This window comes from Halalkalibacter krulwichiae, assembly GCF_002109385.1.
In the GTDB taxonomy this organism is placed as follows: Bacteria; Bacillota; Bacilli; order Bacillales; family Bacillaceae_D; genus Halalkalibacter; species Halalkalibacter krulwichiae.
Genome location: NZ_CP020814.1, coordinates 419,919 through 477,589 on the forward strand (window position 1 = coordinate 419,919; position 57,671 = coordinate 477,589).

Here is a 57,671-nt window from a genome sequence, read left to right on the forward strand (position 1 = left end):
GATCGAGAATGCATGGGGCTACATTGATATCTGGGAATCTGCGTTATTTCAACTAGAAGTAGGTTCGAATATTATTGAACACAATGCTTTAAGTGGTTACGGTTCGGTGACTGTATCTTTTAAAAATCAGTATGTAGGTATATAGAAAGGGGTGGAGAGCTTGGCAGAAATTGGACGTTTTTTTGATGGGCCAACATATGGAGCGCAGGAACATGCAGAGTTTTATCAGAACTTTTTAAGTACAGGGTTCTTTTCAGGTCTAAATATAGTTACAAGCGAGAATATGACTGTTGCAGTCGAACCGGGCAGTGCATTTGTGGAAGGACATGAATATAGAAATACATCTGAGTTACTTTTAACGCACGCCATAGCAAGCCCTACTTTAGATCGTATAGATAGAGTGATTATTCGCTTAGATTTAGCCCCGGATGCAGATAGACCTTTACGAGCAATGGTTCGTAGTGGATTACCTGCAAGCAATCCACAACCGCCTGAACTTATTCGCAATGGGTCTATCTATGAATTATCACTAGCTCAAGTAAGGGTTATAGCTGGTAAGTCCTTTATTGAATCTCATCAAATCACGGATGAACGAGGCAATATTGATGTTTGTGGAAGAGTATACTTTCCTTCGAAAATGACAGGACAAATAGACAGCATCGATGTAAAAGGGCCATCTGCTATCGCTAGTGATTTCGCAGATGGTTTTAGTCGTTTCTATGTTTCGGGAGCCGCGCAGCCAAGCATACTACAAGAATGGTTTAACTCGTTAGGTGTGTCTCCTTCTGATTTTGGGAGGAATTTAGATCAGTTACGAGTTTATGTTGAGGTGACAGCGAATAAAACGAATACAGGAATTCAAACCATAACTATTTTTGATTGGACTGGATCAAATCAATATAAGATCTATGCTGTTTATAAAAGAGCATCTAACTCACGAACAGGAGCCACACCGTGGGGGAAATGGCACCCTCAAGTTTTCGTGGTTGACGAAGGGGAAAATGAATACGGACATTTCATAAGATACAGCAATGGAGTTCAAGAATGTTGGTGTACGCCACGAGGGGCGACAGTAGATGTATCAAGTGGTTCATTATTCAGATCGGAGACAGAAACAATCCCTTATCCAGCGAGTTTCATTACATCTAAACCGCGTCATGCTTCTGTAGAGGTCTCAAGTACTTTGCGATGGGGAGCAGTCACAGGAACCGGGGATCTAACAGTATTGGTGTAAGGCAATTTAGTACAATTTCATCAAGCACTGAATATTCTTCCAGAGTTTATGTAACAGGGTGGTGGAGATAGTGAGAGTAGAATATATTAATCAATTCAGTTATGAAACAACCGAATATGACATCGATCACGAAAAAGAAATTATTCGTTTGACTTTAAATGGTACAGAGGAAATCTTTCATGATTTATCCTCCATTTCCGAACATGAAGAGAATCGTAACGAAGAGGGGAAGATATCATTCATCCTTTCCCGATCCATGAGGCCAAAAGGATAAATGGAGAGTTACACGTTAAGGTATATAACTACTACAGATAACATCCATTAAAGGAGGGTGTATTTTTTATGCAATCAATTAAGATTTTATCTAATGAATTTGAACCTCTTTTTGATACTACTGATTACGTGAGTATGATGTTTACCGAGCGTTGGCATGGTGTAGGAGAGTTTCAATTAGTCATTCATCGTGAAGCAAATGGAGTTGAATATATCCAAAAGGATGCTTTAATCGCTTTGGCTTCCAATAAAGTCGGGATCGTGAAGCATAGAGAAATCCAATTAGATGAGAACGGTAAAGAGACTGAGAATTGGCTGTTCAAGGGCTGGACGTTAAAAGGTTTAGCTTTGCAACGTATTACGGTTCCACCTTCTCATACTGCATATGACAGACGTTCTGCCGATGCAGAAACGGTTATGAAGCATTATGTTCTAAATAATCTTGTAAGTCCTGAAGATCCTCGGAGAGCGATGAACAACGTAGTTATAGCCGCTAATCAACAAAGAGGTCAGTCAATCAGTTGGCAATCAAGATTTAAAAATCTAGCTGAGGAATTAGAAGCAATAAGCCTAGCCAGCGGTTTAGGATGGGATATTGTCTTAGATACATCAAACAATCAATTTCTACTGGATGTTTACGAAGGGAAAAACCTGAGTGTAGATAATCAAGATGGTCATTCCCCTGTTTTTTTCTCTCCTGAATTCGGCAATCTCAGATCTCAAGGTTTTGTGGACAGCGACTTGGATTATAGAAACATCGGTTATGTCGGTGGCCAAGGTGAAGGAGTCGAAAGAGAAATCATCGAGTTAGGAGAAGCCGCTGGCATTAATCGGTATGAAGTTTTCATTGATGCAAGAGACATCGGCGGTGAAGACGAAGAGGGTAACGAGATTACACCAGAAGAAGAAAAAGCCATGTTATCAGATCGAGGGCAACAGAAACTGGATGAGATGCAAAATGAAATGTATTTAGAAGCACAGATAATGTCGCCGGTCAGTCAAACAGTCTATGAACATGAGTTTATTGGTTACGCTAGTCCTTATCAACCTTTGTATGACAGGAAAAAGAAAACGGAGTTATTCGGTCCATTTGTGTACGAAAAAGATTACAACCTAGGAGATATTGTAACGGTTATGAACCGCGCGTGGGGTGTTATTGCGGATCAACGGATTACAGAAATAACGGAAATTCATGAAGCGAGTGGATTTCAGCTTGAGGCGACATTCGGTTTAGCGAGACCGACCCTTATCTCGAAATTAAAAAGACAATTTTCACAGATGGAAGGTGAGGTGAAGCGGTAATGAGCAGTCCAGAAAGCAGAGATTTACCAGAAGCTAACGGTAAGATAGCTCCTGCCTATTGGGATGAGCCTATAGGCGATTGGCGACCACCACGCGGTGCGGGAGGAGCTACCTATGTACACATAACGAATCTACCAGCGATAAGAGAGTTTAAAAACCTATCTGTTCATGTCGGGACTTCACCGGTTAGCATTGCAAATGGCCATAAGAAAAAGTTGGTGCTGCGAGTTGTAGGGGATGGGCCGGTGTATTTGGGATCGGATAGCAATGTCTCAGTAGACAACGGGTTCCCGATTTTACCTGGAGAAACCTTCATATTAGAGGGGGATTTTACTCTGTATGCAATTGCAACAATTAGCCAACAGTTAAAAATTCTCGAATTAAATTAGGGAGGCAATAAAAATGTCGCGGCAAAATTTAAATATTAATCATTATGCAGCAAGCAGTGGAAGAAAAATAGCTGAAGATGGAACAACGGTAAATTCAGCGGATATTTTACGGAAATTAGAAGAGAAGATCGATTCTGCGTTAGATGTTCAACTAACGGGGAGTAATCTTGAGTTTTATCCCGAAACACAAAATGTAGAAGTGAACAAAATTGAAGAAATCTTATCCAACCAAAAAGAGATTATAAATGTCATGAACTCTGATAAATTAATTTTCGGCATTTATTGGAATAAAGAATCTAGTCCGCAAATGACACGGACTGATGCAGCAGAAGGTCTTGTTGCAAATGTTGGTGTAGATGGAGAATTAGTTAAAAACGATTTTGATCGGATGCCGATATTCGGAGAAATGCACGAAGCGGAAGATGAATACGGAAACAGATTTACACGCATTCCGAAATTTTACATCCAAAAAACAGGCGGGAAGAATCATTTAATCAAGAGAGTTTCAAAAACAAGATATCCAGGCTTTTATTTACCTTGGTTATTTTGGGATTTTGAGAAAAATGAAGAACTAGAATATTACGACCACGGGAAATACAAGGGAAGCTTGAGTGCCGACGGGAAACTAGAATCTAAATTCGGTACAATTCCTACGGTGTTTAGAAATATAGTGCAGTTCAGAAATGACGCTAGAAACAACAATGATGCAAACGCTGGATTAACAGGTTATCAACAATTGGATATTCACGCACAAGACGTATTAGAAACTCTGATCCACATTGAATTTGCGACGTTGAATTCTCAGTCTGTTATGCAAGGGTTAGTGTCAGGTGCATATAGTGACAGTCATACTATTACCTTAACAGAGCAAGGGGTTAATCGGGCAGTTGTGTCAAATGCTACTGCCGGTCAGTTTGTTGTAGGACAATCCATAAGCATTGGAAGTTCAAGAGGAAACACTAGCGTCGTCCACGGACGCACAGTAACAGATATAAACGTTGTCGATGAAAGCAATCAAGAAATTGTTTTTGATGGTGATCCAATAGATGTAACGGAAGGGAATGTTATTTGGTCTAGTGGATGGAGAAATGGGTTTAGTGCGGATATTGCAGCATCAAGTGGTAGTATCGGTGATAATACAAGCGGAAGGTATCCGTGTATGTATCGTGGTATCGAGTCGCCGTGGGGGATTTATGGCAATTTGTAGATGGGGTTAATATCAATGACCATCAAGCTTGGGTGTCTAAAGATGCAAACAACTATGCTAGTAATGTATTTGCCCACCCGTATGAAAAGCTAAATTACGTAAACGCCACTTCAAACGGTTGGGTTATAGGAATGGGTCTTGACAATAAACACCCATTTGCGAATTTCCCGACAATATTAGGAGGAAGTTCTACAACTTATTACTCCGACCATTATTGGCAAGCGACAGGGCAAAGAATTGCCCTCGTCGGCGGGCACCTGTATAATGGTTCGATTGCTGGTCTTTCGTATTGGGACTTGTACTTTTCTTCTGGGGCTTCGGCTTGGTCTCTCGTCGGGCGGCTTCTTAAAAAGCGCTCTTAGAGAGGGCCTGGGAGAAACCTCTCCCAGGAAAGTAAATGCTTTTTAAAAATCATTTAAGATAGATTAGGGTTATAGGGTGCGCGCTTGCCCTCGTCGGCAGGAACCTGAATAATGGTTCGAATGCAGGTCTTTCGTATTGGAACTTGAACAATTCTTCTGGGGATTCGAATTGGAATCACGTCGGGCAGACTCTTATTAGAATAAAAAAATTGTGGAATTATTGCACTCTATAATCCTTACCCCTTGGTAAAAATTCGCCGTAAAGAGCAGGGTTTAGTAGCAAGTCGAAAGACCTTGAGGCTAATAAGAAAGGAAATACATCGTTGAAAAGACAGGGATACATTTATGAAAAGATATACGATATTAACAACATAAAACACGCTATTATGAAAGCTTCTCTTGGCAAACGTAATCAAAAGCGTGTCAGTACCATTTTAAATGATATGGATTATTACGCTTATCAAATACAAAAGATGCTTGTTAATAAAACATACACACCATCTAAACCACAAATAAAAACAATAAAAGATACATCCAGTAACAAGATAAGAACTATCTATAAGCCTAACTTTTACCCTGACCAAATCATTCATTGGGCATTGATGCTACAAATAGAACCCATTCTTTCGAAAGGGATGTATGAATATAGTTGTGGTAGTGTTCCGAAGCGAGGTACTAGCCAAGGACAAAGGATTGTGAAAAGATGGTTAGATTCTGATTTTAAGAACACAAAATATTGTTTGAAAATGGATGTAAAGAAATTTTACCCGTCTATAAACGGTGAAATCTTAAAACGAATGTTTCGCAGAAAAATCAAAGACAATGATTGCTTATGGTTAATAGACATTATTATTGACGGTAATAAGGGGCAACCAATAGGGTTCTACACTAGTCAGTGGTTTGCGAACTTCTTTTTAGAGGGATTAGATCACATGATAAAAGAGAAACTTGGCGTAAAGTATTACGTTCGATATGTGGATGACTTGGTGTTGTTAGGCTCCAATAAGCGAAAATTGCACAGAGCAAGAAAAGAAATCGAATCTTATCTTAATGATATTGATTTAACATTGAAGGACAACTGGCAAGTTTTTCGAACAAGCAAACGAGATATAGACTTTCTGGGTGTAAGGTTATCTCGAAACAAAGTCACGTTACGCAAAAGAAACGCTTTACGAATAAGGAGAAGAGTCAGAAAGGTTAAACGCAAAGGATTTTTAAACGAGAAAGACGCATCCGCTATCATCAGTTATTGGGGATGGATTAAACGAAGTAATAGTTATCATTTTTATCATAAGAATGTGAAACCTATCGTTTCTATGAATTTGGCAAGAAAGGTGGTGAGTACGAATGCAAAAATACGGAATGTTGGTGGACGAGAATTTATTGCTAAGCTCAAGACAACTTGAAGGATATAAACCTGTAGAATATGCAAAAATCCCTGATTTTGACCAATCTACACACTATGCGGCACAAGTGTCTCCTGTAGAGGAAGAGGTACGGATCTTTGTAGATGTAGAAATTAAAGAACTAGAAAACGTTGACGAAGGTGAAGGATTTGACGAAATGGCAGAATTTAATTGAGGTTATCCAGCAACAAGATGAACTTATTATGCAACAGAGCAAAACAATTATTGAGCTGGTTAATCAGAATGTAGAGCAGGAACAAATGATTAATGAGTTGATGGAAAAACCCAACTAACGACGAAGCGTTAGTTGAAGAAGAAGCATCTTAAAAAAGGTGCTTCTTATGTTTAGTAAGAGGCGATGATCTAAAATGCTAAGAAGTGCCGTAAACGAAGTGAGTAGGTTTACTTTGGAGAATGGGGATACTGTTGTTACTTATGAGGATTCAATGGCCGGTTGTTTCATTTCTGTAGTCTTTAATAAAGAAAAGCAAACAGTAGCTATAAGCTGTTCAAAAGAATAAAATACTAGTTCTAATCACCTTTCCAGAATTTTGATATTTTGCTATGCTAGTTTAGTATAAATTGGGCGAAGGTGGTTTTTATTTTGAGCTTATTTGAATGGCTTTCAGATTCCAAAACCTACAAGAAGTTAGATGAATCATTTTCAAATCAAGTAAGTAATCTTAATCCTGATACAGTTCTTATTTTGCTCAACGCCTTTTTGTGGATAGCGATTTTTATATTTATTGTGTATTGGGGCGTTAAAATATATAAAATCGCAAAAACACCAGGTAAAGATCTAATTAAGAAATACAAAGAAAATCTGCAAAGAACTAGCGATGATTCTAAACAGAAATCGATAATTCTTACTTTGATTGATCAAGTTAATGACGAGATTAAAGACCTAGTTTCTTTAGATGATCAAAAGACTGATTTAGTTCATGAACATGGTAAAAAGGTGCTTAATTTTACAACAACCCAGGTTCCTCTTTCGTTAAAAAGCACCAAAAGTATAAATCATCGTTGTGCAGTTTTTGTTTTAGATGAAGAAGATCCTTCAAAGCTTAAAATATTTGAAGGTTGCGGATACAGTATTAAGGGTAAAGAAAAATTAAGGTTAGATAGCAAGGAAAGTATTGCAGGAAAAGCATTCACCAGCGGAGAATATCAATATGAAAAAGACCTAACAAAAAGTAAGGATTTTAAGCCGCATCCCAAAGCGACAAAGGAGTACTTTTCCTTACTCTGCTATCCTGTTGTTGTTAATGAGAAGGTTGTTGCTGTACTAAGTATTGATGGGTCTGTTAAAGATTGTTTTACAAAAGACGACATTGCATATGTCAAAATGTTTTCAAATCTAGTAGGTATTACATTGAGCGTAATGAAGTATAATGTAACTAACCAAAAAGAGAGGGGAGATATCGATGGCGAAATACAGAACACTGGATGAAGCCAGAAAAGCCTATTTAAATGGAAAATTGACCCCCGAAGAGTATGCAGCGCATTTAAAGAAAAATTTACTTGCAGATAATAATCGCCGTGAATTTGATAGGAAGTCAAAAAGAATTGAACGTAAACTTGAACTAGTTTAACGACTAAAGAGCCACAGAATTATTCTGTAGGCTCTTTTTCGTGTTTGAGTAAGTCACCAGGGCTAACATCAAGATAAGTACAGAGCTTGTCTAGTAACTCCCTAGGATACCTTTCTAATTCATCGTTATATAGTTGCCTAATCGATTCTAGTCTGTGATTGATATCTCTGGAAACTTGGCGCAATGACAACTCTCTTTCATCAAGCAAGGCCTTTAAATTTGATTTAATCATAATAACACCTCCTCCCTTAATTATAAATGTCTCGTAAAAAGTGTCAATAATTTATTGACTCGTAAAAAGTGACATGTTACTATTAAGTCACGTTAAACGAGTCAAAAAGGGAGGGCTTATTATGAAACTATCAAATCTCTGGTCGGTTTATGAAATGGACAAGCGTACACAAGGGTACTCGAAGCACACGTTACAAGCCTATGCTATTCAGTTTAGATTATTAGTTGAAGCGTTAGAGGATATGAACATCGAGGAAATAACGGTATTCCACTTAAAGCAATACATTGCCGCACATGCGGATCGACTCAAGACCAGTAGCCTGGAACATCGAATTAAAACAATGAGATCTCTTTTTCGTTACGCGAATGAAGAGGGGATTATCGAAACGAATCCTGCTGCTAGACTTAAGTTTCCTAAACAAGGTGCAAGGGTGCCTAAATTTTTAAAAGAAGAAACGATTGAGTTGCTTAGAATCGGTTCTAAAACTGCTCTGGAATCAACACTTATTGAGTTTATGTATTCAGCTGGTGTGCGGATCGGGGAAGTGTACAGATTGAATCGTGATGACTTCAACTTCTCTGACCGCTCCGTCATCGTGAGAGGGAAGGGAGATAAAGAGAGGGAAGTTTATTTCTCAAAACGTGCTGAGATATGGATCAAGCGTTACCTCAAAGAAAGACAGGATGAAGATCCAGCTTTTATTGTCACTGAGCGCAATCCACACAGAAGAATGAGTATCGCTCAGATTCGTTATGTAGTAAAAAGGATTGCGAAGCGTGCTGGAGTGGACGAGAACGTGTACCCACACAAATTAAGACACACTTACGCTACGCACTTAGTTAACCGCGGTGCACCTATAGAAGTTATCCAACAATTCCTAGGTCATAGCAAAACCGAAACAACTATGATCTATGCTCATTTATCCGGTGAACACAGAAGAGAAGTTTATAGAAAGTATTTTTAGAGTCCTAGCCAGGGCTCTTTTTTATTTCGATGAATTCAGAGGTGATGTTGTGGAATATCAAATTGCGAGTGAAATAGCAACCAGCCAAGCTGTGTGGGCGATTTTATGTATCGTTCTTGCAGCTTATTTTATTAGGGAAACACGCAAGGAAAAAGCCGAAAGTGAAACTAGACTACTTATGATGCATGAAGAACAAAGAAAAGAGTCCGCGCAACGAGAAAAGAATCTAATGGAACATTTAAAACGTTCGAACGCTAGCCAAGAGAAAACATCGGAAACATTGGAGCAAATCCAATTTTCCCTAACCTCATTAGAAAATCGAATGGATCGGGTTGAAAAACATTACACAGAGCGTAGCTAATGCTGCGCTTTTTCTATTTCATTGAGAGGAGGTGTGGAAATGGGTAAACAAACCGTTATTCGAATTATCGTATTCGCTTTAGCTTGGGTTAACACTCTTCTAGCCAATACAGTTTATGACCTATCGTGGATTAATGAAGAGTCTGTATCGTTATTTGTAGCATTTGTTTGGTCTATGTGGACAGGTTGGAAAGATAATGACATTCGTAAAAAGACTATTGAAAATAAGGCTAAGTTAAAAGAATTAGAGGAGATGAAGAATAATGACTAAAATTATTGATATCAGAAACGAAACCCCTAAACGATCTACACGTGCTGAGTCTCGAATTAAAAAAATCGCTCGCCATCACTCAGCCACACTAACAGGGGACTTTTGGTCCTTCTGGAACGGTAGATGGAAAGGACTAGGCTGGTTAACGGGTGGTTACCATGAGATTATCTTTCCAGATGGGACGGTTCAACTCTGTTATGATTCTACCGTTATTACAAATGGGGTAAAAGACCACAACACTGTCACGTATCACATTTGTATGGTTGGTAACGGCTCATTTACAGACGCCCAAGAAAAGGCATGGGAAGAACGTTGTAAGCTTGCTATGAAGCGTTTTGGATTGAAAGAAAGTGATGTTCTAGGTCATAAAGAATTTAGTGGTCAAAACACAGCGTGCCCTGGCATTGATATGAACAAAGTGAGAGCATCACTTAAAGGGAATAAAGTAGAAGTGAAGGAAGAAGTTATTAAAGAAGTAGTTAAGCCGGTTGTAAAAGGGGTTCAAACGTCTTCACAACGAGTTTTAAGGAACGTTAGACCATTTATGACAGGAGAGGATGTAAAAGTCGTTCAACGTGCTGTAGGAGCTAAAGTGGATGGTTTCTATGGGGATGAAACAGAACGTCTTGTTAGAGCATTCCAAGAGCAGCACAACCTCATAATCGATGGAATAGCAGGACCTCAAGTCTTTAATGCTATCAAAGCCGGTAAGAAACTTTCTAAACCTAAATACAGTCGTTTATTACGTGTGGCTTCTCCTATGATGAGAGGAAAAGACGTTGAAGCCGTTCAAACAGCTCTAGGAGTAGCTATTGATGGTTGGTATGGTCCAGTAACAGAAGGAGCAGTTAAAGACTTCCAACGTTCTCAAGGGATCGCTGTAGATGGTATTGTAGGTCCTCAAACTTGGAGTAAATTGTTCTAATAAAAAACTTCTTATTTATTGTGGGGTGCAAAAATGAGTCTCAGTGATTACGAGACTCATTTAGCTTCTTTTTTTATAAGTGTGAAGGAATTAATATCTATAAAGTCATTTGGCTTCGCATTCATTAAAAATTTACGAGTAATTGCATAACTATTTCCATAGATGTTGAGATTAGGATAATTTAAAAATCCTTTGTCATGACTTAGAATATCATTGACTCCAATTGAGTTAGCAATAGCAACATGTTTTGCGTCTTCGATACTTCCACCATAAGTTGAATACAATGTTTCAGCTGACCTATGAACAACAGTATCATTATAATCATTTGCAGTTACTTCTAAACCTAAGTTCTCTAAAAGCGAAAAAAGCTCATCTCGTTTTTGGAGAACAGATTTATTCAATTGACTAGATTGATATGAGGTCATTTTATTTTCTGCCATTTTCCAACTTGGTGTGTTGCCGCGCTTTGTTATACCATTCAAATCTGCATATTTACTATATTCTGAAGCGTGTAGAACTCTCGTAACTTCCTGTTTAGTATGTGAAGACCAAAAAATTACACCGTCTTGTTGAGTCACGCTAGTTAGAAAAGACTTTACTAAATCACTATTTTCACGATCTAGAGCTATGTCTATAATTGGATTCGCATCTAAATATATAGTCTCTGGATAAGGAATTGTGGTATTTCCCCAATTAGCATCGTTAATACTAAAAACAACAGATTTTTTTTCGTTACTCATCAGTAAAGGAACCACCCTCGTGCTTTCGTACCATTCTATTGCATCAGGATGGATACTCAGTTGAAAGTTATTTAGATTTTCAAATATTTGTTTTTTATTTTTATCATTTAATGCTTTTTGTTTTTTAAATCGGTTTATTAATTCTTTTCTTTTTTCTATAGGTTGGATCCTTTTTTCCATATCACAACCTCTTTCTATATTATTATTTATACATTTTCTTTGATAATTTGACTAAGTCTGTTTGAAAAATATCTAACATTCCGCTGATTGACTTGCTAATTTCTGTAATGTTTTTAACATCGTAAGTGAGCAATTGTGCTCTCAGAAATATATTATTTTCATTTCTTATGTAAGGTTCAAGAAATAAATCGCCCTCATAATCTTCAGTATTAACAATAAACCTTTGTCCTACACCTTTTATATATGTAGGAAGGTCATCCTGAATGACACTAAATTTATTTAAAGATTGTTGAAGTGAATTTTGTTCAACGAAATCTGTTCCTTCCATTTTTAGCTCTACCCGGCCAACTTCTTCAAATTCTAGCAAATCATTTACATCTTTTAGGATTGAAGCAATATATTGAATGTCAATATTATTTAATTTACCTGAGTAAACATATGTAATTTGTCCAGGAGCAATTGCTACTGCGTCTGTAGCACCTCTAAAAAATAGCGCACCGTTTTGTTCCTGAAAGTCAGGGAAATCCTTAAGTACTGATCGTAATTTTAATTTATCTACAGAAAAATCTTTAATTTCATTCAAAATAAAGTTGAAGTTTGCATTTAAAATATTCATTTAAGCCTCCATTTTGGTGCCTTTTTGTAATTATCTTACATTATTTATCTACTTTCATGCAATGAAATTCTATTAGAATAAATATAAATAAAGGACAAACAGAATTTTCATGTCAGATAATCATCTGTAAATTGTTGAACTTTGTCTCTTTTTGAATATTATTAAGAAAAGGAGGCATGTCTTATGAAAAAAGAATTAAATGATCTTATAGTTGAATTTGAAATGAAATTAAAAAGACCTCTAAAAGAGATCGAGGTCAAGGTGCTTGAATTTCTTATCAAGACAGAACCGAAAAATTCATCTGAATCCGATCCTCTTCAATACCTCCAGTAAGTCCTTCTTGCTTTTACCTGTCCACAACATTAATTCTTCCATTGTCGGATTTCTCCCTTTAGTTATGTTTACGTTTTGTATGATTTGTTTTACCTTTCGTTCGATGTCGTTCATAATTTTCTCTTCCTTTTTGATCGGATAAAAAGAAGAGCCGATTAAGGCTCTTCGTTGCTTTAACTAACTTCCTCAAACAACTCTGCAATATCATGAACATTCAACACATTCATTATTCGTATTAAATATCCCACAGAAGGTGTAGATTTTGCTACTCCGTCAATGTTTTTGCACCAATTAGAAACTTGGGAACGCTCTGCCTCTATTTGTTCCGCTAACCAAGTTTTAGAAATCCCTTTTGATTTTAAATATATCCCCAATTTGCTCCTGACTTTTATTTTCAAATCAACCAGCCTCTCCTAAAGAAATACCTGGTAATATTATCTCTTATTCTAGCCCGATGAACAATTGAGTAAAAAAGTATACATTTTCGTAAACAATTTTATAAATGTACGTGCATAAAAGAGATGCGCATTCAATAAACTCTTAATAACTACTTGAGAAGGAGGTAAGAACATGAACGATAAATACATTCGAAAACCGATAGTATTTAATAGGCGATCCGCTTGGCACATGGAAATCTATACGAGGATTCAAGGGGAGTCAGACAACTTTTCTGGATATGTAATGTCTATTCTAAAAGAACACTTTGATAGGAAACCCAGATTAGAGAAGAGTCATTATGCAGAGTCAAAAACAATCGATAAAGAGATTGAAAGAAATGGGAAAGAGCATCCGACTTTGGAGGTTCAACAAGAAATAATAGAAAATATAACTCTTCCCAAACTATTCAGGCCATAATTTTCAAATGTACCTGCATTTTTGGAATATGGTAAGCATAAAATGTTCCAAAGGAAACTTGTGAACGACGGAACATTTTATGAATAGCTTATCCATACCGTTTTAGAGCGGCAAACTTCCGATTAGCAAGCCTGTCAGACCGATAGTTATTAACACAGCTTCAACCATAGTTATTAACTCCTTTCTTGAAGATATTGTCTTCAATTTTATTTTGGTCAAAACGTATAAAATTATACACGAAAGGGTGTTTTATTTTATGACAGCATCATGGTTATTCTTTATCGGTGTACTTTTCACATGGACTATTTGGGTAGGGTTTGGATTTAAATGGTATGTAAATAAACACGCGAAGAGAAACAAAAAACTTAGATAAGGGGTGATCGAGGTGAGAGCAGAGGTAATTACCTTTAGTGACTTTATGGACGGGAGTTTCGATAGTGTTAAGATTAAGCCTAAGAATCTACAAAGGTTAGCTATCACGCTTTGGACGACATCGGCAGCATTAATGACATCGCCAGCTATGGCATCAACAAAGACAACCAGCTTATGGTCGGAGTTCAAACCTCTCTTTGGTGTATTCCAAGACGTCGCTATGATTATAGGTGCAATTGCCATTTTTGCTGGATTGATTACAATGGTGTTTAAAAAACGATTAGGTGTGCAAATGATCGTTACGTCATCGATTATTGTAGGAGGGTGTTTCTTGGTCCCTGCGGCAATCATGCTAGTATCAATAATTGGCACAATGCTTAATGGAGCCTTAGAGAATGTCTTTAATAATTTCCAACTAGAAAACTCAGTTAAGGTGAGTGGTTGATATGGTCAGGTTCGTCGGTGGTGTTGTGGTTGGTATCTTAGTAGGTTCATTTTTCGGTTGGGTTTTAGGTGTTTTCTATGCAGTTGAAGCTATAGAGCCAACTCTAATAATGAAATATTTAGCGACATTAAAGGGGTTGATGTGATGAAGGTTGTTGTAACTCCTAGAAAAAAATTATGTAAGCCGATTGAGAAGCCTATAAAACAATATAAAGAAAGATTACCCGCTGTCATAAAAATGAATTATCCAATAAAAACAGAAGGGTATCAAGTTAAACAAATAAACCAAGATGTAACAATATATCAACCTAAAATGAAGCAGACAATCGAAACATTGAAAGAGTTCGGAAACGAGAAGATAGGATTTAAAATAGCCGAGCCTAAAAATGTCACATATCGTATTCAGCCAGTACCAAGCACAAAAAACGATAAAGTGAATCTGTTTATTGATGCATACGCAAATAATTACAGACAACTAGCGCAACAATTATCCAGAATTAAATGGGATGAAGAAGGGGTTCACTTACCTGAACAGGATAAGGTGTTTTTTGAAACAGAAATTACAAATAAGGCATTTAATCAATATATCACCACTTCGGAGAATTTAGCAGAATACACAAAGCAACAAGTTGATTTTACGTGGTTTAAGTCTCCTATTTATCGAGTGAAAGAAGATAAGATTTACAAAGGTGTTCACTCAGAAAATACCATTGGATATGAGTTTTCATTGCAAAGATCTTCAGGACTTGCGCTTGATATGGTGAATCAACAATATACCGAGAAGCCTTTGAGGGAATTCTTAGAGCTTAGTAAAACTTTATTGAAAGGAGAAAAGGTGATTATCCAGTTTGGCTTTAAGTCTTGCGAGAGTGATTGGTGGAAAGATGCTGAGGCCGAAATTAAGAACAATAGGAAAGGTTCAAAACCCACCGACAAGTCAAAATTGAAGCTAGGATTTGCTGGCTTTGATTGTTGTTTAAGATTAATTGTAAACACTGCCGATAAAAGCAGGCTTGAAACTGTTGCAAGAGGGTATATCTTATCACTAAAACAATTGGATGATGATAATAAGCTTATTGAAAAGAAGGTTCATAAGAAGAAATTTGATGCCTGGTTAAATAAGAAGGTATTGAAAAGGAAAATTACTGTTCCTTACAAATTTACAAACAGATTTATCTTAACGCATCGCGAAATAAAGAACTTTATTAAGATACCACAACGTACCCTTCAAAAGGACTTTGAACTAGATGTAAACGAAAGGGAAGAAACAACCGTTCACAAGAGTCTGCTGTCAAAAAGCGGTTTAAGGATTGGTCATTCAAAAGTTGGTGATGAAAACTATCCTATCACTTTGCCCTTTAATAAAACCAAGCAAGCGTTAGACGATTTCATGAAAACTTATGTATTTATGGGAGCGCCGCGAACAGGGAAAGATACATCTCAATGCAACTTCCTGATTGAAGCAGCTAAGTTTGGTTGTGGAGCGATTGTGCCGGATGTAATTGATGAAAAAGGCAATGACAGAGGAATGGCCGATACATTAAGGGATGCTATTCCTAAAGATAAACTTATAGATGTTGATTTATGCGATACGAATTATCCTATTTATCTTGGATTTGATGACTTGATCGAGCTGATCGGCGAAGGTGGTGTTGATGAAATCGCTAGTGATTTAGTCAGGATCCTTGATCTGGAAGAACACTACGCTTCAAAATCCTTAACGAGATTAATCGCTAAAGCTTGCAGATGTAATTTGTACAACATGTTTTGTTTTCTGAAATCAGATAGTTACGCTAAAGAGGTTTATAACCAGTTATTAAGTACTGATGAACTACTTGCTATGCAGGTGAAAAACGAATATATAGATGTAACTGTACCAGCAAATGTGAAAGGCGCTGTTTTATCAAGAATAGATGACTTATTAGGAATTGGGATAGTAAAGAACATGTTTGCTCAGAAACCGTCAGCCAGATTTAATTTGAAGAAATTTATTGAAGAGAATAAGGTTGTTCTTATTAGAATGAGAAAGACAGGAGGAGTCGGTGAGTTTGGAGCAAGAGTGCTGATGAACATATTGACACTTAAGGTATTCAGAATTAAGAAGATGCTTCAGAATGATACTTGTACATTTATGGTCTTCAATGAACCGCACCAATATGACAGTAAAGCACTTACTCAAACAATGGAGGATATGCTATTAGAATGCCCTAAGTATAGGTTAGGACTATTATTTGCTTTTCATCATCCAGCTAAGCTTCCAAAGTCTCTATGGGATAACATGCAAACTGCAGCAATGAACTTCTTCTTATTTAAAAACACAAACTTTAGTGTCTATAAGGACTTAGCAGATCAGTTGAAGCCAATAGATATAGATGTAGCAATGAAAACAGAAAAATACGAATCTATATTTTTGCCATATATCAATGGAAAGCAGTTAACGCCTCTATTCGTGAAAATGCTACCGCCAGCCAAAGATCGGCAAGAAATGTATGACAATAGTGATCTAAAGGGGCAGCACGCCATAAAGTATGGTACACCTATTACAATTGTGCGGCAGTCAATTAAAGAAAGAGAAATGGCTATGTATACGAAAGAGGAAGACGGAGAAGAAAAGCCGAAATCAAAGAGTAAAAAAGCATAAGGGGATGAGGGTATGAAGCGGAAAATGGTGAGATTTAATTACGACGATGAAAAACTTCTGAACCACGCGCTTCAATACGATTTTTCGGATTATATAAAAAGGCTTATTGAGTATGATATGGTTAACAACATATTTAATGACACTAGAACCATTCATGAGGTATATATCAATTGGATGAGTAAGAATGTGTGGAGAGATTGACCACGATACCACAAAATGACCACACAGTAATATAAAATAGATTGCGTTGGTTTACACTACTTTATATTATCGGCTTTTTAACCTTCATTACATTCCATTAAATTAATATAGAAGAAACTAGTCTCAAAGCCTTCTCGAAACAACGCACGTTGAGTGCGTCTCGCAACTTTTTTTAATAGAAGGCAACTAACCTCTAACTCAATGAGAAGATAAATGATAAGGGGACTATTTAAAAGCTTACCAGCACCCAAAGTGTTGCCACATACAATCGGGACATTGCGAAGCGGTCCCGTGGTTGGGGTATCAAATTTTATTAAAAGAACGAGTTCCGATATTGGTGGAATTCGTTCTTTTTTGCTTGTTAAGGTGTGTATCTCCAATCTATTCATGCAACATATGAGAATACATATTTTTAAAGTGTTAAGCGTCGATTTCCTTTATAACAAACCCTCTTGCAAAGGTATTTAAAATACGTATGAGGCGATCTGTCATTTCACCGGGTGTCACATCAAAACCCTGCGCAATCCAGTCCATAATTAATCCTGCCGTACCATATGCCATATAACGCTTTTGGTGGTAATCATCAACAGAAGATACGTCGTATTGAATATCGAATTTATTTTTCAATAAATTAAATATCGCTTCAGGCAGTTGCTGGTGAATGTTTGGCAAAGTATCTTCTAAAAGTAATAATGTAAAGTAATCACGGTGATCGTAAATATAATACAACAAATCGAACGAGTTTGTTGTTAACTCTTCTACTTTTACCCGACTATCACTTTGGTATTTTGACGTGCTGTAATACTGAATGGCTTCAAACATTTCATTCATTAACTCTTCAACAAGCTCATTTATGTTTTGATAATACACATAATAGGTTGTTCGATTATATTGCGCATAATCAACGATGTCCTTCACCGTAACAGCACTATATCCCTTTTTATGTACGATTTCAATAAATGCCTTTTTTAAGAAATTCTTTGTCTGCATCGCTTGTTTGGAGTTGGATTTCATCATATTCCTCTCCTATTAGACAGATTTGATGAAAGTGTTGGTTTCCTCAACATTATAGCAAATATTAAGGATGGTTTACAGAAAGAGAAACCTAGTAAACTATAAGTGTAGCTAGATTTATTAGGAAGTTACAAAATATAAGATTTGAACAATTTGGAGGAGATAGTATGAGAGGTTGGCTATTTTCAGGTACAAATAAACCACTAGAATTGATTGAAAAAGAAGTTCCAAAAGCGATTCCAGGTCACGTTGTGATAGACGTGAAAGCTGCTGGTCTATGTCATTCAGACGTTGCAGCATTACAAGATCCAGGTTGGATGCCACTTTTCCCAAATGGTCCTGTTATTATGGGACATGAGTTTGCTGGGGTTGTTATTGAAGTGGGTGAAGGTGTTGAAGGTATTAAAGTTGGAGATCGCGTTGGGGCTAACCCAATGGATCGAGCAACGAAAATAACTGCTGGGTACAACTATGACGGTGGATATGCAGAAAAAGTTCGAGTTCCTGCTCACCAATGTGTAATTATCCCTGAAAGCGTTTCATTTATGGAGGGAGCAGCTTCAACAGACGCAGGAATCACAGCGTATCGTGCTCTTTTCAGTATTGGACAAGCAAAAGAAGGTACAAAATTAGGAATTATCGGTATCGGTGGACTTGGTCAATTTGCTCTACAAATGGCATTGATTAAAGGGTGCGAAGTATACGCTACAGATGTATCTCCAGAAGCTCGAAAACTTGCTGAAGAATTAGGGGCTACAAAAGTTTACGATACTATTTTAGATATGAAAGAAGCTGAATGTGATGTTATTGTTGACTTTGCTGGCTTTGGACAAACAACTTCTGATGCACTAGAAGCTGTAAAAGTTCAAGGAACAGTTGTCATAGTTGGTATGGGTAAATTAGAATCAAATATCAACACGTATTTAATGATTACGAAAGAAATTAAGCTATTAGGAAGTAATGGTGGGTCAGTAGAAGATCTGAAAGGTGTATATGATTGTTTCGCTACTGGAAGAATGAGCCCAAATTTAATCACAATCCCATTTGAAGAAATCGACAAAGGTATAGAAAAACTGAAAAATCATGAAGTAAAGGGACGCTTAGTAGCTGTATTTGAATAAATATAAAACTATCCTCTATAATGATAAAGCCTGTGATTTTTGTCTTGAAATTTCACAGGCTTTTATACTTTTAGCACAAAAATCTAAAAATAATATCATAACAAACAAGAAAGTAAATTTGATTTCACCCAAATTCTTCAATCGCTCTACTCGAAGCTAGTTATGTCCCAGCTTGTTTTATTTCAGTTAAATTGTAATATCCGAAAATGACGAAATTTTCCCTAGTTAATTTTTAAGATTTTCACTTTCTTCATTTAAAAAACCTTTGTTAAAGGTAATATGAACCAAAAAAAATTACGTTTTTGTTAATTTTAGTGACGGTTAACTGTAAAGTAATTATAATTCCATTTATAGGAAAATAATATATTTTTTTAGTTAGGAGTTATAATTATGAAGAGATTGAAACGAATTGGAAGTGTAGTGGGTGCGGTATCTTTAGCTACAATGTTAGTTGCATGTTCAACAGATTCTTCTACTGTATCAGTGGTGGTAGAAGCAGAGGAAGAAGAAGTTATCCGTGACATCACAGAGAAGGAAGTTCTGGAATTTCAGCAAAGTTGGGGAGAAGGAATTGTTCATATCGGAGAAGTACACAGCGAAGGTGGCGACTATGAAGCCGCTGCATCTGAGCATATCGAGCGTTTCTATGGTTATGACATAGGCAATGTTCTTTTCAAACCTACTTTAGCTAGTGAAAAACGTTTCCGCGATACCTTTGAAGGCGCATTGTCTTATTTTATAGGAGGAAATGAGGCATACCCCGAGGATAACGGCTTTGCTATTGCACCTTGGACAGATGTACAGTGGGAAAATGAAGGAGTTATAATTGAAGGAAATAAGGCTGTAAGTATGGGTGTTTACTATTTTACACCAGCTAATGGGGGAGAACCTGTCGAGGTAGAATACAATTTCGCTCATACAAGAAATAATGATGGCGATCTGAAAATTGTCCTTCACGGCTCTCATTACCCGTATAGTCCTTAATTAGTTTTCTCTGTTTATATTAAGTGTTAGTTTTAAAAATAGCGTAGAGGAGTGGGGGGTAACCTGCCCCTCTTTTTGGTTATACCTAGTACAGAGGATTTAGTGCAAGTCTGATGCATGTTAGTGGAGTTCTTTTCTGTTTTATATAAATGTCACTCCATCCATTGCAATATGTTTTTAGGCTAAGTAAACTATTAATATGAAATTGATTTCATGTATTTGAACAATGGAGTGATCGTTAAGTGGCTACCATATCAGATGTTGCAAAATTATCGGGATTATCGAAGACGACGGTTTCCCGTGTGATAAATAATCATCCTTATGTTTCAGAAAAGAAGAGAGAGCTAGTACTAAAGGCTATGAAAGAGCTTGGATATACACCGAACCCTTCCGCAAGAAGGCTGAGAGGTCAGTTAACAACGACATTAGGCGTTATTGTCCCTCGAATTGTGAATCCATTCTTTGCACATTTAATAAATTCTATTGAGCAAGCTGCCTATAAAAAGGGTTATCAAGTGTTGATTTGTCAAAGTTATGAAGATAAACAAAAAGAATTAGCATTTTTAGATTTATTAAAAACAAAGCAAGTAGACGGAATTATTATGACTTCAATTGAAAATGATTGGGCGGTTATAGAATCATATAATGAGTATGGGCCTATTATGTTATGTAATGATTACGTAAATCAAAAAGAAGTTCCGATGATTCGCCTAGATCAATCAAAAGGGGCTTATACAGGGGCCAATCATTTAATTGAACGGGGGCATCAAAAAATAGCCTACTGTACCGGTGGATTATTTGATGAAGAAGGAAAAGGGAAAGATCGCAATCAGGGGTTTCAAAGAGCACTAAGTGAAGCTGGAATTAAGATTGATCCAAAATGGATTTTTATTGATCAACATACGATTGAAGACGGCAAACACGTACTAAGACAAATTTTAGAGATGAAAGACCGCCCCACTGCTATTTTTACAGGGAGTGATGAAGTGGCGGGTGGAATTATCCTGGAAGCAAAAGATCATGGTTTAACGATTCCTAATGATCTAGCTGTTATTGGGTTTGATGATCAACCAATTGCAGAGATAGTAGATCCTAAATTAACGACCATTCGCCAACCTGTTGATCAAATGGGGGAAAAATCAATAGAAACTATGATTCAAATGCTCGAGAATCCAGAAATGGAGATCAAAAATTATGAGCTTCCAATAGAATTAATTGTACGACAATCGACGTAATGTGTAAGCAATCCATAATTGAACTTATGGATTGCTTCCTTTTGTTAGAGAGAATCTCGGCAAAAAGTGTAGTAATGAGTATTTGTTTGAGTCGCTTGTATATTTTTGGAATGTAGCAATGTACAAGAAAGCGTTGACAGATTTTGAAAATGAAAAGTATAATAAAAACAGAAATCGGTTCCATAACCAAAAGGGGTTTTAAAAGTATCAATCAATAGTCAAAACAAGATATTTTTTTAATTGCATATGGAACCGATACCATATACATATCATTGGTTGATTTTATCCTATTTATTATGAATGAAAAGGGTAATGCTGGATTAATTAGTATTTAAATCACTATATGTTTTTTTGGGGTCAATATGGAACCGATACCACAACTAGAACTTATCTTATGGAGGAAACAACATGGAAAAGAAATGGTGGCAAAAAGAAGTAATCTATCAAATTTATCCGAAAAGTTTCTATGATTCAAATAATGATGGAATAGGGGATATTAAAGGAATTACGCAAAAACTAGATTATTTACAGTCGTTGGGAATTACGATGGTATGGATTTGTCCGATTTATAAATCGCCTATGGCCGATAATGGTTACGATATCTCTGATTATTATCAATTAAACCCGGAGTTTGGAGAAATGAGCGATCTAGATGAGTTGATCGAAAAGGCAAAAGTAAAAGGAATAAAAGTTGTCCTTGATCTTGTTATCAACCATACGTCAGATGAACATCCATGGTTCCAAGATTTACTTCAGAACCCGAATACAAGTCAGTATAGAGACTATTATATTTTAAAAACAGGAGAAAATGGTCAACCCCCTACTAATTGGCGCTCGGTTTTTGGGGGAAGCGTATGGGAGCCTTTGCCAAATACAGATGAGTACTATTTCCATTCATTTGATGTGAAGCAACCTGATTTAAACTGGGAAAATAAAGAAGTAAGAGAAGAGTTATATAAAATGGTGAATTACTGGCTCGAAAAAGGAATTGCTGGTTTTAGAGTAGATGCAATAACGTTTATTAAGAAAGATCAAAACTATGATAATCTTCGTCCTGATGGAGTAGATGGGCTTGTCAAATGTACGAAGAAGGCCCGTAATCAGCCAGGTATTGAAGAATTTTTACATGAGTTAAATGACGAGACATTTTCTAAATATAATTGTGTAACGATTGGTGAAGCTCCTGGGGTACCTTATGAACAATACGGGGATTACATTGGCGACAATGGCTACTTCTCAATGATTTTTGATTTTAGATATGCAGATCTTGATGTTGCTTCTGGAAGTGAGTGGTTTAGAAGAATTGATTGGAATGTCCTAGACTTAAAGAAATTAATCTTTACGAGTCAAAAGGAAATCCAAAAAGCTGGTTGGGGAGCGAACTTTTTAGAGAATCATGATCAGAACAGATCGATCAGTAAGTATATAAAAGAAGAGGAGAATCGAAACTTTTATTCAGCGACCATGCTAGGGGCAATGTTTTTCTTTCTTCGGGGAACACCTTTTATCTACCAAGGTCAGGAAATTGGCATGACAAACTTTGAACGGAAAAATATTGAAGAGTTTGATGACATCTCTAGCATCGATCAATATTATCGTTCTATGAAAGAAGGCTTTAGTGAAGAAGAAGCGCTTCATTTTATTAATTTACGAAGCCGTGATAATTCTAGAACGCCATTTCATTGGAATAATAAGCAATTTGGTGGGTTCTCAGAAGTTAAGCCTTGGTTAGGAATGAACGAGAATTACACAACGATCAATGTGGAACAACAAAAGCAAGATCCGAATTCAATTTTGCAGTTTTATAAAGAAATGATTCAAGTTAGACAGTCGAGCGAGGCAAGTGAATGCTTAATTTATGGAGAAATTGAACCTATTTTAGAAGATCATCCGACGATTGTTGCCTATAAACGAAAGTATCGGAATGAAGAAGTTGTTTGCTATTTCAACTTTTCGTCTGAGGATCAAAAAGTTGAATTAGAACATAGCAATTTTAATGTTCTATTAAACAATTACGAGACCCTATCTGAACAAATAAGTTCATTAAAACCTTACCAAGCACTAATACTCCAAAAGAAAGAAGCGGGTTATAATGAGTGAAAATAAATACGAACGTATAGGAAAAGAACTGATTCAAGTCATCGGTGAAGATAATATTGAATCGTATGTTCATTGTGCGACAAGACTACGATTCTCAGTGAAAGATCGGAAAACGATTAATGATGAGGCCATTGAAAAAATTGATGAAGTAAAAGGGGTATTTTATAATGCAGGTCAATATCAGGTCATTTTAGGTACTGGAACAGTTAATAAAGTCTATTCTGCTCTAAGAGGGGGAGACCAGATGAAGAGGAGGAGCAAGAGTCATCGTCTTCTAATAAGGAAAAGGGAATCAGAAGGGCAGTTCGAACGTTAGCTGATATCTTTATTCCGATCATCCCGATTATTGCTGCAACGGGTTTATTCCTTGGTTTAAAAGGTGTTTTGACAAGTGATGCGTTCTTAGGTTTAATCGGAAAGAGTATAAATGATATTCCTGAATACCTATTAACACTAATATCTGTTCTAACAGATACAGCCTTTGCTTTTTTACCAGCTTTAATCTGTTGGTCTGCCTTTAGAAAATTTGGAGGTATGCCTGTTATTGGTTTTGTACTTGGATTAATGCTAGTTTCTCCGGCACTACCAAATGCCTATGCAGTAGCAGACATTAACAGTGGGGTAGAACCTATTATTGCTTTTGGTTTCATCCCGATTGTTGGGTATCAAGGTAGTGTGTTAACAGCACTTGTTGTTGGGTTCCTTGGAGCGAAATTAGAGAAAAAGTTACGTGCGATCATGCCAAACGCATTAGATTTAATCTTTACTCCGTTCTTTGTTTTGCTTTCTATGATGATTACTGGCTTACTTATTTTAGGGCCGTTATTACATTTTGTAGAAGCGGGGTTAGTAACAGTTGTAACCCAGCTTATAGATATTCCTCTTGGTATTGGAGGGTTATTAATTGGCTTTATTTACCCGTTAGCGGTTATGACGGGGATGCACCATTTATTTATTATGATTGAAACGACTATGCTTGCTAATACTGGATTTAACCCTTTAATTACTTTATGTGCGATGTACGGCTTTGCTAATGCTGGTACATGTTTAGGGATTACAGTGAAAGCGAAAAAAAGTACAGTAAAGGTTACAGGAGCGAGTGCGACAGCTACACAGTTACTTGGTGTTAGTGAACCAGCTTTGTTTGGTGTCGTGATGAGGTATAGTACGAAGCCGCTTTATGTTATGATTGCTTGTTCCGCTGTAGGGGGTGCTATTCTCTCTTTATTAAATGTTCAAGCGAATTCGTATGGTTTAGCAGTCGTTCTTTCTCCTTTAATGTACATTTATGATTGGAGTCAACTGCTTGCTTACTTAGTTGTATCCGTAATCATTTTTGTTGCTGCATTTATCATTACTTATTTATTTGCTGTTCCAAAAGAGGTAATGGTTGAAGAGGATGAGGTGAAAGTTAGGAATGCGGTTTAATATCTAAAATCTGTTTGTTAAAGACGAGTTGGAATTTCAACTCGTCTTTTGTCATTTTGTATGGATACTGAAACTTTATATCAAGATTGATCTTATTAACGTTACATCTAATAAACGGGTCGGGTCGTATTATAGTATAAGAGTAAACACTAATACTGCATACTATCCGCGATCACCACCCAAACCATTTGGAAGGTGTCGCTGTCATACTTGTAGGATAGGGGAGAGGGAGTTAAACCTGCTCCTCTTTTTCATTATAAAATTATTCTGCATCCATAAATGGATATGCAATCTCTGTAGTTGGGGCAAAGTTTTCTTTGATAATACGAGGACTAGTCCAGCGAATCATGTTAAATACAGAACCTGCTTTATCGTTTGTGCCAGAACCACGAGAACCACCAAATGGTTGTTGATTAATGACTGCGCCGGTCGGTTTGTCATTGATATAGAAATTTCCAGCTGCGCCGGATAAGCGGCTTTCTAAGTGCATTATTGCTTGGCGATCTTGTGCAAAGATCGCGCCTGTTAATGCATACATGGACGCTGTATCTACTGCAGTCAATGTTTCTTCTAATTTATCATTTTCATATACATAAATCGTTAATACTGGTCCGAAAATTTCTTCTACCATTGTTTTGAAGTTTGGATTTGTTGTCACGATGATTGTCGGTTGAACGAAATAGCCAACAGAATCATCATAAGTACCACCAACAATAATTTCGGCGTCTTCAGAAGTTGCAGCATAATCGATGTAGCTTGTGATTGAATCAAAAGCAGGTTTATCAATTACTGCACCCATGAAGTTTGTGAAATCTTGGATATCCCCTACTTTAAGCTTAGCAGTTTCTTCTATTACACCAGCTTTTACTTCTTCCCACAAACTTGCAGGGATGTAAGCGCGAGAGGCTGCTGAACATTTTTGACCTTGGTATTCAAACGCACCACGAACTAGGCCAGCTACTACCTTGTCTGCTTGGGCGGTTTCGTGAGCAAATACAAAGTCTTTTCCGCCAGTTTCTCCAACCAAGCGAGGGTATGATTTATAGTTTCTAATGTTTTCTCCTACTGCTTTCCAAATAGTTTGGAACGTATTTGTTGATCCAGTAAAATGGAATCCAGACATACGAGGATCTGTTAATACTACCTCCGAAACTTGTGAACCGCGTGAAGGTACAAAGTTGATTACACCTTTTGGTAGTCCTGCTTCTTCTAAAATGCGCATAAAGTAGTAGTTTGATAGTAATGCGGTTGTTGCGGGTTTCCAAACAACTACATTTCCCATTATTGCAGGAGCTGAAGGTAAATTACCACCAATTGCTGTGAAGTTAAATGGAGAAATAGCCAACACAAACCCATCTAATGGTCGGTATTGTAGACGATTCCAAATATTTTTCGCGCTATCCGGTTGAATTTGATAAATTTGATTAGCATAATCAACGCCAAAACGTAAGAAATCTGCTAATTCCTGTGCGGCATCAATTTCAGTTTGGAATGCTGTTTTGGATTGACCTAGCATCGTTGCAGCATTGATTACGTCACGGTATGGACCAGAGATTAAATCAGCAGCTTTTAAGAAAATGGATGCACGGTGTTCCCATGGCATATTTGCCCATGATTCTTTTGCGGCCATTGCTGCTTCTACAGCCTCTCTCAATTCTTTTTCCCCAGCCTGTGAAAAATTGGCCAATACATGTTGATGATCATGAGGCATAACCACTTGTTTCACTGTATCTGTCTTAATATTTTCTCCATTAATAATTATAGGGATATCGACTACGTTATTAGATTGGCGTTTTAATTCTGCCTTTAATGTTTCTCTTTCTTTTGTACCAGGAGCATATGTATTGCCAGGTTCGTTTTTAGGTGTTGGTATTTTGAAAATTCCGTTACTCATACTTTCACATTCCTTCCTGATTAGTTTATCTTGTATACACCTATAAACAATGCAATAATTGTGCCAAAAAATAAAAAAGGCATAATTTCTCTAAAATCTTTTTAAAACACCATTTTATCAAAATTACTGAGATGTATTATTGTACAATTAGTTTACAAAAGTGTTGAACTTTTACACTTTTGTCTAAAAAATAGTCGAAACGACAGTTTTGCTGACTGCAAAAGGTTCACGAAACAATCAAAAAAAGGTAGACGGACGTGAGGGAATCACAGTCTATCTACCTCGTAATTTATGTGGAAAGAGCTAAAACATAGCTTGTTTCTTTGTTTATTTTCCTATAAAGATTTGTTATGCTCATGTTGTTGCTTACCAGGTTGGCTAACGGCTAGATTAAATTCCTCTTTAATTTCAAAGGACGGATCTTTATCAATAAGACTAACGATAATAATGGCAATTGAAGCTAGGATGAATCCAGGAACAAGTTCATATAGGCCTGTGTTATTTAATACATTAATATTTCCCCATAATATAACAGTTAAAGCACCAGAAAGTATACCAGCAAGAGCTCCATTTTTCGTCATTCGTCTCCAGAATAGAGAGAGGATAATAACTGGGCCAAAGGCTGCTCCAAAACCAGCCCATGCATAAGAGACAAGCTCTAATACATTTCCTCCGCTTTTAGCTAATATAACAGCAAGAATTGAAATGAAAATAACTGAACCTCGACTGACCCATAGAAGTTCTTTTTCACTAGCATTTTTTCTGAAAATTTGTTTATAAAAATCTTCAGCGACTGCACTTGAGGAAACTAATAATTGTGAATCAATTGTACTCATAATGGCTGCTAGAATGGCAGCGAGTAAGATACCTGCTATCCATGGATTAAACAAGTTTTGTACAAGGAGTATAAATACACTTTCAGGGTTTTCTAATGGCACATTGAATTGTGTGATTGCAACGAGTCCTACAAATCCTGCACCAATAAGGGAGAGGACAACCCAGATAACAGCAATCAGCCTAGCCTTCGGAATTTCAGCAACACTTCTAATACTCATAAATCGAGTAAGTATATGAGGTTGACCAAAGTATCCAAGTCCCCATGCTAGTAATGAAATGGTTCCAACCATACTAAATGAAGTTACGTTAGTTGTCCATGTGCTATCTTCAATTCCAACAGATTTCATAATATCGAGTAAATCAACGTTGACTTGTCCGATGCTGTTCCATAGTCCTGTTAATCCTCCGAGTGAAACAAGAATTAAAGCAGGCACAAATATTAAAGCACATAACATTAAAATTCCTTGAACAAAATCAGTTAAACTTACAGCTAAAAAACCACCTAAAAAGGTATAAGAAACAATGACGATTGCTCCTATAAATAATGCCAAGTCATAGTCAATACCAAAAGCTTGCTCAAACAAGACAGCTCCTGCAACCATACCAGAGGAGGCATAAAATAAAAAGAAGACAATAATCGTTACCGCAGAAATAACACGTAAAGTCTTAGTCGAATCTTTGAATCTATTTTCAAAATAATCTGGTATAGTAATGGAATTTACAACTTCAGTGTATTTTCGTAATCGTTTTGCAACGAACTGCCAATTTAAATAGGTACCAACTGCTAATCCGATAGCAATCCACATTCCGTTTAAGCCTGATACATATATAGCACCAGGAAGTCCTAATAGCAGCCAACCACTCATATCAGAAGCCTGTGCACTCATGGCTGCGACCCAACTATTTAAGCTTCTTCCCCCTAAGAAATAATCGGAAATAGTATTTGTTTTTCTGTAGGTCCATAAACCAATACCTAACATTCCAATTAAGTAAACTATAAATGTAATAATAGTGGCTGTATTCATTCAACTCTTCACTCCTTTTCAAAAATAATTGTTAAGATAGATAGACCGATAATTCCTGCAAATGGAATAATGATCCAAAGCCATGTGGCAACCGAAAGGCTATAATCCATCAGTATACTCTCCTTCCTTTGAAAACGTTTTCTTAGCTAAGGGTGTTTCCCTTTTACTTGCAATAATTATGCCAATAATAAAAAAAGGGGTTTTACAATAATCGGTGCATAACATAGACAAAAGTGTTTTAAGAAATGTCTAAACTGTTTAGAAAAATTGACACAAATGAAAAAGGTGAAAACTGGCCGTTTCCACCTAATCTAGTTTTAAATCATATTTTTTAAGCTTGTTATATAAAGTGGCTCTTGAAATACCTAATAACTTCGCTGCGGCTGCTTTATTTCCAAACGTTTTTTGTAATGCATACTGAATCTCATCTTCACCTTGTCCGTTACGTTTCTTTATTTCTTCGAAATGAATGTTAAGAGTAGGAGGATTATTCTCCTTAACAAAATTCTTAGGAAGATGATGGGGCTTCATCACTTCGTTATCGCTTGCTAAAATGATCATGCGTTCTATCATATTACGAAGCTGCCTGATATTTCCTTGCCATGGGTGTTGAAGGAAGGTATACATAACTTCTGGATCAATTCTTGGGATCGGCATCGTGTATTTAAGAGAGAATTCCTTTAAGAATAATTGGATCAACTCAGGAATGTCTTCAATACGATCTCGTAACGGAGGAATAGATATTGAAATGACATTTAAACGGTAATATAAATCCTCTCGAAAACTCCCCTCATCGATCATCTTTTCTAGATCTCGATTAGTAGCAGCAATTATCCGTACATCGGTTGGAATGGCTTCATTTCCACTAACGCGATAATAATGCTTTTCTTGTAATACACGTAATAATTTAACTTGTAATTCAAGAGGCATTTCGCCAATTTCATCAAGGAAGATTGTACCTCCTTTTGCAGCATCAAATTTCCCCTTTTTACCTCCTTTTATCGCTCCGGTAAAGGCTCCTTGTTCATACCCGAAAAGCTCGCTTTCAAATAGAGCGGTAGGGATAGCACCACAGTTTATCGCAACAAAGGGATGGTTAGATCGTTTTCCGGCATTATGAATTCCTTCAGCGAACAATTCCTTTCCTACCCCGCTTTCTCCAGTAATTAATACCGGGGCATCTGTTTTGGATACTTTATTTGCTAGATTAATAGCGTCTTTTAAAACAGGGCTTCTTCCTTTAATTTTAGTAAAAGGAGAAAGGTTTTGTTGGCTTTGATTAGTGCTTTCTAAATCATGTAAATAGGCTGTCGTTGAAGACAACTCATCATTTAATCTAACCATCTCTGTAATATCTCTTTCAATTGAAATGCCGCCAACAACTTCTTTATCAACATAGACAGGAGTATCTTTTCAGGACAAAGTCAAAATTGATGAAAATTATTTCAACATTATTAAGGACCATTTATTAAGTGGGAGTTATACAGCGATTGCATCACATGATCATCAAATTATTGAAAAAGTAATAACGTTTGTAAAAGAGAATCAAATCGAAAATAATCAATTTGAATTTCAGATGCTTTACGGCTTTAGGACTGATTTACAACAAGAGTTAGCAAAAAAAGGGTACACGGTGCGTGTTTATGTACCCTTTGGGCAGGATTGGTTTGGATATTTTATGAGACGTATGGCTGAACGTCCGCAAAATGTCGCATTTGCAATAAGAGGTTTTCTTTCAAAATAGACAGCCAGAATGCTTAGAAGAAGCAGCTGATCTAAAAAGTCAATTATCGGTTAGCAGCCTATATGGTTGGATAAATTTAAAAATTTGGCGAATGGATATAAGGAGGAGTTATTTGTGAATAGTTACTGTGCAGTCGCAAGTATTTCTAATGGGACGATTGATCGAATATTCGTGAATGAAGGGGACTATGTATATGAGTGGGAACCTTTATTCCAACTAAGGACGAATGAGGGGGTACTGAAAAGGGTGGAGATGGGAGTATGTGGGGAAATTATATCTCTGAATGTGAAGCCGGGTGATAGAGTAATACATGATATGACGTTAGCGATCCTAAGAGAAGATGATCAACCAAGTGGATGTGATTAACATTAGAAGCCGCCTTAAATAACAAATCAATACAATAATTAATAGAATAAAAAATAATAGAAAATTGAATAGATCGAAACAAAAGTCTTTCAAATCTTCAACATCTATTGTTCGATAATCATCCTGAATAGCCTTCCCTTGTCTTATCAAACTCTTATACTATACTGAACGAATAGGAACTACATTGAAAAAGATTGATGTCTGCTATTGATAAAAGCATTTAATAGAAACATTGACCACTAAAAAGGTAAGCCTCTTTTTTAGTGGTCTCTTCAGAGTCTTCAGGTTATATCTTAAAGGGACATAGTAAAAACAGCTAAAAATAATCTTTAGAATTAGACTTGACTATATACCTAGTAGGGTATATAGTATGGATATAAACAACGAGGGGGGCAGATTATTGATAAAGAAGTTTTGGCTTATTCTAATTTCTTTAACCATATTAGTTTCATTGTTTGGATATAAATTCTTGCTTATGTAGGGGTAGATGAAATTAGCACAGAACAATTGGGTGAATTAATGACTGAGCAACATGGAAATTATTTCTTTATCGATGTTCGTGAGTCCAATGAATATATTGAAGGGCATATAGATGGAATGGTTAATATTCCTTTAAGTACACTGGGCGAGCATACTGATCTCATTCCTAAAGGTGATACAATAGTAATTATCTGCCGCAGTGGTAACAGAAGTTTTCAAGCTGCAAATATATTAAAGGATCTTGGTTATCAAGACTTAGTTAATGTAAAGGGTGGAATGCTTACATGGGAAGGAGAGGTTATAAAATAACTTCAAAGATGCTTATATGACGACTATCTTAATTGGAGGGAAAACTATGGAGTACAATGGCAAAATGAAAAATAGAGTAAAACGCGTAGAAGGGCAAGTTAGAGCCATTCTTAGAATGATGGAAGAAGGGCAAGACTGTAAGGATCTTGTTGTTCAAATGTCAGCCGCAAGAAATGCGTTAGACCGAACCATTGGTTTAGTTGTAAGTTCTAACTTGGAGCATTGTGTCCGTGAGCAAATAGTAAAGGGTGAAGATACTGAAGCGATGATTCAAGAAGCTGTGAATTTATTAGTGAAAAGCAGATAATCATGAAAATGGATTGACAGCGTTAAAATTATCAATTAATATACCCCTATAGGTTTAATCAAACTTAAAATTATTCATAATGTAATAGTGTATTGAAGTTCTGGATTAAAAAAGGGTAAGCTACCTATTTTTTTGTAAAGTTATATACCCGTACTGGTATTAGTTGAAAGAAAATACAAAGGAGTGGACAATATGACAGACAAAAAGAAAACAACGATCATCTTATTTAGTGGTGATTATGATAAAGCAATGGCAGCATTTATTATCGCAAACGGTGCTGCAGCTTATGACCATGAAGTAACGATCTTCTCAACATTTTGGGGATTAAACGCTTTTAGAAAAGATCAACACGTGCCAGTAAAAAAAGGATTCTTAGAAAAAATGTTTGCGAAAATGATGCCACGAGGCGTTGATAACATGGGACTTTCTAATATGAACTTTGCTGGAATGGGACCTAAAATGATTAAGCATGTTATGAAGAAGCATAATGCAATGCCATTACCTGATTTAGTAGAAATAGCACAAGAACAAGGTGTGAAGTTAGTTGCTTGTACGATGACTATGGATCTATTGGGACTTCAAAAAGAAGAATTGATTGATGGTATAGAGTACGCTGGTGTTGCGGCATATCTAGCTGACGCTGAGGAAGGAAATGTGAACCTATTTATTTAATAGCTTCTACCCAAGGGGGTACAAAAATTGGACTTATTAATCAATATAAGTATTGTCATTTTACTAGCATTCTTTTTAGTCAATAAGTTTATGCCTGTTAAAGGTGTAAGGCAAATTTCAACGAGTGACCTGAGAAAAGAGTTGAAGAGAAGTAATGTTCAATTTATTGATGTAAGAACATCTGGTGAGTTTTCTCGAAATAAGATTAACACTTTTAAGAACATTCCACTCCATGAACTTTCTCAGAAAGCAAAACAGTTATCCAAGGAGAAAGAAGTTGTAGTCATTTGTCAGAGTGGAATGCGTAGCAATAAGGCTACGAAACAATTAAGAAAAATAGGTTTTCAAAAAATTACAAACGTAAAAGGCGGTATGAGCGCTTGGAACTAACGTTAGGAGGAGCAGTTATGAAAGAAATTACCCCAAAAGAAGTAGAACGTCTCGTTAATGCAAATATTATCGATGTTCGTGAAACAGATGAGGTAGCATCAGTACACATACCAGGCAGTGTAAATATCCCACTTGGTCTACTGGAGTTTCGTCTACATGAAATAGACAAAACGAAAGAATATATTATCGTTTGTCGCTCTGGTGCTAGAAGTAGAAGAGTCACTGAGTTTCTTTCGAGTCATGGGTATCATGCGACCAATATGGTTGGAGGCATGATGAACTGGGAAGGTAACGTACAATAAAAATTTTTAAAGCAGAACATACCTATATAGGTATGGAATTGAGGAGGAATTATATATGAAAACTATTAAATATGATCAACTAGTAGATGCAAAAGGATTAGCATGTCCAATGCCAATCGTTCGTACAAAAAAAGCGATGAATGACCTTGAACCAGGAAAAGTATTAGAAGTTCAGGCAACGGATAAAGGATCAACTGCTGATATTAAGGCATGGGCACAGAGCACTGGACATCAATATTTAGGAACGCTTGAAGAGGATGAAGTGTTAAAACATTATCTGCGTAAGGCGACTGGGGAAGAAAAAGAAGAGAAGAAACACCCACATGTTGTAAACAACGAGGAACTTCAAGCGAAGGTAGCTCGCAATGAAGATATTCTAGTGTTGGATGTGCGTGAATCAGCTGAATATACCTTCAATCATATTCCTGGGGCGAAATCGATTCCACTCGGTGAACTTGAGAATCGTTTAAATGAACTAAGCGAGGATGCAGATATTTATGTTGTGTGTCGAACTGGAAGCCGCAGTGATTTAGCTGCACAAAAGTTAACAGAAGCAGGATTTACGCGTGTCATGAATGTTGTGCCAGGCATGAGTGAGTGGAAGGATGAAACAAACAGATAAATAAACAAGTGAACAAATTTTTTTAATTAAAATTATACCACTGGGGTATATAAGATGTCTGTAAAAGCAATGAATTCAAAAGAAGTAGCAAGAAAAGTAATCGAAAAGAAAGAGCTGTTTATTCTAGATGTTCGGAATGAAGGAGATTTCGCTGATTGGAAGATTGAAGGAGCTAACTTTGATTACTTCAATATTCCTTACTTTGAACTATTAGATGGCGTAGAAGAGATCATCGATAGAATTCCAGCAGATAAAGAAGTAGTAGTTGTGTGTGCGAAAGAAGGTTCTTCTATGATGGTAGCAGAGATGCTTTCTGATGAAGGGTTAGACGTAGCTTATTTAGAGGGAGGTATGAAGGCTTGGAGTGAGTACCTAGAACCAGTAAAAGTAGGCGAGTTGAAAGACGGTGGGGAGTTGTATCAATTCGTTCGTCTAGGGAAAGGCTGTCTATCTTATATGGTTGTTTCCAATGGAGAAGTAGCCATAATCGATGCGACACGTATGGCAGATGTGTATGTGAACTTTGTTAAAGAAATCAATGCAAGAATCACACACGTATTTGATACACACTTGCATGCTGACCACATCTCAGGTGGAAGAAAAATTGCGGAAGCAACTGGTGCAACGTACTGGTTACCTCCAAAAGATGCTGGTGAAGTAGTGTTTGAATATGCAGCACTTGAAGGCGGAAATGACGTACAAATCGGGAACTCAACGATCAACATCCATGCTCTATACTCACCTGGTCACACAATCGGCTCGACTTCATTTGTGATCGATGAAAAATACCTATTATCCGGAGATATTCTTTTCATTGATTCCATTGGAAGACCTGACCTAGCAGGACTGGCTGAAGATTGGGTAGGAGATTTACGTGAGTCGCTTTATAAACGTTATAGAGAACTATCAGAAGAGTTGATTGTTTTACCGGCTCACTTTATGATCATCGAAGAGTTAAATGAAGATGGAAGTGTTGCTCGCAAACTAGGAACACTCTTTGCCGAAAACCATGGTTTAAGTATTGAAGATGAGAATGAATTTAGATCATTGGTAACGGAAAACTTACCACCACAACCGAACGCATATCAAGAAATCCGTGAAACGAATATGGGGAAAATCACTCCAAATGAAGAAAAACAACGTGAAATGGAAATTGGACCAAACCGTTGTGCGGTTAGATAACGAGTATTAATAAAATTTTAAAAAATAAATGGAGGTTTCATTGTGAATTCAGATAAAGTATTAGATGCAAAAGGATTAGCATGTCCAATGCCAATCGTTAGAACAAAGAAAGCTATGACAGAACTTGAATCAGGCCAAGTGCTTGAAATTCATGCAACTGATATAGGGGCCAAAAATGACTTAGCAGCATGGGCGAAGTCTGGTGGTCATGAGTTACTATCAGATACGGAGGAAGATGGCGTATTAAAATTCTGGATCAAAAAAGGCTAATAATTATGGGAACCGGTTTGGTTCCCTCTTTTCCTTTAAAAGGAGGTAGTTTTAATGGATTTTGCTTTTATTATGACAATCTTTCTGATTGGTTTCATAGGGTCTTATATTTCAGGAATGTTAGGAATTGGCGGATCAATTATTAAATATCCCATGCTGTTATATATTCCACCATTGTTTGGTTTAGCTGCTTTTAGTGCGCATGAGGTTTCAGGTATTAGTGCCATTCAAGTGTTCTTTGCGACAATTGGTGGTGTCTGGGCTTACCGCAAAGGTGGATACTTAAATAAGACGTTAATAATTTATATGGGATCAGCGATTCTAATTGGTAGCTTTGTAGGTGGTTATGGATCAAAACTAATGTCGGAAGGTGGAATTAACCTCATTTACGGGATTTTAGCATTAATTGCAGCTGTGATGATGTTTATTCCTAAAAAAGGAATTGATGATGTTCCACTTGATCAAGTGACATTTAATAAATGGTTAGCGGCTAGCTTTGCATTAATTGTAGGGATTGGTGCGGGGATTGTCGGTGCTGCTGGGGCATTCTTATTGGTCCCAATCATGCTTGTTGTATTAAAAATTCCAACGCGCATGACAATCGCTTCTTCATTAGCGATTACCTTCATCTCATCGATTGGCGCCACCGTCGGAAAGATTACAACAGGACAGATTGATTATTTTCCAGCTTTTATTATGATTGTGGCGAGTTTACTAGCCTCTCCACTAGGGGCAATGGCAGGGAAGAAGATGAATGCCAAGGTTTTGCAGGTGATATTAGCTGTATTGATTGCAGCAACAGCAGTGAAGATTTGGGTAGATATATTATAAAGAGAGCTATGAAAGTCATTACTAAAACCAAATAGAAGATTTGTTTGTTTTATAAGCTCTATTAATAATTGATATTAGTATTTAACCTCTAATTGTTTCTACAAAAGTTTCAAAGGTCGGGGCCTTTTCTTGTTGCCCATATCAATCCAATGTACTTCCGATTTACATCGAACAGTGGAATGCTGGTTGATGGTGGAAATTAGAAGATAATATTTTGGTTATAAATAACATCTCCAATCAGTTTGATAAAAAGTGCTTAAGCGTGGTATAAGTGTAAAAGAAGCAGTAACATTATGCTTTTTAATTTTGGGATAAGGATTTTGCTCGTATCCCATAATGAGAGGATCTGAAATAAATATGAAAGATAACTTTTGGCGTGATTTACCACGACCTTTTTTTATACTGGCACCAATGGAAGAAGTGACGGATGTTGTTTTTCGTCATGTAGTAAGCACGGCAGCGAGACCCGATGTATTTTTTACAGAGTTTGCAAATAGTGAGAGTTATTGTCACTCAGAGGGAAACAAAAGTGTACGCGGGCGTTTGACTTTTACAGAGGATGAACAACCAATTGTAGCCCATATATGGGGAGATAAGCCTGAGAATTTTCGACAAATGAGTATTGGTATGGCGAAACTTGGTTTTAAGGGTATTGATATAAATATGGGCTGTCCTGTACCTAATGTGGCACGGCAGGGGAAGGGAAGTGGCCTTATCCGTCGTCCGGAAGTTGCAGCAGATTTAATACAAGCAGCAAAAGCAGGAGGATTGCCCGTAAGTGTGAAGACAAGGCTAGGTTTCACGGATGTAGATGAATGGCGCGAATGGCTGACGCACATTTTGAAACAAGATATTGTTAATCTTTCTATTCATCTGCGGACAAGAGAGGAAATGAGCAAAGTAGATGCCCATTGGGAATTGATTCCGGAGATAAAGGAACTTCGTGACCAGGTAGCACCAGATACACTTTTGACGATTAATGGCGATATCCTTGACCGTCAAACTGGATTGAAGCTCGCCCACCAATATGGGGTTGATGGGGTTATGATTGGTCGTGGTATTTTCAATAATCCGTTTGCTTTTGAAAAAGAGCCGAAAGATCATAGTAGTAAGGAATTGCTTGATCTTTTACGATTGCATATGGATCTTCATGATAAATATTCAGGGTTAGAGCTACGTCCGTTTAAAGCTCTGCATCGCTTTTTTAAGATATATGTTAAAGGATTTCGAGGGGCAAGTGAATTAAGAAATCAACTAATGAAAACAGAGTCAACAGATGAAGTGCGTGAATTACTTGATAATTTTGCGGCAACGAATATTTGATCGAATGGGGAACCAGTAGAAGTGTTCTAATTCAAGAAATGTAGAGAACGAAATAGAACAAAGGTTTAGTTTGTTCTTGGTTGCAATTAACTATTTATGAATCTTATAATAGTAATTTTATTAAAGAAAACCCACTTGACTAAATAGAATCTCAATAATGCCCACTAGTACACTAGAGGCTTACATCCAAAGGTTTATCCTTTGTGTGTAAGTCTTTTTTGTTTCATTTTCCATGAGCAAGGGTGAGATGTAATGTTAGATTTGAATCCATGTATAGACTTATCTATTAATCATTAAAAAAATAAAATTGTTTGGCAAATAGTCACATACTGAGGGCGCCAATTAATTAATAAATTCTTCCGTAAAGAATCGATCAAGAAAGACAAATCTCTATTTCCTATAGGAGTTATGTTGTTATAAATATTTCTTATCTTAAAGATTTTAAATTCAAATAATTCTAGACTTTTTAATAACCTCTCAAATATAATAAAACAAATACGATTACTCGGGTTTATATTTGGGGGTGTAAGAACAATGACTTTTGAAATTGGATTTGTGCTACTAGTTGTAATTACGATGCTCATTTGCCTAATAAAAGAAGTAGCTAGACCTGATTTTATTGTCTTTTGTGCATTGGCAGTTTTATTGTTGACTGGGGTAATATCACCATCTGATGCATTAAGGGGTTTTTCTAATGAAGGAATGTTGACAGTAGCTCTACTTTTTATTGTTGCCGGTGCGGTAAAACAAAGCGGATTATTAACTCCGATTGTAACCAAAGCTTTGGGATCTGGAAGAAATCAAAGAAGATCACTTCTTCAAATGATGGTTCCCATGACAACGCTATCTGCATTTTTAAATAATACACCTATCGTTGTCATGTTTACCCCAGTAGTTCGTAAGTGGTGTAAGGAGCGGAATATTTCACCATCAAAGTTTTTAATTCCATTATCGTATGCCACCATTTTTGGTGGTACGCTAACTCTTATAGGTACTTCTACTAATCTAGTGATACATGGATTTATGCTAGAGAATGGGATGGATGGTTTTTCAATGTTTCAACTTGCTATCGTTAGTCTTCCTGCAGGCCTTCTAGGGATTTTATATATGGTAACAATTGGATATAAGCTTCTGCCGACTAGGAAAACGTCAGAAGAATCTTTTAAAGAAGCCTCACGTGAATTTTTATCAGAAGCATATGTGGAAGTGAATTCTCCATTAATAGGAAAAACAATTGAGCAAGCTGGATTAAGAAGTTTACAAGGGCTTTATTTAATAGAGGTGATACGAAACGGTGATAGGACGGCTCCAGTAGCCTCTTTTTTAAAATTAAAAGAAAATGACCGTTTAATTTTCACAGGGGTACTATCTACAATCGTAGAGTTACAAAACATAAAAGGATTACGCGTTGAAACGGGGACAAAGTTGAAATTAGAGAATCTACAAAACGGAAGTGCATCATTAGTTGAAGCAGTCGTATCTCATCAATCTTCATTAATTCAACAAACAGTAAAAGAAAGTCGATTTAGAAGTAACTACGATGCTGGTATTGTGGCTATTCATCGGAATGATGAAAGAATTAATAGTAAGGTTGGGGACATTAAGATAAAGCCTGGAGATACGTTGCTTCTTTTAGCGAATAAAGACTTTGCCAACAGGTGGTCTAATTCAAGAGATTTCTATTTGATGTCTCAAATTGAAGATCCAGAGATTATAAATCCGAAAAAGTCAGTTATTGCGATTACAACGTTGATCATTATGATTCTTCTTGCAACGTTTAATATTTTACCGATGTTTAAGGCAGCAGTGCTAGCGGTCATTACTCTTTTTGTAACCAAGACCATTTCATTTGAAGGGGCTAGGAAATATATACAATTTGATGTGTTGTTGTTAATTGCTTGTGCGATCGGAATAGGAATAGCTTTGGAACAAACAGGTGCTGCGGCGTTAGTTGCTAATTATTTTGTTCTGATGACAAAGGGTGCAGGCGTGATTGGAGCAATTATTGTCGTTTATTTTTTAACAACGTTATTTACGGAAATCATTACGAATAACGCTGCAGCAGTTCTAATGTTTCCGATATCCCTTGCAATTGCTAACCAATTGTCAGTAGATCCGATGGCTTTTTTTGTGGCCATTGCCATTGCCGCTTCCGCTAGTTTTGCTACACCAATTGGGTACCAAGCAAACTTAATCGTATATGGTCCTGGAGGTTACAGATTCTCTGACTATCTGAAAATTGGAATACCACTAAATATTTTATATCTTGTTGTTACTGTAGTAATTGTTTATTTTGTATGGGTTGTTTAAACAAGGTGAACCGACGTTTAAGGTTATCCGAATGGTTAGATGTCCGAACTCATGATTTATTTTGTTACTCTCCGAAGCAGTTTTACATTTGGGATCGATTAAACCCATGCAATATCATTGAATAGATGCTATTTTTTTATACTAAGTACTCGTTCTGGCCATTATCTGTTTCCGAAACAAAAGTTGTATGGTGAGATCTCTCTTGGGATCAGAGGTGAATGGTAAAAATGCTTCAAATCAAACTCTGGTCTAATCTTTTGCAAATCAATATTCTAGCCTATTAGTATCATTTAACCATTAGCATCTGTAAATAAATTAACAGTGAGTGGAGAGCCTTTTTAGCAATTGAAAGGCTCTTTTTTATTAAAAAGTGAAACTAAACCAGTTTATCGAACAAGTTAACCAATTTTTTACAAAAAAAATAAAATATTTTAAAACAACTATTAAAGCTAGACAAATAACAGTTTCAAAAAAAACAAAGAAAATATACATATTAGTAACTATATAAAGAAAGGAGATAAGAGATGACAGTAAAAAAAGCAATCATTCCCGCAGCTGGGTATGGGACAAGGTGCTTACCTATTACAAAAGCGGTTCCAAAGGAGCTGTTTCCTATCGGGACGAGACCAACCATTCATTACATTGTAGAAGAAGCAATAGAAGCTGGCATTGAAGAGATTCTGATTGTTGTTTCTCGTTCAAAAAATATGATCATTGATTATTTTGATCGATCAATAGAACTTGAAACATTTTTAGAACAGAAACAAAAGCAGCAGTTACTAAAAAAATTAAAACCTCTTAATGTTCAAATTCAATATATCAGGCAATCGCAGTCTCTGGGGTTAGGTGATGCAATCCGCTTAGGTGAAAGCTTTGTTAATAATGAACCGTTTGCTGTATTGTTGCCAGATGAAGTTATTTTTGGACAAGATACTGGCGCATTAGACCAGTTACTATCAATATACACCAAGCATAACAAAAGTGTGCTTGGTCTATGCGAGATGGAACAAAAATTTTTAAAAAACTATGGCGTTGTTCATTGGCAGAGTGGAGAAAACGGTCTAATTGAAATTACAGATATTGTTGAGAAGCCGATGAAAAGGCCACCTTCAAATTTAGCTGTTATCGGAAGATATATATTTACCCCTTCTATTTTTTCTTTTTTAAAAACAGCTAAGCCTAGTTTAGGTGGAGAAATTCAATTAACCGATGCGATTAAAGAAATGCTTAAAGAAGAAAAGTATTATGGCGTTCAGCCAAATGGGATAAGGTTTGACATTAGTAGAGTTGAAGAATTTATAGCTGCCAATCAATATATTTTACAATCTGAAAATACAAAAATGTAAGAGGTGAGTAGAAAATGAACTGTAAAGAAATAAAGAATCTTGTGGAAGATATTGAAGTTCAAAATTTTGAGGATGAAGATGTGTCAGTTATCAATAACTCTTCTCTTGAAATGATCGGTAAAGGAAGACAAGGTGCTGTCTTTAAGATTAATGATGAAATGTGTATGAAAGTTTACGGCGATGTAGACGACTGTGAACGTGAATACTATGCAATGTCACTTGGCCAGCATACTTCTCTATTACCGAAAATTTATTGTAAAGGTGAAAATTTTATCGTGATGGAAATGGTATATGGGGTTGATTTGCGTGAATACATGCAATCTCAACCATTAACAGAGAAGTTATCTCATGAGTTAATTCGTATGTTGATTACCTTTAAAGAAATTGGTTATGAGAGAATTGATCATCACAAAAGACAAATCTACCTTCAGGATGATGGCTCATTGAAAGTAATAGATGTGGGACGAACGGTCTGGAGAAACCGAACGTACCCTTATCCACGAAAACTACTTCAAAGTTTAGGAAATGAATACCGGGCGATGTTTATCGAACATGTAAAGGTTGTTGCTCCAGAGCTTTATGAGGAGTGGGACTATTACATTCAAATGGAAGGGATTTCTGCAAAACTATATGGTGTTATTGAAAATAAAGAACAGGCTGATCTAGAACAACTTAAAGAGGACACCAATAAATTACTTTCAACAAAAGATCCAGATATGCACTATAAAGGTTTACTAAATCTTATACGTAAAGTGGTAAAAGAGCAAAGAAAAAGAGAACTAGAAAAACAAAATAAGGGGAAGGGCAAGAAAAAAGGCAAGAAACAAAAGAAAAAGTAATGAGGTGATCAGTTTGGAGGTGAAACTATGAAAATACTAGTCATTTGGCGCTTACTAACGGTAGGAGGGGTAAATGCCGGGTGGAGGAATAGAGCAATATATTTAAAGAAACATGGGATTACAACAGACTTCCTGTATTGTAAAGATCTTGGTGGATTGCATATGATGGAGGATGTTTCTAAAGTATATTTAACGAAGGATAAGAAAAAAATCATTGAGATCATAAAGAACAATAACTATGACGCTATCATCGTAGTGGACACCAGTCAGGCTTATACGTGGTTAAAGAAAGCTGAATATAGCGGGCCTATTATCATAGAGGCTCGGACTCCAGAGATCACCAAATTAAAGAGGAACTTAGAAGGCTATAAACAGATCAAGCCACAAAAGTTTATTGTGCCAAGCGAATATCAGAAACGGGTGTTATCGATTGTACTTGATGAACCTTATCCAATTGAAGTCATCAATAATTCAACGGATATTTCCTTTTTTAAACCAAATGAAAATACGGAAATAAGTATGGAAACCGAGCCAATTCTCCCAAAAGATAAAAAGGTAGTTGCTTATATTGGACGATTAGATGAAAGGAAAAATTGGCGCCTTTTACTAAAGGTGGCTAACATGGTTCGCTCGGTACGAGACGATATTGAGTTTTGGGTTATTGGCGGAGCCAAAAGTGTGGAACGCGAATTATTTGAAGATGAATGGAAGAATCAAAACTTAACGGAAGTAGTCAAATGGTTTCCTGTCATTCCATATCAACAAATGCCCGCAGTCTATGGCAAAATCAAACAATCAGGAGGATGTTTGTTTGCCGCAACGAAAGCGGAATCCTTTGGCAATACGTTTATAGAAGCAATGGGCTGTGGAGTACCAGTTGTAGCACCTGGAATCTCGTCTATTCCTGAAATCGTTAAAGATGGAAAAACAGGTTGTTTATATCGTGAAGAACATGTGAGAGCGGCAGCTCAGCAAATATACCGTGTTCTTGATAATACGCACCTGTATGAGAAATTTTCAAACAATGCTAGAAACCGTGTAGTGAAAAAATACTCTCTTTCAGAGTGTACGAATAAATATATTGAACTTCTAAAAGAAGTAACGAAAGAGGTGAGAGAATGAACCCTCTTACTTATCAAAAGCTTTTTCAGAGTAAGACAAATAATGCTCATCTTGTTACATTCGATAATGGAAATGATTATGTAGTAAAACTATTCAAGCCAAGTGAGGATAAAGCATTAATAAACGAATGGCTTGCTTATTGTATTGCTCGTTTTATGGGGCTGCCTATCCCATATTCCTATCTAATCGAAATGCCTAAATCGTTTGTAGAAGTGTTCCCAAAGGGTCATGGCACTGTATATACGTCTAAGCAATTTGCTAGTAAATATATTGCAAATAGTGTCAATGCTCATGAAACAAAGGTCGAAAACATTTTAAACTACAACGATATGGCAAAGATAATTGTCTTTGATTATTGGTTGTGCAATACAGACCGAACACGTAAGAATATATTATTACAAGAGCAAACGGCGGGAAATCACTTTTTATGGATCATTGATAATGCTGAGATATTTGATTCTTATTCCTGGACAATGAATGATCTTGAAAATCTTCCGCAAAATCTAATTAGAAGTGCGACCCATGAGTTGATGGTGAGATTTATAAAGGAAGAAAAAGACTTTAAAATAGCTCTTACACACATTCAATCCATTCCAACTCAACTTCTAGAAGAGATTCTTTCTTTTGTTCCGAATGATTGGGGTTAACATTAGAAGAGAAACGTGAAGTTATTAGGGCGTTAAATTATAGACGTTATCATATTCTGCCGATGCTAATTGATGAATTTGTAAAAAAAGTTTTTCGTCCTCTTCATTTGCTAAATAGAGATAGTAGTTGATAAGGGCTATTCCAGTAGGGCCGGAGAACCAGTACATTTATAAGAGTAGTAGAGAACAGGTGAATACGACAAAATGCAGGGGCCGATTAAAGGGTTTCCTGCTTTTTTATATTAATTCAGCTATCGGTTGGAATTAGGTGTTACATTTTATCAAAATTAATTATTTGTATAATTACAGGACAAACTATAAACAATAAAGCATGATTGCTTTTTTAAACAATTTCTTTCTATTAAAAGCTTTAAGTAATTTAACGGGATAAAATCATGGCCTTTTGGACCTTGCTTTTATAATACGTGATAAGGAGGCTGTTCCAATGTGGGGTGCCCTTTTTTGGGGAACGCTTGCGGCATCTGCTACATTACTTGGAGCCATTATAGCACTGAAATTCTCAATTCCAAAAAGGATCATTGGTTATATAATGGCGCTCGGGGCAGGTGCGTTAATTGGTGCGACAACTTACGAGTTATTAGAAGAATCCCTAGAAATAAGCGGGTTTAAAGAAGTGGCAATAGGCTTTTTAGGTGGAGCGTTGCTTTTTACTATTTTAGATTATTTTATTTCTCATAAAGGAGGAGGATACCAACGAAAAGAAGCAGATCGAAAGTTGGTTAAAGATTCTAAGCAACAAGATGATGGAAAAACGTCAGGAATGGGTATTTTTATAGGGAGTGTTATGGATACACTACCTGAATCAGCGATGATTGGTTTAAGTTTAATTGGTGGCGAATCTGTTAGTTTAGCTCTTGTTGTCTCTGTTTTTATTAGTAATATACCTGAGGGTCTTTCGAGTACTGTCGGTTTGCGGCAAAGCGGTTTTTCCAAAAAGAAGATCATCGTTATGTGGAGTCTTGTCGTATTCTTCTCGGCATTAAGTGCTTTAGGCGGGGCTACGCTGTTGGAGTCTGCTTCAAATAGCATTAAAGCAATTGTTAGTTGCCTTGCAGGAGGGGCAATTATTGCTATGCTTGCTTCAACAATGATGCCTCAAGCTTATAAAGAAGGGGGACCAACTGTAGGATTTGTGACCTCAATTGGTGTTTTTATTTCGTTGTGGCTTCATTATTTATAAGATAGATGTAATTTTAGTAGTTATTAATTTGGATAAAAAAATCCGTCGTCAGTATTTGACGACGGATTTACTTATATTATTTACCTGCTAATTGAGCTTTCTTATCAAGCTTAAGATCGAAACGATCTGCATTCATAACCTTAACCCAAGCCGCAATAAAGTCATTAACAAATTTACCTTTGTTATCGTCTTGAGCATAAACTTCTGCTAGAGAACGTAGAACTGAGTTTGAACCGAATACTAGGTCCACTCTAGTTGCAGTGCGCACGACTTCACCTGTTTTACGGTCGCGACCTTCAAATACTTCTCCATCTACAGATTTCCACTCTACTGCCATGTCAAGCAAGTTAACAAAGAAGTCATTAGAAAGTGTACCAACATGATCAGTGAATACGCCGTGTCGAGTACCACCGTGGTTTGTTCCTAGTACACGCATACCACCAATAAGGACAGTCAATTCTGGTGCAGTAAGGTTTAGTAATTGAGCTTTATCTACTAAAAGTTCTTCTGCACTTACACTATACTGTTTCTTTTGATAGTTGCGGAAACCATCTGCAACTGGCTCTAATACTGCAAAGTTTTCTACATCTGTTTGTTCTTCTGTTGCATCACCGCGTCCAGAAGCAAACGGAACAGTTACATCAAAGCCTGCATCTTGTGCAGCTCTTTCTACTGCGGCACTACCACCTAGTACGATTAAATCAGCCATGCTGACTTTTTTATCTAATTGGCTTTGAATGTCTTCTAGTACAGAAAGCACTTTTGAAAGTTGTTCTGGCTGATTAACTTCCCAATCCTTTTGTGGAGCAAGACGGATACGGCCACCATTTGCACCACCACGATTATCAGAGCCGCGGAACGTACTTGCTGACGCCCAAGCTGTTGTAACTAGTTCACTGATTGTAAGACCAGAGTTTAGGATCTTTTCTTTTAATTGTGCTACTTCTGCGTCTGTTAATTCATAATCAACAGTTGGTACAGGGTCTTGCCAGATTAGATCTTCTTCTGGTACTTCTGGTCCAAGATATCTTGCTTTAGGTCCCATATCACGGTGAAGTAGTTTGAACCAAGCACGAGCAAATGCATCTGCGAAATCTTCTGGATTCTCATAGAAACGACGAGAGATCGCTTCATATGCTGGGTCATAACGTAATGCCATATCTGCTGTTGTCATCATAGTCGGAACACGAACAGATGAATCTTCTGCGTCTGGTGCAAGATCCTTCTCCGCAGGATCTACAATTTGCCACTGCCACGCACCTGCAGGGCTCTTTGTCAGCCACCACTCGTATCCGAATAGCAGCTCAAAATAACCATTGTCCCATTGTGTTGGATTCGCCGTCCATGCACCTTCAATTCCACTTGTAATCGTGTCACGGCCTTTGCCGCTTCCGTGTTTGCTTAACCAACCTAAGCCTTGTGCTTCTATAGGGGCTGCTTCTGGTTCTGGACCGACAAGAGAAGCATCTCCTGCACCGTGTGCTTTACCAAACGTATGGCCCCCAGCTATTAATGCAACCGTTTCTTCGTCATTCATTCCCATACGACCAAATGTTTCACGAATATCACGTGCACTTGCAATTGGATCAGGTTTTCCGTTTGGACCTTCTGGGTTAACATAAATTAGACCCATTTGAACGGCAGCAAGAGGATTCTCAAGCTCGCGATCACCTGTGTAACGATTATCACCTAACATTTCAGCTTCAGAACCCCAGTAGATGTCTTCTTCAGGATGCCAAATGTCTGCGCGTCCTCCACCGAAACCAAAAGTCTTACCGCCCATAGATTCAATCGCAACATTACCTGTTAGAAGTAATAAATCGGCCCAAGAGATTTTATTACCATATTTTTGCTTAATTGGCCATAGAAGACGACGTGCCTTATCAATGTTTGCATTGTCCGCCCAGCTATTTAATGGTGCAAAACGTTGTGAGCCAGTTCCGCCACCACCACGGCCGTCACCGATACGATATGTACCTGCAGCGTGCCAAGCCATTCGGATAAACATTGGACCATAATGTCCATAGTCTGCTGGCCACCAATCTTGGCTGTCTGTCATTAGATCATGAAGATCCTTTTTAATAGCTTCATAGTCTAATTTTTGGAATTCCTCTGCATAATCAAAATCTTCTCCCATAGGGTTTGTTTTTCTATCATGCTGATGTAAGATATTTAGATTTAATTGGTTTGGCCACCAGTCTCTGTTTGTTGTACCACTAGAAGCCTTACTAGTAGCAGCTCCGTGCATTACTGGGCATTTGCCAACGTTATTAGTATTATTAGAGTCCATTTTGTTATTCCCCTTCCGTGTGAATAATTATAGTAAATAATTATGTCTCTTATCTTATAGCCTTTTAGATCAAAAGACAATAATTATTATTATGTAATCATTATATTAAATTATTTTATAAAAAGAAAGAATAATAACCTGTGATTTTCTCAATTAGTTTCTCTTTTTGAGATTTTTGTTCAATTTTTAGTAATAATTTAAGGGGAAGAAGTACGTTTATTCTTTGTGGTATAAGTATTGCTGGTTGTAGAGAAAGGATCTTGTCTTCCTTATTAATACGTGAGTATCAGCAATGAATATACCAAAAAAATAATTAACTGAATATTCAAAACGTGTTGATGCTGGTATAACAATATTATGAAATTTCTTTATAAACTTAATGTTCAAGGGCTTTTTTCGTATTAGAAAGCGATTAAATGTGGTCGCTTTCTGAGGTTGGTATGATTGATGAAGTCAAAATCTGAATTAAGAGTTGCGATCATCGGAGGGAGAATTGGTGGTGCTGCTGCCGCAGTTGCTTTACAGCGTGGAGGAATCCGTGCAGAGATTTTTGAGCAAGCTCCCGTTATTAAAGAAAGAGGTCGGTGCTGGTGTTGGAATGCGTCCTCCATCTGTCCACTTTTTAAAAAGTGGGGGATTTATGATGAGATCGAAAGCAAGTCTTATTTGATGTGAATGTACAATCAAAGGATACATCATGGCGTCCGATTATTAAGAAAGGAGATATTGTTTAACAGTTAAGAAAACTTTGATTCGAGGATACAGAAAGTGGCGGAAAATGTAGAAGAATACACTTGTCGCCCTGTGTATGATATTGATACAATTGACCGCTGGCACTCCAATTGTATAACATTGCTTGGAGATGCAGCTCATGCAATGCAAAAACCATACTGGTCAAGGGGCCAATAGTGCGATACAAGATGCAGGAGTTTTGGCTGAAGCGTTAGATAATGCTGATTCTTTGGGAGACGTTAAAAAAATATCAGGCAATTAGAAAACCAGTAACAGACAAATATCAAAAACTCTCCCGCAAAGCACCAACGCAAGAAACTGACCACTTTCTAGAAGAAGGATCATTTTGAAAAGGCATAGGAAAGAGTAGTGAATATAGAAGGTCATTAGTTTGAGGAAGAGGCCGGGACTAACGAAAGTGTTTTATGAAAATAGAAACGTGACAACCTTACCGGAGCGGATGCTATGCATCTATTACGTTTTGATTTTCGTTAAATTCTTTTGTCCCGGCTTCTTTTTTGCATTTGAAAATAAATAGTCTTAGCTAATGTTCTAACCTAGTTGATTATTCATACAGGATTATTTAAGGGATATTTAGTTGGAAAAAGTAGACACTAAAAGTACTATCGTGTGATGATATATAGTAAGGAATGCTATAAGGTTTAGAAGTAGAAAAGGAGGAAATATGACAAATAAACAAACAAAGCAAGGTTGGAATGTAGACAATAGTTATGCTAGTTTACCCAATGCTTTATTCTCTACTATAAAATTAAATCCTGTTCAATCTCCAAAATTGCTAATTATTAACGACTCTTTGTCAGAATTTTTAGGATTAGATTCGGAGGCTCTTCAAAGAAATGAGGGAGTAGATATATTAGCGGGCAATCAAGTTCCAGAAGGAAGTGTGCCAATTGCTCAAGCGTATGCAGGACATCAATTTGGAAATTTCACGATGTTAGGAGATGGACGTGCGGTTTTGCTCGGTGAGCAGATCACCCCTCAAGGTAAACGTTTCGACATACAATTGAAAGGTTCAGGAAGAACACCTTATTCAAGGGGAGGAGATGGGCGCGCAGCTTTTGGACCGATGCTAAGAGAATATATTATGAGTGAAGCGATGCATGCACTTGGCATTGCAACTACACGTAGTTTAGCTGTTGTCACGACGGGAGAGTCTGTGTTTCGTGAAACAGAACTTCCTGGAGCAATATTGACACGGGTCGCTTCGAGTCATATCCGAGTCGGAACATTTCAATATGTTTCAGCAAGAGGCGATATTGATGACCTTAGAGCCTTTGCCAATTATACAATAAATAGACACTTTCCTGATCTTGAAGCGGAAGAAAATCGCTATCTAGCGCTTTTGAATGGAGTCATTAAACGTCAAGCAAAGTTAATTTCCAAGTGGCAATTGGTTGGTTTTATCCACGGAGTTATGAATACCGATAACATGACTATTTCAGGTGAAACGATCGACTATGGCCCATGTGCTTTTATGGATAAATATGATCCGAAAACGGTTTTTAGTTCAATTGATAGAGAAGGACGTTATTCGTATGGAAACCAGCCATACATAGGTGGTTGGAACTTAGCGCGATTTGCTGAAAGCTTGCTGCCGCTTTTGCATGAAGAGAAAGAGAAAGCACTTAATTTAGCTCAGGAAGCAATCTCAGGTTACTCCAAGCAGTATCAACAAGATTGGTTGAGTGGAATGCGTGCGAAATTAGGCTTGTTCAATGTAGAGGATCAGGATGAAGAACTCATTGAAAGTCTTCTTAGTCTCATGCAGAAAGCGCAAGCTGATTTTACAAATACTTTCCACGCATTAACGTTAAATCAAATAGAAGGGACAGGTTTATCTTGCCAAAGAGAATTTAACGATTGGTTTGATAGATGGCAGGCTAGGTTAGGGCGGCAACAAGAATCAGATTCTGATTCTAAACAGCTGATGCAAAAGTCGAATCCGGTAGTCATTCCACGTAACCATAAAGTAGAGGAAGCTTTAGCAGCTGCAGTCGATAACAATAATCTTAGTTTAATGGAGCGCCTACTTCAAGTTCTCTCTAATCCGTACGACTATGCTAAAAAGAACGATGAATATATGAAACCCGCTGAACCGACAGATCGCCCGTATCAAACCTTCTGCGGAACGTAACCTTTAAAAATAAGAAGCAGGATCATATCATCATGATATGATCCTGCTTCTTTTGTTCATATTAAAGCTTGAACGAACTCTTTAATGATACAATTAAATTAAATACAAGACTCTCTTTAGTCGTATGTTTAGGATCAACATTAAAGTAACCATGTCTAAAAAATTGGAACTTGTCTTGTTCTTTTACATCCTTCATATTAGGTTCGACAAAGCCATGGAAGATTTGAAGAGAATGAGGATTTACTTGATCAAGGAATGTTCTTTCTACTTGTTCATCAGCTGAAGCTTCCTCTTCTAAAGTTTCAGGTTCTTCATTTAAGAGCAGCGGCTCGTATAAGCGGAATTGAGCAGGAACCGCTTGTGTTGCTTCGACCCAATGCAATGTGCCTTTCACTTTACGGCCGGTGAAGCCTGATCCACTTTTCGTTTCAGGATCATACGTACAATGAACTTCGACCACGTTGCCATCCTCATCTTTAATAATATCTTCGCATTTAATAAAATAAGCATGTTTTAATCGGACTTCGTTACCAGGGAAGAGGCGGAAATATTTCTTTGGTGGATTCTCCATGAAGTCCTCTTGTTCAATATAGATTTCTCTTGAGAAAGGAATTTGTCTAGTTCCCATTTCAGGATTTTCTGGATTGATTTCCGCTTCGAGCATTTCAACTTGCCCTTCCGGATAATTTGTAATAACGACTTTTAACGGACGAACAATTCCCATCGTACGAGGAGCTTTCATTTTCAAGTCTTCCCTTACGAAGTAATCTAACATTTGAGAATCAACCATCCCAGATCCTTTTGAAACACCTGTTTCACGAACAAAAGCACGAATAGCTTCAGGTGTATAGCCTCTTCTGCGTAACCCAGAAATTGTTGGCATACGGGGATCATCCCAACCATCTACAAAGCCTTCATCGACAAGTTGTTTCAATTTTCGTTTACTCATGACAGCATTTGTGATGTTTAAACGACCGAATTCAATTTGTTGTGGGGTGCTTGTCATTTCACACTCTTCTACAATCCAATTGTATAACGGACGTTGATCTTCGAACTCAGTCGTACATATTGAATGTGTAACATCCTCAATAGCGTCTTCTAGCGGATGAGCAAATGCATACATTGGATAAATACACCAGTCATCGCCTGTGTTGTGGTGTGTTGCATGAGAGATACGATAAATGACTGGATCTCTCATATTGATATTAGGAGAGCTCATATCAATTTTTGCCCGTAAGACTTTCTTACCATTTTCGAACTCACCTTCACGCATGCGCTCGAATAAATCTAAGTTCTCTTCAATCGAACGAGTACGGTACGGACTGTCTTTTCCTGGCTCTGTTAGTGTGCCGCGATATTCACGAATTTCATCTGGCGAAAGGTCGTCGACATAGGCTTTTCCTTTTTTAATAAGTAGAACCGCTCTTTCGTACATTTGTTGAAAGTAGTCAGAAGCAAAAAACAGCCCATCCCAATCATAGCCGAGCCATTTTACATCTTCTTTAATTGCGTGAACATATTCGGAGTCTTCTTTCAATGGATTTGTATCATCAAAACGTAAATGGGTCTTTCCGTTGAATTCGTCAGCTAAATCAAAGTTAATGACAATTGATTTAGCATGTCCAATATGTAAGTATCCATTCGGCTCTGGTGGAAATCGAGTAATAACATGGTTTCGCTTGCCGGTTTCTATATCTTCTTTAATGATATTTCGAATGAAATTGGAAGAGTTATGTTCCATGTTTTTTTCACCCTTTCTTCATTATGTATTGTGCATTATATACTTTTCCATAATACACTATTTATTAGACAATATTGTATCATAAGTCCTTATTTGAACAAATGCTCGTTTGTAGCAATTCAAGACTCTTTTAGAAAGGGGAGGGCCTGTTTTTCTTCTAAGAAGGTAACTTCATGAACTTTCTAACTATATAGCTTGTCCAATATACGAGGTTGTATAAGTGTAACTCTTAAAAAGCAATAGATGTTCTCCCGTGTTTTTATTGTTAACCATTATTATTTTTAAGTTGACAATAAAAACGATTAAGGTGTAAAATTTCAAAAAAATGGTTACGTTTTGCTTTGAAGTTTTTGATAAAAGTAGCAAAGGAGAAGGGTGATAACAATGCAAGCGGATAGATACACGATTCGAATGCGAGCTGCTAAAGGAGGACCACATGAAAATGGTGGTAAACATATCTCTGGTGGAGAAGCTCTTGTGAAGGAAGAAGAGATCAAAAGAGTTGTACATACGATGTTGGACAAGGCTTTAGACCATTCAAGAGGAAAACCAGACTTTCTACAAGTCACCGTTGAAGAAGTAGTAGAGCCAATTGACTATTTGAAGCCACTCCCAATCCATTCCCATCAAGTGAACTCATTACAAGAAGGGCAAGGTAAAGCTATTAATCTACTAGAACTTTGCGGCATTCCTACATCAACGATCGAAAAGGCTTATCGTGTCATAGCTAATCCGCTAAATAGAGGATTGCGAGGAGCCATGTTCATCGATATTGATACTGGTCAGCGGGTCGATAGAAGAGGTGAAAAAGGTGTGCGTGTTTCACGAATGGATTGGAACGAAGAAAATTTTATTCTTTGGGCAACTAGAAAGAAAATCAATAAAAGCTTAAGGATAAAGGAAGCAGTTACGCTTGCAACAAAAGTGGCAAATTGTCCAGAGGTCATGGCTGAATTGTGCTGGTCAGATGACCCAGATTATCTCACAGGCTACGTTTCCAGTATAAAAATTGGTTATCAACGTATATCCAAACTAAAAAAATTTGGGGATGAATCAGGCTGTCGAATCTTTTTTGTACGTGCCTGTGATGTAACTTCTTGCATAGATTATCTGGAAAACAGGCCAACATTACTTTTATGGGAGGAAGAGAATGATGAACAACTTAATTGAAAAAAGCAAGAAATATCTTTGGTTACCTTTTACACAAATGAAGGATTATGACTACAATCCTCTAATCATTGAAAGCGGTACAGGCATTAAAGTGAAAGATATTGATGGCAACGAATATTATGATGGATTTTCATCTGTTTGGCTTAATGTTCATGGTCATAGAAAAACGGAATTAGACGAAGCAATTAAAAGACAGTTGGATAAAATTGCTCACTCAACGTTACTAGGTATGACCAATGTCCCCGCTACAGAACTTGCAGAAAAATTGGTTCAAGTGACGCCGGAGCGGCTAACACGAGTCTTCTATTCGGATAGTGGCGCTGAGGCAATGGAGATTGCTTTAAAGATGGCCTTTCAGTATTGGAAAAACATAGGGAAACCAAAGAAACAAAAGTTTATCTCGATGCAAAATGGTTATCACGGCGACACGATTGGTGCAGTAAGTGTTGGGGCAATAGATCTGTTTCATCATGTTTATGGACCGTTGATGTTTAATAGTATAAAGGCTTCGATTCCTTATGTTTATCGTTCGGAAAGTGAAGACCCTATACAATGCCGTGATCAATGCTTACAAAAGCTAGAAGAAATATTGATCTGCCATCATGAAGAAATTGCAGCTCTTTCAATTGAGTCAATGGTTCAAGGGGCTGCTGGAATAATTGTTATGCCTGAAGGGTTTCTATCAGGAGTTCGTGCTTTATGTACAAAATATGATGTTCTTATGATTGTCGACGAAGTGGCTACAGGGTTCGGCCGCACGGGAAGAATGTTTGCCTGTGAGCATGAAAATGTTCAGCCTGATTTAATGGCAGCGGGAAAAGGATTAACAGGTGGTTATCTCCCAATTGCAGTGACACTTGCAACGGAAGAGATTTATGAAGCTTTCTATGAAGACTATGAACAGCTTAAAACATTCTTTCATGGTCACTCCTATACAGGTAACCAACTTGGGTGTGCTGTAGCACTGGAAAACCTACATCTTTTTGAATCTGAAAACATAGTTAAACGTGTTGCGGAAAAATCGGAATATTTACAAAAGTCGCTCGAATGCCTTCGAGAACTTCCTCATGTAGGGGAGATTAGACAATTAGGTTTCATGTGTGGTGTTGAACTTGTGCAAGACAAAAGAACAAAGAGTCCATTTGCATTTGAAAGGAGAGTAGGTTATAAAGTCTCCTTGAAAATGAGGGAACTTGGGATGTTAACAAGGCCGCTAGGAAACGTTATTGTCTTCATGCCCCCTCTAGTCAGTACACAAACTGAGCTAGAGGAAATGGTAGCAATTATGAGAGATGCGATTAGCATCGTATGCCAAGAGGAGGAGGCTACTCTTGGAAGTGGTGTTTAATTCTTGGTTGACGGAAAGGATTCATCAAATAAAAGATCAAAACTTATATCGAGAACTAACTGTTATGACCAGTGGACCGGCACCAAAGGTTACGATTAATAGTCAAAATCAGTTGGTGTTTTCCTCCAATAATTATCTTGGTTTAGCAGCAGATGAACGAATCATTGCTGCTTCACGATCAGCAGCGAAAGTGATGGGCATCGGGAGCAGTGGTTCAAGATTAACAACGGGAAGTAACATCTGGCACCAAAGATTAGAAGAGAAAATTGCTAGTTTTAAACAAACGGAGGCAGCGTTGCTATTTTCAAGTGGTTATTTAGCTAATATAGGCGTCCTTTCATCGTTGGCGGAAAAGGGAGATGTCATTTTAAGTGATGAGTTGAATCATGCAAGCATTATCGATGGCTGCCGTCTTTCAAAAGCAAAGACAGTTATTTATAAGCATGTTCATCTAAAGGATCTTGAAACGAAGCTAAAAGAGACTCAGAAGTTTAATAAAAGGTTTGTTGTTACAGATGGTGTATTCAGCATGGATGGGAATATTGCTCCGTTAGATCAAATTATCTCGCTAGCTAAAGCTTATAATGCTTTTGTGATTGTTGATGATGCTCACGGGACAGGGGTTCTTGGAGCAAATGGTAGAGGAATATGTGAATATTTCGGAGTTCAACCTGATGTCCTAATAGGTACCTTAAGCAAAGCGTTAGGAGCCGAAGGAGGGTTTGTGGCAGGATCCTACATATTAAAGAACTTTCTACTAAATCATGCAAGGTCATTTATCTTTCAAACAGCCCTTCCCCCTTGTATTTGTGCAGCTTCCGTTAAAGCGTTCTCAATTATTGAGGAAGACAAGAGAAGAAGAGAGTCGTTAGTCGCTAAATCTACTTTTATACGCACTCGACTTAGAGAGTTAGGTTACGAGGTTAAGGGCACTGTTACACCGATTATTCCCATCATAATCGGTGGGACAAAGGAAGCCCTAAATTTTTCAAAGCGTCTGAGACAATATGGGATCTTTGCACCAGCGATACGTCCGCCAACCGTACAAGAAGGAGAATCACGAATTCGATTAACGGTTACTGCAGAACACTCTTATGAAGATATTAATCAATTAATAGAAGCTTTTAAACTATTAAGCACAAACGATGAGGTGACGAAATGAAAGGTATCTTTGTAACGGGAACGGATACGGACGTCGGAAAAACAGTCATTGCAAGTGGAATAGCAGGGGTGTTGAGGGATCGAGGTGTAAATGTGGGTGTGTTTAAACCAATGTTGAGCGGAATTGAACGAGATGATTCAAAAAGTGATACTTATTTGTTAAAACAGTTATCACAAACACCCCTTACTCTTGAGGAAATAACGCCATTTCAGTTTGAGGCAGCTTTGGCCCCGGGAATTGCACAACAAATCGAAGAAACCAATGTCACTCTCGAGAATATTTTACAACATTGGAACAAGATTAAGCATAGTCATGAATTTTTTGTCGTTGAAGGTGCAGGAGGCATTTCGGTTCCACTAGGTAAGGGCTTCTTAGTTAGTGACGTAATCAAGTCATTAGGTCTACCGGTTCTAGTTGTTGCGCGACCGGGATTAGGAACGATTAATCATACCTTTTTAACAGTACAGTATGCTAAGAGTCAAGGATTAAATGTTGTTGGAATCGTTATTAATGGAATGAGTGAAAAGCAAGGTTTAGCCGAGAAAACAAGCCCTCGTGTCATAGAAGAGATGTGCAAAGTTAAGGTATTGGGAATTACGCCGAGAGTAGAAGAAATTTCTATCCATTCGTTCAAGCAATTAGTCAACGATACTATTGAAATAGATCAGTTTTTGAAATAGAAAGGTGTGGTTCCATGAAAACAGAGTTCGAGGATTTAACGCAAAACCCGTATCCTTTTTATGAAGAAATTCGTGCTCAGTCACCTATACACTGGGGAGAGTTTTTCGGGAACCGTGGCTGGTACATAACAGGTTATGAAGAAGCAAGCATGATCTTGAAAGATCTTCGTTTTCAAAATCGCATGCCGCTTCCAGAAACAACAAAGTGGTTCGAACGTTTAAAAGAGATCCAGAAACAGATGGTACTTTATCAAAATCCGCCTGACCATAGGAAGATACGTAGACTGGTAAATGAAAGATTTACTCCTAAGGTACTAGAACGGTACGTGTTTATGATTGAAGAAACAGCTGAACAATTATTTTCACATATAAAAAATGATAAGAAGCTCGACTTTATTGCTGACTTTGCTTTTCCGCTAGCAAGCACAGTGATAGCTAGACTTTTAGGCGTTCCGGAAAGAGATAAAGATCTATTCAGAAGGTGGGCATTAACGTTAATTGATACGATTGATCTCAACCGTTCTAGAAAATCATTAGTGAAGGGGAATGAATGCATTGTAGAGATGGTTCATTATTTTAAAAGTTTGATCCTAAATAGTAAACGAAATCGAAAAAATGATCTCATTAGTGTGTTGGTAGAGGAGCAGAACAATGATAAGTTAACAGAGGATGAGGTCCTATCAACTTGTATTCTTTTACTAATAGCCGGTCACGAAACAACAGTGAATTTAATTAGTAATGCGATTTACTGTTTGGCAACTAATCAAGAGCAACAAATAAAATTAAGAGAAGAACCTCTCCTACTAAAAACGGCAATTGAAGAGGTGTTACGTTATGAGAGTCCGACTCAATTAACGGCTCGTATCGCTTCAACAGATGTGATCATTAATCAAACACAAATTAAAAAAGGTGATCATATCTATCTTTTTCTTGGTGCTTGTAATCGTGATCCCAAAAATTTCCCGAATGCGAATACTTTGGATTTTGCGAGGGAGCCTAATCCTCATCTTTCATTTGGGGCAGGAATTCATTTTTGTTTAGGCTCGGAATTGGCAAAAATAGAAACAAAAGCAGCTCTTCGTACTATTTTAAAGAATACAAACTCAATACAAATTGATTCAAAACAACTGGAGTGGAGAAATCTTACGGGATTTAGAGCATTGAAAGAATTGCCAGTGGTGTTTAATTAAAAGGAATTAGAAAGGCCTACTCCCTAAAAAAATTTGGGGAGGTAGACCTTTTATCTTTAGCCCTTGGAATTCTTATGTAGGACCTGAGTAATGAAGATGCTCTTCAAGAGGGAAGGTGATTGTAAATGTTGTACCTTTTCCGATCATACTCTTAATACTCGATTTCTGTTTTGGATATACATATACTGAACATTCTTGTTTAATCAAACGTTTGTTTAACAAGGTAAGGAGGCAATTCCTTTCAATGGTTGTCTTCTTAATTAAAAAAAGGATGTGTAAAGCATGACAAAAATCTATGGCCACCGTGGCTGTAAGGGTACATTTTGAGGAAAATACAATTATAGGGTTTGAAAAGGCAATAGGTCAGGGAGTAGATGATTTAGGTGATGAATAAACAGGCATG

61 protein-coding genes and 2 pseudogenes (1 of these 63 only partly in view) are annotated in these 57,671 nt (G+C 37.2%); 53 read left to right on the forward strand and 10 right to left on the reverse strand.

Going from position 1 to position 57,671, the window contains the following annotated elements; all coding sequences use genetic code 11:
- The 12 genes from BkAM31D_RS02230 to BkAM31D_RS23420 all read left to right on the forward strand — a co-directional run.
- Positions 1 to 145 carry the final stretch of a phage distal tail protein gene (locus tag BkAM31D_RS02230; RefSeq protein ID WP_066158352.1) on the forward strand. It extends 716 nt beyond the left edge of the window, so the window shows 145 of its 861 coding nt (coding positions 717–861); the start codon falls outside the window, past its left edge; its stop codon occupies positions 143 to 145.
- A 15-nt stretch (positions 146 to 160) separates the two neighbouring features.
- Entirely contained in the window at positions 161 to 1,234 is a 1,074-nt protein-coding gene (locus BkAM31D_RS02235; RefSeq protein WP_085449719.1) for a hypothetical protein, read from the forward strand.
- A 70-nt stretch (positions 1,235 to 1,304) separates the two neighbouring features.
- The gene (locus BkAM31D_RS02240) at positions 1,305 to 1,508 is read left to right on the forward strand and encodes a hypothetical protein (RefSeq protein WP_085449720.1); all 204 of its coding nucleotides are present in this window, start codon (positions 1,305 to 1,307) and stop codon (positions 1,506 to 1,508) included.
- 68 nt (positions 1,509 to 1,576) lie between these two features.
- Entirely contained in the window at positions 1,577 to 2,809 is a 1,233-nt protein-coding gene (locus BkAM31D_RS02245) for a siphovirus ReqiPepy6 Gp37-like family protein (protein WP_066158345.1), read from the forward strand.
- Entirely contained in the window at positions 2,809 to 3,198 is a 390-nt protein-coding gene (locus BkAM31D_RS02250; RefSeq protein ID WP_066158343.1) for a hypothetical protein, read from the forward strand. The genes BkAM31D_RS02245 and BkAM31D_RS02250 overlap by 1 nt, the downstream gene beginning before the upstream one ends.
- A 13-nt stretch (positions 3,199 to 3,211) precedes the next feature.
- Positions 3,212 to 4,405 (forward strand): hypothetical protein, encoded by a 1,194-nt coding sequence (locus BkAM31D_RS02255; protein ID WP_085449721.1) that lies wholly within the window; start codon positions 3,212 to 3,214, stop codon positions 4,403 to 4,405.
- Complete coding sequence (locus BkAM31D_RS02260) at positions 4,381 to 4,767, forward strand: hypothetical protein (RefSeq protein WP_085449722.1); 387 nt, start codon at positions 4,381 to 4,383, stop codon at positions 4,765 to 4,767. Before BkAM31D_RS02255 ends, BkAM31D_RS02260 begins: the two co-directional genes overlap by 25 nt.
- Positions 4,768 to 5,090: 323 nt before the next feature.
- Positions 5,091 to 6,173 carry an RNA-directed DNA polymerase gene (locus tag BkAM31D_RS02265; protein ID WP_085449723.1) on the forward strand — a complete coding sequence of 361 codons (1,083 nt, stop codon included), beginning with the start codon at positions 5,091 to 5,093 and terminating at the stop codon, positions 6,171 to 6,173.
- Positions 6,115 to 6,348: a hypothetical protein gene (locus BkAM31D_RS02270; RefSeq protein WP_157076939.1), complete on the forward strand. Its 234-nt coding sequence runs from the start codon at positions 6,115 to 6,117 to the stop codon at positions 6,346 to 6,348. The genes BkAM31D_RS02265 and BkAM31D_RS02270 overlap by 59 nt, the downstream gene beginning before the upstream one ends.
- Entirely contained in the window at positions 6,323 to 6,466 is a 144-nt protein-coding gene (locus tag BkAM31D_RS23415) for a hypothetical protein (protein ID WP_157076938.1), read from the forward strand. Before BkAM31D_RS02270 ends, BkAM31D_RS23415 begins: the two co-directional genes overlap by 26 nt.
- 311 nt (positions 6,467 to 6,777) lie before the next feature.
- Entirely contained in the window at positions 6,778 to 7,623 is an 846-nt protein-coding gene (locus BkAM31D_RS02275; protein ID WP_066161155.1) for a GAF domain-containing protein, read from the forward strand.
- Positions 7,598 to 7,765, forward strand: a complete 168-nt coding sequence (locus tag BkAM31D_RS23420) for a hypothetical protein (RefSeq protein ID WP_157076940.1) — start codon at positions 7,598 to 7,600, stop codon at positions 7,763 to 7,765. The genes BkAM31D_RS02275 and BkAM31D_RS23420 overlap by 26 nt, the downstream gene beginning before the upstream one ends.
- A 19-nt stretch (positions 7,766 to 7,784) precedes the next feature.
- Here the strand turns inward: BkAM31D_RS23420 and BkAM31D_RS02280 are convergent, their stop codons facing one another.
- On the reverse strand, positions 7,785 to 7,997 hold the full coding sequence (locus BkAM31D_RS02280) for a helix-turn-helix domain-containing protein (protein ID WP_066161153.1): 213 nt from the start codon (positions 7,995 to 7,997) through the stop codon (positions 7,785 to 7,787).
- A gap of 121 nt (positions 7,998 to 8,118) precedes the next feature.
- On the opposite strand from BkAM31D_RS02280, the gene BkAM31D_RS02285 reads away from it, so the two are divergent.
- The 4 genes from BkAM31D_RS02285 to BkAM31D_RS02300 are packed head-to-tail and all read left to right on the forward strand — an operon-like array spanning position 8,119 to position 10,517.
- The gene (locus tag BkAM31D_RS02285; protein ID WP_066161151.1) at positions 8,119 to 8,961 is read left to right on the forward strand and encodes a tyrosine-type recombinase/integrase; all 843 of its coding nucleotides are present in this window, start codon (positions 8,119 to 8,121) and stop codon (positions 8,959 to 8,961) included.
- A 49-nt stretch (positions 8,962 to 9,010) separates the two neighbouring features.
- Complete coding sequence (locus BkAM31D_RS02290) at positions 9,011 to 9,322, forward strand: hypothetical protein (RefSeq protein WP_066161148.1); 312 nt, start codon at positions 9,011 to 9,013, stop codon at positions 9,320 to 9,322.
- A 39-nt stretch (positions 9,323 to 9,361) separates the two neighbouring features.
- Positions 9,362 to 9,592 (forward strand): phage holin, encoded by a 231-nt coding sequence (locus BkAM31D_RS02295; RefSeq protein ID WP_085449724.1) that lies wholly within the window; start codon positions 9,362 to 9,364, stop codon positions 9,590 to 9,592.
- Entirely contained in the window at positions 9,585 to 10,517 is a 933-nt protein-coding gene (locus tag BkAM31D_RS02300) for a peptidoglycan recognition protein family protein (RefSeq protein ID WP_085449725.1), read from the forward strand. The genes BkAM31D_RS02295 and BkAM31D_RS02300 overlap by 8 nt, the downstream gene beginning before the upstream one ends.
- Positions 10,518 to 10,573: 56 nt before the next feature.
- On the opposite strand, the gene BkAM31D_RS02305 is transcribed toward BkAM31D_RS02300, so the two are convergent.
- Positions 10,574 to 11,437, reverse strand: a complete 864-nt coding sequence (locus BkAM31D_RS02305) for a type II toxin-antitoxin system VapC family toxin (RefSeq protein WP_085449726.1) — start codon at positions 11,435 to 11,437, stop codon at positions 10,574 to 10,576.
- Between the two features lie 22 nt (positions 11,438 to 11,459).
- Entirely contained in the window at positions 11,460 to 12,053 is a 594-nt protein-coding gene (locus BkAM31D_RS02310) for a hypothetical protein (RefSeq protein ID WP_066158171.1), read from the reverse strand.
- Between the two features lie 183 nt (positions 12,054 to 12,236).
- Between BkAM31D_RS02310 and BkAM31D_RS23425 the strand changes: the two genes are divergently transcribed.
- Positions 12,237 to 12,386, forward strand: coding sequence for a hypothetical protein (locus BkAM31D_RS23425; RefSeq protein ID WP_157076881.1), 150 nt, complete (start codon positions 12,237 to 12,239; stop codon positions 12,384 to 12,386).
- A 173-nt stretch (positions 12,387 to 12,559) separates the two neighbouring features.
- On the opposite strand, the gene BkAM31D_RS02315 is transcribed toward BkAM31D_RS23425, so the two are convergent.
- Positions 12,560 to 12,760 (reverse strand): helix-turn-helix domain-containing protein, encoded by a 201-nt coding sequence (locus BkAM31D_RS02315; protein ID WP_169801150.1) that lies wholly within the window; start codon positions 12,758 to 12,760, stop codon positions 12,560 to 12,562.
- Between the two features lie 196 nt (positions 12,761 to 12,956).
- Between BkAM31D_RS02315 and BkAM31D_RS02320 the strand changes: the two genes are divergently transcribed.
- The 4 genes from BkAM31D_RS02320 to BkAM31D_RS02330 all read left to right on the forward strand — a co-directional run bounded on the left by BkAM31D_RS02320 (position 12,957) and on the right by BkAM31D_RS02330 (position 16,698).
- Complete coding sequence (locus BkAM31D_RS02320; RefSeq protein WP_066158166.1) at positions 12,957 to 13,241, forward strand: hypothetical protein; 285 nt, start codon at positions 12,957 to 12,959, stop codon at positions 13,239 to 13,241.
- Positions 13,242 to 13,626: 385 nt separating this feature from the next.
- A complete protein-coding gene (locus tag BkAM31D_RS02325) occupies positions 13,627 to 14,058 on the forward strand; it encodes a hypothetical protein (protein ID WP_066158164.1) in 432 nt (143 codons plus the stop codon).
- A 1-nt stretch (position 14,059) separates the two neighbouring features.
- Positions 14,060 to 14,203: a hypothetical protein gene (locus BkAM31D_RS23430; protein ID WP_157076879.1), complete on the forward strand. Its 144-nt coding sequence runs from the start codon at positions 14,060 to 14,062 to the stop codon at positions 14,201 to 14,203.
- A complete protein-coding gene (locus tag BkAM31D_RS02330; RefSeq protein WP_066158162.1) occupies positions 14,203 to 16,698 on the forward strand; it encodes a type IV secretory system conjugative DNA transfer family protein in 2,496 nt (831 codons plus the stop codon). Before BkAM31D_RS23430 ends, BkAM31D_RS02330 begins: the two co-directional genes overlap by 1 nt.
- 621 nt (positions 16,699 to 17,319) lie before the next feature.
- On the opposite strand, the gene BkAM31D_RS02340 is transcribed toward BkAM31D_RS02330, so the two are convergent.
- Positions 17,320 to 17,916 carry a TetR/AcrR family transcriptional regulator gene (locus BkAM31D_RS02340; RefSeq protein ID WP_084372386.1) on the reverse strand — a complete coding sequence of 199 codons (597 nt, stop codon included), beginning with the start codon at positions 17,914 to 17,916 and terminating at the stop codon, positions 17,320 to 17,322.
- Between the two features lie 164 nt (positions 17,917 to 18,080).
- On the opposite strand from BkAM31D_RS02340, the gene BkAM31D_RS02345 reads away from it, so the two are divergent.
- The 6 genes from BkAM31D_RS02345 to BkAM31D_RS02365 all read left to right on the forward strand — a co-directional run bounded on the left by BkAM31D_RS02345 (position 18,081) and on the right by BkAM31D_RS02365 (position 24,781).
- Positions 18,081 to 19,034: a zinc-binding dehydrogenase gene (locus tag BkAM31D_RS02345; RefSeq protein ID WP_066158155.1), complete on the forward strand. Its 954-nt coding sequence runs from the start codon at positions 18,081 to 18,083 to the stop codon at positions 19,032 to 19,034.
- A gap of 390 nt (positions 19,035 to 19,424) precedes the next feature.
- The gene (locus BkAM31D_RS02350; protein ID WP_066158153.1) at positions 19,425 to 20,018 is read left to right on the forward strand and encodes a metal-independent carbonic anhydrase family protein; all 594 of its coding nucleotides are present in this window, start codon (positions 19,425 to 19,427) and stop codon (positions 20,016 to 20,018) included.
- Positions 20,019 to 20,260: 242 nt separating this feature from the next.
- On the forward strand, positions 20,261 to 21,253 hold the full coding sequence (locus BkAM31D_RS02355; protein ID WP_066158151.1) for a LacI family DNA-binding transcriptional regulator: 993 nt from the start codon (positions 20,261 to 20,263) through the stop codon (positions 21,251 to 21,253).
- 408 nt (positions 21,254 to 21,661) lie between these two features.
- On the forward strand, positions 21,662 to 23,353 hold the full coding sequence (locus BkAM31D_RS02360; protein WP_066158149.1) for a glycoside hydrolase family 13 protein: 1,692 nt from the start codon (positions 21,662 to 21,664) through the stop codon (positions 23,351 to 23,353).
- Positions 23,346 to 23,669 (forward strand): glucose PTS transporter subunit EIIB, encoded by a 324-nt coding sequence (locus BkAM31D_RS24055; RefSeq protein ID WP_218970367.1) that lies wholly within the window; start codon positions 23,346 to 23,348, stop codon positions 23,667 to 23,669. Before BkAM31D_RS02360 ends, BkAM31D_RS24055 begins: the two co-directional genes overlap by 8 nt.
- 29 nt (positions 23,670 to 23,698) lie before the next feature.
- Positions 23,699 to 24,781 (forward strand): PTS transporter subunit EIIC, encoded by a 1,083-nt coding sequence (locus BkAM31D_RS02365; protein WP_257391662.1) that lies wholly within the window; start codon positions 23,699 to 23,701, stop codon positions 24,779 to 24,781.
- Positions 24,782 to 25,043: 262 nt separating this feature from the next.
- Here BkAM31D_RS02365 and pruA read toward each other — a convergent pair whose 3' ends face one another.
- The 3 genes and pseudogenes from pruA to BkAM31D_RS02380 all read right to left on the reverse strand — a co-directional run.
- Positions 25,044 to 26,675 carry an L-glutamate gamma-semialdehyde dehydrogenase gene (pruA, locus tag BkAM31D_RS02370; protein WP_066158145.1) on the reverse strand — a complete coding sequence of 544 codons (1,632 nt, stop codon included), beginning with the start codon at positions 26,673 to 26,675 and terminating at the stop codon, positions 25,044 to 25,046.
- A 335-nt stretch (positions 26,676 to 27,010) separates the two neighbouring features.
- Positions 27,011 to 28,537, reverse strand: coding sequence for a sodium/proline symporter PutP (gene putP / locus BkAM31D_RS02375; protein ID WP_066158143.1), 1,527 nt, complete (start codon positions 28,535 to 28,537; stop codon positions 27,011 to 27,013).
- A 306-nt stretch (positions 28,538 to 28,843) separates the two neighbouring features.
- Positions 28,844 to 29,914, reverse strand: a pseudogene (locus tag BkAM31D_RS02380) (sigma-54 interaction domain-containing protein); the annotation flags it as partial.
- A gap of 28 nt (positions 29,915 to 29,942) precedes the next feature.
- On the opposite strand from BkAM31D_RS02380, the pseudogene BkAM31D_RS02385 reads away from it, so the two are divergent.
- From BkAM31D_RS02385 to BkAM31D_RS02470, 18 genes and pseudogenes are all read left to right on the forward strand, one after another.
- A pseudogene (locus BkAM31D_RS02385) lies at positions 29,943 to 30,281 on the forward strand (proline dehydrogenase family protein); the annotation flags it as partial.
- 114 nt (positions 30,282 to 30,395) lie between these two features.
- Positions 30,396 to 30,647, forward strand: coding sequence for a biotin/lipoyl attachment domain-containing protein (locus tag BkAM31D_RS02390; protein WP_066158140.1), 252 nt, complete (start codon positions 30,396 to 30,398; stop codon positions 30,645 to 30,647).
- Between the two features lie 519 nt (positions 30,648 to 31,166).
- A complete protein-coding gene (locus tag BkAM31D_RS02395; protein WP_084372390.1) occupies positions 31,167 to 31,436 on the forward strand; it encodes a rhodanese-like domain-containing protein in 270 nt (89 codons plus the stop codon).
- Positions 31,437 to 31,482: 46 nt separating this feature from the next.
- Complete coding sequence (locus tag BkAM31D_RS02400; RefSeq protein WP_066158138.1) at positions 31,483 to 31,743, forward strand: metal-sensitive transcriptional regulator; 261 nt, start codon at positions 31,483 to 31,485, stop codon at positions 31,741 to 31,743.
- Positions 31,744 to 31,935: 192 nt separating this feature from the next.
- The gene (locus BkAM31D_RS02405; protein WP_066158136.1) at positions 31,936 to 32,415 is read left to right on the forward strand and encodes a DsrE/DsrF/DrsH-like family protein; all 480 of its coding nucleotides are present in this window, start codon (positions 31,936 to 31,938) and stop codon (positions 32,413 to 32,415) included.
- 90 nt (positions 32,416 to 32,505) lie between these two features.
- Complete coding sequence (locus BkAM31D_RS02410) at positions 32,506 to 32,805, forward strand: rhodanese-like domain-containing protein (protein WP_157076883.1); 300 nt, start codon at positions 32,506 to 32,508, stop codon at positions 32,803 to 32,805.
- A gap of 17 nt (positions 32,806 to 32,822) precedes the next feature.
- On the forward strand, positions 32,823 to 33,107 hold the full coding sequence (locus tag BkAM31D_RS02415; protein ID WP_066158132.1) for a rhodanese-like domain-containing protein: 285 nt from the start codon (positions 32,823 to 32,825) through the stop codon (positions 33,105 to 33,107).
- Positions 33,108 to 33,162: 55 nt separating this feature from the next.
- Positions 33,163 to 33,729: a sulfurtransferase TusA family protein gene (locus BkAM31D_RS02420; protein ID WP_066158129.1), complete on the forward strand. Its 567-nt coding sequence runs from the start codon at positions 33,163 to 33,165 to the stop codon at positions 33,727 to 33,729.
- A gap of 54 nt (positions 33,730 to 33,783) precedes the next feature.
- On the forward strand, positions 33,784 to 34,911 hold the full coding sequence (locus BkAM31D_RS02425) for an MBL fold metallo-hydrolase (protein ID WP_066158126.1): 1,128 nt from the start codon (positions 33,784 to 33,786) through the stop codon (positions 34,909 to 34,911).
- A gap of 42 nt (positions 34,912 to 34,953) precedes the next feature.
- Positions 34,954 to 35,181, forward strand: coding sequence for a sulfurtransferase TusA family protein (locus BkAM31D_RS02430; RefSeq protein ID WP_066158124.1), 228 nt, complete (start codon positions 34,954 to 34,956; stop codon positions 35,179 to 35,181).
- 54 nt (positions 35,182 to 35,235) lie between these two features.
- Positions 35,236 to 36,012 (forward strand): sulfite exporter TauE/SafE family protein, encoded by a 777-nt coding sequence (locus BkAM31D_RS02435; protein WP_066158121.1) that lies wholly within the window; start codon positions 35,236 to 35,238, stop codon positions 36,010 to 36,012.
- 357 nt (positions 36,013 to 36,369) lie between these two features.
- Positions 36,370 to 37,335, forward strand: a complete 966-nt coding sequence (locus tag BkAM31D_RS02440; protein ID WP_066158119.1) for a tRNA dihydrouridine synthase — start codon at positions 36,370 to 36,372, stop codon at positions 37,333 to 37,335.
- A 534-nt stretch (positions 37,336 to 37,869) separates the two neighbouring features.
- Entirely contained in the window at positions 37,870 to 39,645 is a 1,776-nt protein-coding gene (locus BkAM31D_RS02445) for an SLC13 family permease (protein ID WP_066158117.1), read from the forward strand.
- Positions 39,646 to 40,169: 524 nt separating this feature from the next.
- Entirely contained in the window at positions 40,170 to 40,991 is an 822-nt protein-coding gene (locus tag BkAM31D_RS02450) for a UTP--glucose-1-phosphate uridylyltransferase (RefSeq protein ID WP_066158115.1), read from the forward strand.
- Between the two features lie 14 nt (positions 40,992 to 41,005).
- Positions 41,006 to 41,830, forward strand: coding sequence for a hypothetical protein (locus BkAM31D_RS02455; protein ID WP_066158113.1), 825 nt, complete (start codon positions 41,006 to 41,008; stop codon positions 41,828 to 41,830).
- A 27-nt stretch (positions 41,831 to 41,857) separates the two neighbouring features.
- Positions 41,858 to 42,952: a glycosyltransferase family 4 protein gene (locus tag BkAM31D_RS02460; protein ID WP_066158111.1), complete on the forward strand. Its 1,095-nt coding sequence runs from the start codon at positions 41,858 to 41,860 to the stop codon at positions 42,950 to 42,952.
- Entirely contained in the window at positions 42,949 to 43,599 is a 651-nt protein-coding gene (locus BkAM31D_RS02465; RefSeq protein ID WP_257391623.1) for a HipA family kinase, read from the forward strand. The genes BkAM31D_RS02460 and BkAM31D_RS02465 overlap by 4 nt, the downstream gene beginning before the upstream one ends.
- 445 nt (positions 43,600 to 44,044) lie before the next feature.
- On the forward strand, positions 44,045 to 44,800 hold the full coding sequence (locus BkAM31D_RS02470) for a ZIP family metal transporter (RefSeq protein WP_066158107.1): 756 nt from the start codon (positions 44,045 to 44,047) through the stop codon (positions 44,798 to 44,800).
- 76 nt (positions 44,801 to 44,876) lie between these two features.
- Here the strand turns inward: BkAM31D_RS02470 and katG are convergent, their stop codons facing one another.
- On the reverse strand, positions 44,877 to 47,090 hold the full coding sequence (katG, locus tag BkAM31D_RS02475) for a catalase/peroxidase HPI (RefSeq protein WP_066158105.1): 2,214 nt from the start codon (positions 47,088 to 47,090) through the stop codon (positions 44,877 to 44,879).
- A 447-nt stretch (positions 47,091 to 47,537) separates the two neighbouring features.
- Here katG and BkAM31D_RS24060 point away from each other — a divergent pair, with 447 nt between their 5' ends.
- The 3 genes from BkAM31D_RS24060 (at position 47,538) to BkAM31D_RS02485 (ending at position 49,977) form a co-directional block, all read left to right on the forward strand.
- Positions 47,538 to 47,765, forward strand: coding sequence for a hypothetical protein (locus BkAM31D_RS24060; protein ID WP_066158103.1), 228 nt, complete (start codon positions 47,538 to 47,540; stop codon positions 47,763 to 47,765).
- A 196-nt stretch (positions 47,766 to 47,961) separates the two neighbouring features.
- The gene (locus tag BkAM31D_RS24120) at positions 47,962 to 48,084 is read left to right on the forward strand and encodes a hypothetical protein (protein WP_257391624.1); all 123 of its coding nucleotides are present in this window, start codon (positions 47,962 to 47,964) and stop codon (positions 48,082 to 48,084) included.
- A 423-nt stretch (positions 48,085 to 48,507) separates the two neighbouring features.
- Positions 48,508 to 49,977 carry a protein adenylyltransferase SelO gene (locus tag BkAM31D_RS02485; protein WP_066158101.1) on the forward strand — a complete coding sequence of 490 codons (1,470 nt, stop codon included), beginning with the start codon at positions 48,508 to 48,510 and terminating at the stop codon, positions 49,975 to 49,977.
- Positions 49,978 to 50,038: 61 nt separating this feature from the next.
- Here the strand turns inward: BkAM31D_RS02485 and BkAM31D_RS02490 are convergent, their stop codons facing one another.
- The gene (locus tag BkAM31D_RS02490) at positions 50,039 to 51,718 is read right to left on the reverse strand and encodes a glutamine--tRNA ligase/YqeY domain fusion protein (RefSeq protein ID WP_066158099.1); all 1,680 of its coding nucleotides are present in this window, start codon (positions 51,716 to 51,718) and stop codon (positions 50,039 to 50,041) included.
- Positions 51,719 to 52,102: 384 nt separating this feature from the next.
- On the opposite strand from BkAM31D_RS02490, the gene BkAM31D_RS02495 reads away from it, so the two are divergent.
- The 5 genes from BkAM31D_RS02495 to BkAM31D_RS02515 are packed head-to-tail and all read left to right on the forward strand — an operon-like array spanning position 52,103 to position 57,268.
- Complete coding sequence (locus BkAM31D_RS02495) at positions 52,103 to 52,888, forward strand: 6-carboxyhexanoate--CoA ligase (RefSeq protein ID WP_066158097.1); 786 nt, start codon at positions 52,103 to 52,105, stop codon at positions 52,886 to 52,888.
- Positions 52,869 to 54,236: an adenosylmethionine--8-amino-7-oxononanoate transaminase gene (bioA, locus tag BkAM31D_RS02500; RefSeq protein ID WP_066158095.1), complete on the forward strand. Its 1,368-nt coding sequence runs from the start codon at positions 52,869 to 52,871 to the stop codon at positions 54,234 to 54,236. Before BkAM31D_RS02495 ends, bioA begins: the two co-directional genes overlap by 20 nt.
- Entirely contained in the window at positions 54,226 to 55,398 is a 1,173-nt protein-coding gene (gene bioF, locus BkAM31D_RS02505; RefSeq protein WP_157076882.1) for an 8-amino-7-oxononanoate synthase, read from the forward strand. Before bioA ends, bioF begins: the two co-directional genes overlap by 11 nt.
- Positions 55,395 to 56,078, forward strand: coding sequence for a dethiobiotin synthase (gene bioD, locus BkAM31D_RS02510; protein ID WP_066158091.1), 684 nt, complete (start codon positions 55,395 to 55,397; stop codon positions 56,076 to 56,078). Before bioF ends, bioD begins: the two co-directional genes overlap by 4 nt.
- Positions 56,079 to 56,092: 14 nt before the next feature.
- Positions 56,093 to 57,268 carry a cytochrome P450 gene (locus tag BkAM31D_RS02515; RefSeq protein ID WP_066158089.1) on the forward strand — a complete coding sequence of 392 codons (1,176 nt, stop codon included), beginning with the start codon at positions 56,093 to 56,095 and terminating at the stop codon, positions 57,266 to 57,268.
- Positions 57,269 to 57,671: the final 403 nt, after the last annotated feature.

Coding starts and splice junctions, on each gene's coding strand:
- BkAM31D_RS02485 (WP_066158101.1), top strand. CDS start 48,508: ATGACAAATAAACAAACAAAGCAAGGTTGGAATGTAGACAATAGTTAT.
- BkAM31D_RS02515 (WP_066158089.1), top strand. CDS start 56,093: ATGAAAACAGAGTTCGAGGATTTAACGCAAAACCCGTATCCTTTTTAT.
- BkAM31D_RS02425 (WP_066158126.1), top strand. CDS start 33,784: ATGTCTGTAAAAGCAATGAATTCAAAAGAAGTAGCAAGAAAAGTAATC.
- BkAM31D_RS02320 (WP_066158166.1), top strand. CDS start 12,957: ATGAACGATAAATACATTCGAAAACCGATAGTATTTAATAGGCGATCC.
- BkAM31D_RS02345 (WP_066158155.1), top strand. CDS start 18,081: ATGAGAGGTTGGCTATTTTCAGGTACAAATAAACCACTAGAATTGATT.
- BkAM31D_RS02445 (WP_066158117.1), top strand. CDS start 37,870: ATGACTTTTGAAATTGGATTTGTGCTACTAGTTGTAATTACGATGCTC.
- BkAM31D_RS02350 (WP_066158153.1), top strand. CDS start 19,425: ATGAAGAGATTGAAACGAATTGGAAGTGTAGTGGGTGCGGTATCTTTA.
- BkAM31D_RS02300 (WP_085449725.1), top strand. CDS start 9,585: ATGACTAAAATTATTGATATCAGAAACGAAACCCCTAAACGATCTACA.
- BkAM31D_RS02360 (WP_066158149.1), top strand. CDS start 21,662: ATGGAAAAGAAATGGTGGCAAAAAGAAGTAATCTATCAAATTTATCCG.
- BkAM31D_RS24055 (WP_218970367.1), top strand. CDS start 23,346: ATGAGTGAAAATAAATACGAACGTATAGGAAAAGAACTGATTCAAGTC.
- BkAM31D_RS24120 (WP_257391624.1), top strand. CDS start 47,962: ATGCAATGCAAAAACCATACTGGTCAAGGGGCCAATAGTGCGATACAA.
- BkAM31D_RS02245 (WP_066158345.1), top strand. CDS start 1,577: ATGCAATCAATTAAGATTTTATCTAATGAATTTGAACCTCTTTTTGAT.
- BkAM31D_RS02410 (WP_157076883.1), top strand. CDS start 32,506: ATGCCTGTTAAAGGTGTAAGGCAAATTTCAACGAGTGACCTGAGAAAA.
- BkAM31D_RS23430 (WP_157076879.1), top strand. CDS start 14,060: ATGGTCAGGTTCGTCGGTGGTGTTGTGGTTGGTATCTTAGTAGGTTCA.
- BkAM31D_RS02470 (WP_066158107.1), top strand. CDS start 44,045: ATGTGGGGTGCCCTTTTTTGGGGAACGCTTGCGGCATCTGCTACATTA.
- BkAM31D_RS02305 (WP_085449726.1), bottom strand. CDS start 11,437: ATGGAAAAAAGGATCCAACCTATAGAAAAAAGAAAAGAATTAATAAAC.
- BkAM31D_RS02440 (WP_066158119.1), top strand. CDS start 36,370: ATGAAAGATAACTTTTGGCGTGATTTACCACGACCTTTTTTTATACTG.
- BkAM31D_RS02280 (WP_066161153.1), bottom strand. CDS start 7,997: ATGATTAAATCAAATTTAAAGGCCTTGCTTGATGAAAGAGAGTTGTCA.
- pruA (WP_066158145.1), bottom strand. CDS start 26,675: ATGAGTAACGGAATTTTCAAAATACCAACACCTAAAAACGAACCTGGC.
- BkAM31D_RS23425 (WP_157076881.1), top strand. CDS start 12,237: ATGAAAAAAGAATTAAATGATCTTATAGTTGAATTTGAAATGAAATTA.
- BkAM31D_RS02465 (WP_257391623.1), top strand. CDS start 42,949: ATGAACCCTCTTACTTATCAAAAGCTTTTTCAGAGTAAGACAAATAAT.
- BkAM31D_RS02405 (WP_066158136.1), top strand. CDS start 31,936: ATGACAGACAAAAAGAAAACAACGATCATCTTATTTAGTGGTGATTAT.
- BkAM31D_RS02420 (WP_066158129.1), top strand. CDS start 33,163: ATGAAAACTATTAAATATGATCAACTAGTAGATGCAAAAGGATTAGCA.
- BkAM31D_RS02415 (WP_066158132.1), top strand. CDS start 32,823: ATGAAAGAAATTACCCCAAAAGAAGTAGAACGTCTCGTTAATGCAAAT.
- putP (WP_066158143.1), bottom strand. CDS start 28,537: ATGAATACAGCCACTATTATTACATTTATAGTTTACTTAATTGGAATG.
- BkAM31D_RS02435 (WP_066158121.1), top strand. CDS start 35,236: ATGGATTTTGCTTTTATTATGACAATCTTTCTGATTGGTTTCATAGGG.
- BkAM31D_RS02310 (WP_066158171.1), bottom strand. CDS start 12,053: ATGAATATTTTAAATGCAAACTTCAACTTTATTTTGAATGAAATTAAA.
- BkAM31D_RS02270 (WP_157076939.1), top strand. CDS start 6,115: ATGCAAAAATACGGAATGTTGGTGGACGAGAATTTATTGCTAAGCTCA.
- BkAM31D_RS02490 (WP_066158099.1), bottom strand. CDS start 51,718: ATGGAACATAACTCTTCCAATTTCATTCGAAATATCATTAAAGAAGAT.
- BkAM31D_RS02250 (WP_066158343.1), top strand. CDS start 2,809: ATGAGCAGTCCAGAAAGCAGAGATTTACCAGAAGCTAACGGTAAGATA.
- BkAM31D_RS23420 (WP_157076940.1), top strand. CDS start 7,598: ATGGCGAAATACAGAACACTGGATGAAGCCAGAAAAGCCTATTTAAAT.
- BkAM31D_RS02450 (WP_066158115.1), top strand. CDS start 40,170: ATGACAGTAAAAAAAGCAATCATTCCCGCAGCTGGGTATGGGACAAGG.
- BkAM31D_RS02460 (WP_066158111.1), top strand. CDS start 41,858: ATGAAAATACTAGTCATTTGGCGCTTACTAACGGTAGGAGGGGTAAAT.
- katG (WP_066158105.1), bottom strand. CDS start 47,090: ATGGACTCTAATAATACTAATAACGTTGGCAAATGCCCAGTAATGCAC.
- BkAM31D_RS02495 (WP_066158097.1), top strand. CDS start 52,103: ATGCAAGCGGATAGATACACGATTCGAATGCGAGCTGCTAAAGGAGGA.
- bioD (WP_066158091.1), top strand. CDS start 55,395: ATGAAAGGTATCTTTGTAACGGGAACGGATACGGACGTCGGAAAAACA.
- BkAM31D_RS24060 (WP_066158103.1), top strand. CDS start 47,538: ATGAAGTCAAAATCTGAATTAAGAGTTGCGATCATCGGAGGGAGAATT.
- BkAM31D_RS02395 (WP_084372390.1), top strand. CDS start 31,167: ATGACTGAGCAACATGGAAATTATTTCTTTATCGATGTTCGTGAGTCC.
- BkAM31D_RS02255 (WP_085449721.1), top strand. CDS start 3,212: ATGTCGCGGCAAAATTTAAATATTAATCATTATGCAGCAAGCAGTGGA.
- bioA (WP_066158095.1), top strand. CDS start 52,869: ATGATGAACAACTTAATTGAAAAAAGCAAGAAATATCTTTGGTTACCT.
- BkAM31D_RS02400 (WP_066158138.1), top strand. CDS start 31,483: ATGGAGTACAATGGCAAAATGAAAAATAGAGTAAAACGCGTAGAAGGG.
- BkAM31D_RS02295 (WP_085449724.1), top strand. CDS start 9,362: ATGGGTAAACAAACCGTTATTCGAATTATCGTATTCGCTTTAGCTTGG.
- BkAM31D_RS02285 (WP_066161151.1), top strand. CDS start 8,119: ATGAAACTATCAAATCTCTGGTCGGTTTATGAAATGGACAAGCGTACA.
- BkAM31D_RS02340 (WP_084372386.1), bottom strand. CDS start 17,916: ATGATGAAATCCAACTCCAAACAAGCGATGCAGACAAAGAATTTCTTA.
- BkAM31D_RS02455 (WP_066158113.1), top strand. CDS start 41,006: ATGAACTGTAAAGAAATAAAGAATCTTGTGGAAGATATTGAAGTTCAA.
- BkAM31D_RS02330 (WP_066158162.1), top strand. CDS start 14,203: ATGAAGGTTGTTGTAACTCCTAGAAAAAAATTATGTAAGCCGATTGAG.